Annotated in this window: 56 protein-coding genes and 1 pseudogene (2 of these 57 only partly in view); 33 read left to right on the top strand and 24 right to left on the bottom strand. The window is 73.3% G+C overall.

The features are described from left to right. The 3 genes from DRB89_RS16830 to DRB89_RS16820 form a co-directional block, all read left to right on the top strand. Positions 1 to 596 carry the 3' portion of a proline racemase family protein gene (locus DRB89_RS16830; protein ID WP_239516190.1) on the top strand. Its footprint begins 439 nt before the window's first position, so 596 of the gene's 1,035 nt are visible here — the last part of the coding sequence; the start codon falls outside the window, past its left edge; the stop codon is at positions 594 to 596. Then, positions 593 to 1,537 carry an ornithine cyclodeaminase family protein gene (locus DRB89_RS16825; protein ID WP_239516189.1) on the top strand — a complete coding sequence of 315 codons (945 nt, stop codon included), beginning with the start codon at positions 593 to 595 and terminating at the stop codon, positions 1,535 to 1,537. Before DRB89_RS16830 ends, DRB89_RS16825 begins: the two co-directional genes overlap by 4 nt. 74 nt (positions 1,538 to 1,611) lie before the next feature. After that, entirely contained in the window at positions 1,612 to 2,322 is a 711-nt protein-coding gene (locus DRB89_RS16820) for a GntR family transcriptional regulator (RefSeq protein WP_112448632.1), read from the top strand. A 231-nt stretch (positions 2,323 to 2,553) separates the two neighbouring features. On the opposite strand, the gene DRB89_RS16815 is transcribed toward DRB89_RS16820, so the two are convergent. Then, a complete protein-coding gene (locus tag DRB89_RS16815) occupies positions 2,554 to 4,335 on the bottom strand; it encodes an AAA family ATPase (protein ID WP_112448631.1) in 1,782 nt (593 codons plus the stop codon). A gap of 175 nt (positions 4,336 to 4,510) precedes the next feature. Here DRB89_RS16815 and DRB89_RS16810 point away from each other — a divergent pair, with 175 nt between their 5' ends. From DRB89_RS16810 to DRB89_RS16790, 5 genes are all read left to right on the top strand, one after another. Further along, positions 4,511 to 6,259: an ABC transporter substrate-binding protein gene (locus DRB89_RS16810; protein ID WP_112448630.1), complete on the top strand. Its 1,749-nt coding sequence runs from the start codon at positions 4,511 to 4,513 to the stop codon at positions 6,257 to 6,259. A gap of 2 nt (positions 6,260 to 6,261) precedes the next feature. Further along, positions 6,262 to 7,209 carry an ABC transporter permease gene (locus DRB89_RS16805; RefSeq protein ID WP_112448629.1) on the top strand — a complete coding sequence of 316 codons (948 nt, stop codon included), beginning with the start codon at positions 6,262 to 6,264 and terminating at the stop codon, positions 7,207 to 7,209. Continuing rightward, a complete protein-coding gene (locus DRB89_RS16800; RefSeq protein WP_112448628.1) occupies positions 7,206 to 8,192 on the top strand; it encodes an ABC transporter permease in 987 nt (328 codons plus the stop codon). Before DRB89_RS16805 ends, DRB89_RS16800 begins: the two co-directional genes overlap by 4 nt. Next, the gene (locus DRB89_RS16795; protein WP_112463322.1) at positions 8,192 to 9,259 is read left to right on the top strand and encodes an ABC transporter ATP-binding protein; all 1,068 of its coding nucleotides are present in this window, start codon (positions 8,192 to 8,194) and stop codon (positions 9,257 to 9,259) included. The genes DRB89_RS16800 and DRB89_RS16795 overlap by 1 nt, the downstream gene beginning before the upstream one ends. A 92-nt stretch (positions 9,260 to 9,351) precedes the next feature. Beyond that, the gene (locus DRB89_RS16790) at positions 9,352 to 10,281 is read left to right on the top strand and encodes an oligopeptide/dipeptide ABC transporter ATP-binding protein (RefSeq protein WP_239516806.1); all 930 of its coding nucleotides are present in this window, start codon (positions 9,352 to 9,354) and stop codon (positions 10,279 to 10,281) included. A 108-nt stretch (positions 10,282 to 10,389) separates the two neighbouring features. Here DRB89_RS16790 and DRB89_RS16785 read toward each other — a convergent pair whose 3' ends face one another. Continuing rightward, a complete protein-coding gene (locus DRB89_RS16785; protein WP_112463321.1) occupies positions 10,390 to 12,321 on the bottom strand; it encodes a prolyl oligopeptidase family serine peptidase in 1,932 nt (643 codons plus the stop codon). Positions 12,322 to 12,434: 113 nt separating this feature from the next. Here DRB89_RS16785 and DRB89_RS16780 point away from each other — a divergent pair, with 113 nt between their 5' ends. Next, entirely contained in the window at positions 12,435 to 12,869 is a 435-nt protein-coding gene (locus tag DRB89_RS16780; RefSeq protein WP_112449076.1) for a hypothetical protein, read from the top strand. 37 nt (positions 12,870 to 12,906) lie between these two features. On the opposite strand, the gene DRB89_RS16775 is transcribed toward DRB89_RS16780, so the two are convergent. Beyond that, on the bottom strand, positions 12,907 to 14,493 hold the full coding sequence (locus tag DRB89_RS16775) for a glycoside hydrolase family 15 (protein WP_112463320.1): 1,587 nt from the start codon (positions 14,491 to 14,493) through the stop codon (positions 12,907 to 12,909). Positions 14,494 to 14,768: 275 nt separating this feature from the next. On the opposite strand from DRB89_RS16775, the gene DRB89_RS16770 reads away from it, so the two are divergent. Continuing rightward, entirely contained in the window at positions 14,769 to 16,313 is a 1,545-nt protein-coding gene (locus DRB89_RS16770; protein WP_112449074.1) for a DUF6056 family protein, read from the top strand. Between the two features lie 52 nt (positions 16,314 to 16,365). On the opposite strand, the gene DRB89_RS16765 is transcribed toward DRB89_RS16770, so the two are convergent. Together DRB89_RS16765 and DRB89_RS16760 are read right to left on the bottom strand one after the other, a co-directional pair. After that, the gene (locus DRB89_RS16765) at positions 16,366 to 16,854 is read right to left on the bottom strand and encodes a DUF6328 family protein (protein WP_112449073.1); all 489 of its coding nucleotides are present in this window, start codon (positions 16,852 to 16,854) and stop codon (positions 16,366 to 16,368) included. A gap of 91 nt (positions 16,855 to 16,945) precedes the next feature. After that, a complete protein-coding gene (locus tag DRB89_RS16760; protein ID WP_112463864.1) occupies positions 16,946 to 17,851 on the bottom strand; it encodes an alpha/beta hydrolase in 906 nt (301 codons plus the stop codon). A 118-nt stretch (positions 17,852 to 17,969) separates the two neighbouring features. Here DRB89_RS16760 and DRB89_RS16755 point away from each other — a divergent pair, with 118 nt between their 5' ends. From DRB89_RS16755 to DRB89_RS16745, 3 genes are all read left to right on the top strand, one after another. After that, positions 17,970 to 19,034: a helix-turn-helix domain-containing protein gene (locus DRB89_RS16755; protein ID WP_112449072.1), complete on the top strand. Its 1,065-nt coding sequence runs from the start codon at positions 17,970 to 17,972 to the stop codon at positions 19,032 to 19,034. 595 nt (positions 19,035 to 19,629) lie between these two features. Then, positions 19,630 to 19,845 carry a hypothetical protein gene (locus DRB89_RS44570; protein ID WP_239516188.1) on the top strand — a complete coding sequence of 72 codons (216 nt, stop codon included), beginning with the start codon at positions 19,630 to 19,632 and terminating at the stop codon, positions 19,843 to 19,845. Between the two features lie 198 nt (positions 19,846 to 20,043). Continuing rightward, positions 20,044 to 21,249 (top strand): hypothetical protein, encoded by a 1,206-nt coding sequence (locus DRB89_RS16745; protein WP_204357743.1) that lies wholly within the window; start codon positions 20,044 to 20,046, stop codon positions 21,247 to 21,249. Positions 21,250 to 21,271: 22 nt separating this feature from the next. Here the strand turns inward: DRB89_RS16745 and DRB89_RS16740 are convergent, their stop codons facing one another. Then, complete coding sequence (locus tag DRB89_RS16740) at positions 21,272 to 22,123, bottom strand: YhjD/YihY/BrkB family envelope integrity protein (RefSeq protein ID WP_239516187.1); 852 nt, start codon at positions 22,121 to 22,123, stop codon at positions 21,272 to 21,274. 160 nt (positions 22,124 to 22,283) lie between these two features. Here DRB89_RS16740 and DRB89_RS16735 point away from each other — a divergent pair, with 160 nt between their 5' ends. From DRB89_RS16735 to DRB89_RS16710, 6 genes are all read left to right on the top strand, one after another. After that, a complete protein-coding gene (locus DRB89_RS16735) occupies positions 22,284 to 23,603 on the top strand; it encodes a DUF2254 family protein (RefSeq protein WP_112449070.1) in 1,320 nt (439 codons plus the stop codon). 140 nt (positions 23,604 to 23,743) lie between these two features. Next, complete coding sequence (locus DRB89_RS16730; protein ID WP_112449069.1) at positions 23,744 to 24,310, top strand: potassium channel family protein; 567 nt, start codon at positions 23,744 to 23,746, stop codon at positions 24,308 to 24,310. Continuing rightward, positions 24,307 to 25,662, top strand: a complete 1,356-nt coding sequence (locus tag DRB89_RS16725; protein ID WP_112449068.1) for a chloride channel protein — start codon at positions 24,307 to 24,309, stop codon at positions 25,660 to 25,662. Before DRB89_RS16730 ends, DRB89_RS16725 begins: the two co-directional genes overlap by 4 nt. Positions 25,663 to 25,763: 101 nt before the next feature. Beyond that, on the top strand, positions 25,764 to 26,501 hold the full coding sequence (locus DRB89_RS16720) for a hypothetical protein (protein ID WP_112449067.1): 738 nt from the start codon (positions 25,764 to 25,766) through the stop codon (positions 26,499 to 26,501). A 99-nt stretch (positions 26,502 to 26,600) separates the two neighbouring features. Continuing rightward, entirely contained in the window at positions 26,601 to 27,134 is a 534-nt protein-coding gene (locus tag DRB89_RS16715; protein WP_112449066.1) for a toxin-antitoxin system, toxin component, read from the top strand. A gap of 2 nt (positions 27,135 to 27,136) precedes the next feature. Continuing rightward, complete coding sequence (locus tag DRB89_RS16710; protein ID WP_112449065.1) at positions 27,137 to 28,345, top strand: DUF6545 domain-containing protein; 1,209 nt, start codon at positions 27,137 to 27,139, stop codon at positions 28,343 to 28,345. A 180-nt stretch (positions 28,346 to 28,525) separates the two neighbouring features. On the opposite strand, the gene DRB89_RS16705 is transcribed toward DRB89_RS16710, so the two are convergent. Further along, positions 28,526 to 28,846 carry a hypothetical protein gene (locus tag DRB89_RS16705; RefSeq protein ID WP_162688607.1) on the bottom strand — a complete coding sequence of 107 codons (321 nt, stop codon included), beginning with the start codon at positions 28,844 to 28,846 and terminating at the stop codon, positions 28,526 to 28,528. Positions 28,847 to 29,163: 317 nt separating this feature from the next. Then, positions 29,164 to 29,589 (bottom strand): MarR family transcriptional regulator, encoded by a 426-nt coding sequence (locus DRB89_RS16700; RefSeq protein WP_112449063.1) that lies wholly within the window; start codon positions 29,587 to 29,589, stop codon positions 29,164 to 29,166. 134 nt (positions 29,590 to 29,723) lie between these two features. Here DRB89_RS16700 and DRB89_RS16695 point away from each other — a divergent pair, with 134 nt between their 5' ends. Next, positions 29,724 to 30,608 carry an MBL fold metallo-hydrolase gene (locus DRB89_RS16695; protein WP_204357742.1) on the top strand — a complete coding sequence of 295 codons (885 nt, stop codon included), beginning with the start codon at positions 29,724 to 29,726 and terminating at the stop codon, positions 30,606 to 30,608. A 20-nt stretch (positions 30,609 to 30,628) separates the two neighbouring features. Here DRB89_RS16695 and DRB89_RS16690 read toward each other — a convergent pair whose 3' ends face one another. The 3 genes from DRB89_RS16690 to DRB89_RS16680 all read right to left on the bottom strand — a co-directional run bounded on the left by DRB89_RS16690 (position 30,629) and on the right by DRB89_RS16680 (position 33,418). Continuing rightward, positions 30,629 to 31,021 carry a hypothetical protein gene (locus tag DRB89_RS16690; RefSeq protein WP_112449061.1) on the bottom strand — a complete coding sequence of 131 codons (393 nt, stop codon included), beginning with the start codon at positions 31,019 to 31,021 and terminating at the stop codon, positions 30,629 to 30,631. Between the two features lie 69 nt (positions 31,022 to 31,090). After that, complete coding sequence (locus tag DRB89_RS16685) at positions 31,091 to 31,885, bottom strand: maleate cis-trans isomerase (protein WP_112449060.1); 795 nt, start codon at positions 31,883 to 31,885, stop codon at positions 31,091 to 31,093. Between the two features lie 156 nt (positions 31,886 to 32,041). After that, positions 32,042 to 33,418, bottom strand: coding sequence for a M64 family metallopeptidase (locus DRB89_RS16680; protein WP_112449059.1), 1,377 nt, complete (start codon positions 33,416 to 33,418; stop codon positions 32,042 to 32,044). Between the two features lie 139 nt (positions 33,419 to 33,557). On the opposite strand from DRB89_RS16680, the gene DRB89_RS16675 reads away from it, so the two are divergent. Further along, positions 33,558 to 34,910 carry a helix-turn-helix transcriptional regulator gene (locus tag DRB89_RS16675; protein ID WP_112463319.1) on the top strand — a complete coding sequence of 451 codons (1,353 nt, stop codon included), beginning with the start codon at positions 33,558 to 33,560 and terminating at the stop codon, positions 34,908 to 34,910. 38 nt (positions 34,911 to 34,948) lie between these two features. On the opposite strand, the gene DRB89_RS16670 is transcribed toward DRB89_RS16675, so the two are convergent. The 4 genes from DRB89_RS16670 to DRB89_RS16660 are packed head-to-tail and all read right to left on the bottom strand — an operon-like array spanning position 34,949 to position 36,838. Beyond that, positions 34,949 to 35,473, bottom strand: a complete 525-nt coding sequence (locus DRB89_RS16670; protein ID WP_112449057.1) for a GNAT family N-acetyltransferase — start codon at positions 35,471 to 35,473, stop codon at positions 34,949 to 34,951. Then, complete coding sequence (locus DRB89_RS42980) at positions 35,461 to 35,622, bottom strand: hypothetical protein (protein ID WP_162688606.1); 162 nt, start codon at positions 35,620 to 35,622, stop codon at positions 35,461 to 35,463. Before DRB89_RS42980 ends, DRB89_RS16670 begins: the two co-directional genes overlap by 13 nt. Next, the gene (locus tag DRB89_RS16665) at positions 35,604 to 35,912 is read right to left on the bottom strand and encodes a hypothetical protein (RefSeq protein WP_112449056.1); all 309 of its coding nucleotides are present in this window, start codon (positions 35,910 to 35,912) and stop codon (positions 35,604 to 35,606) included. Before DRB89_RS16665 ends, DRB89_RS42980 begins: the two co-directional genes overlap by 19 nt. A 41-nt stretch (positions 35,913 to 35,953) precedes the next feature. Further along, complete coding sequence (locus tag DRB89_RS16660) at positions 35,954 to 36,838, bottom strand: helix-turn-helix domain-containing protein (protein WP_112449055.1); 885 nt, start codon at positions 36,836 to 36,838, stop codon at positions 35,954 to 35,956. A 131-nt stretch (positions 36,839 to 36,969) separates the two neighbouring features. Between DRB89_RS16660 and DRB89_RS16655 the strand changes: the two genes are divergently transcribed. From DRB89_RS16655 to DRB89_RS16645, 3 genes are all read left to right on the top strand, one after another. Then, complete coding sequence (locus tag DRB89_RS16655) at positions 36,970 to 37,635, top strand: ArsR family transcriptional regulator (RefSeq protein ID WP_112449054.1); 666 nt, start codon at positions 36,970 to 36,972, stop codon at positions 37,633 to 37,635. Positions 37,636 to 37,654: 19 nt separating this feature from the next. Then, positions 37,655 to 38,311, top strand: coding sequence for a DJ-1/PfpI family protein (locus tag DRB89_RS16650; RefSeq protein WP_112449053.1), 657 nt, complete (start codon positions 37,655 to 37,657; stop codon positions 38,309 to 38,311). A 175-nt stretch (positions 38,312 to 38,486) separates the two neighbouring features. Next, complete coding sequence (locus tag DRB89_RS16645) at positions 38,487 to 39,617, top strand: MerR family transcriptional regulator (RefSeq protein ID WP_239516186.1); 1,131 nt, start codon at positions 38,487 to 38,489, stop codon at positions 39,615 to 39,617. Positions 39,618 to 39,655: 38 nt separating this feature from the next. Here the strand turns inward: DRB89_RS16645 and DRB89_RS16640 are convergent, their stop codons facing one another. Continuing rightward, positions 39,656 to 40,138, bottom strand: coding sequence for a hypothetical protein (locus DRB89_RS16640; protein WP_112449052.1), 483 nt, complete (start codon positions 40,136 to 40,138; stop codon positions 39,656 to 39,658). Between the two features lie 65 nt (positions 40,139 to 40,203). Continuing rightward, positions 40,204 to 40,617 (bottom strand): response regulator transcription factor, encoded by a 414-nt coding sequence (locus DRB89_RS16635; RefSeq protein WP_112449051.1) that lies wholly within the window; start codon positions 40,615 to 40,617, stop codon positions 40,204 to 40,206. 54 nt (positions 40,618 to 40,671) lie between these two features. On the opposite strand from DRB89_RS16635, the pseudogene DRB89_RS16630 reads away from it, so the two are divergent. After that, positions 40,672 to 41,117, top strand: a pseudogene (locus tag DRB89_RS16630) (DUF2809 domain-containing protein). A gap of 121 nt (positions 41,118 to 41,238) precedes the next feature. Beyond that, positions 41,239 to 41,814, top strand: coding sequence for a GNAT family N-acetyltransferase (locus DRB89_RS16625; protein ID WP_112449050.1), 576 nt, complete (start codon positions 41,239 to 41,241; stop codon positions 41,812 to 41,814). Between the two features lie 249 nt (positions 41,815 to 42,063). On the opposite strand, the gene DRB89_RS16615 is transcribed toward DRB89_RS16625, so the two are convergent. Beyond that, complete coding sequence (locus DRB89_RS16615) at positions 42,064 to 43,728, bottom strand: fumarate hydratase (RefSeq protein WP_112463318.1); 1,665 nt, start codon at positions 43,726 to 43,728, stop codon at positions 42,064 to 42,066. Positions 43,729 to 43,878: 150 nt separating this feature from the next. On the opposite strand from DRB89_RS16615, the gene DRB89_RS16610 reads away from it, so the two are divergent. From DRB89_RS16610 to DRB89_RS16600, 3 genes are all read left to right on the top strand, one after another. Further along, positions 43,879 to 44,562 carry a DUF1707 domain-containing protein gene (locus DRB89_RS16610; RefSeq protein WP_112453196.1) on the top strand — a complete coding sequence of 228 codons (684 nt, stop codon included), beginning with the start codon at positions 43,879 to 43,881 and terminating at the stop codon, positions 44,560 to 44,562. Positions 44,563 to 44,668: 106 nt separating this feature from the next. Then, on the top strand, positions 44,669 to 45,268 hold the full coding sequence (locus tag DRB89_RS16605; protein ID WP_112463317.1) for a TIGR03086 family metal-binding protein: 600 nt from the start codon (positions 44,669 to 44,671) through the stop codon (positions 45,266 to 45,268). Between the two features lie 243 nt (positions 45,269 to 45,511). Beyond that, a complete protein-coding gene (locus DRB89_RS16600) occupies positions 45,512 to 45,814 on the top strand; it encodes a WhiB family transcriptional regulator (protein WP_239516805.1) in 303 nt (100 codons plus the stop codon). 97 nt (positions 45,815 to 45,911) lie between these two features. On the opposite strand, the gene glpX is transcribed toward DRB89_RS16600, so the two are convergent. Continuing rightward, positions 45,912 to 46,943, bottom strand: coding sequence for a class II fructose-bisphosphatase (gene glpX / locus DRB89_RS16595; protein ID WP_112446828.1), 1,032 nt, complete (start codon positions 46,941 to 46,943; stop codon positions 45,912 to 45,914). Between the two features lie 211 nt (positions 46,944 to 47,154). Here glpX and DRB89_RS16590 point away from each other — a divergent pair, with 211 nt between their 5' ends. Then, a complete protein-coding gene (locus tag DRB89_RS16590) occupies positions 47,155 to 47,682 on the top strand; it encodes a DUF4245 domain-containing protein (protein WP_204357988.1) in 528 nt (175 codons plus the stop codon). Positions 47,683 to 47,764: 82 nt separating this feature from the next. Here the strand turns inward: DRB89_RS16590 and DRB89_RS16585 are convergent, their stop codons facing one another. The 4 genes from DRB89_RS16585 to DRB89_RS16570 all read right to left on the bottom strand — a co-directional run bounded on the left by DRB89_RS16585 (position 47,765) and on the right by DRB89_RS16570 (position 51,473). Beyond that, on the bottom strand, positions 47,765 to 48,355 hold the full coding sequence (locus tag DRB89_RS16585; RefSeq protein ID WP_112446831.1) for a malonic semialdehyde reductase: 591 nt from the start codon (positions 48,353 to 48,355) through the stop codon (positions 47,765 to 47,767). Positions 48,356 to 48,451: 96 nt separating this feature from the next. Next, positions 48,452 to 48,694, bottom strand: coding sequence for an exodeoxyribonuclease VII small subunit (locus tag DRB89_RS16580; protein WP_112446833.1), 243 nt, complete (start codon positions 48,692 to 48,694; stop codon positions 48,452 to 48,454). A gap of 64 nt (positions 48,695 to 48,758) precedes the next feature. After that, positions 48,759 to 50,039: an exodeoxyribonuclease VII large subunit gene (gene xseA, locus DRB89_RS16575; RefSeq protein WP_239516185.1), complete on the bottom strand. Its 1,281-nt coding sequence runs from the start codon at positions 50,037 to 50,039 to the stop codon at positions 48,759 to 48,761. A gap of 9 nt (positions 50,040 to 50,048) precedes the next feature. Continuing rightward, entirely contained in the window at positions 50,049 to 51,473 is a 1,425-nt protein-coding gene (locus DRB89_RS16570; RefSeq protein ID WP_239516184.1) for an APC family permease, read from the bottom strand. A 106-nt stretch (positions 51,474 to 51,579) separates the two neighbouring features. Here DRB89_RS16570 and DRB89_RS16565 point away from each other — a divergent pair, with 106 nt between their 5' ends. Together DRB89_RS16565 and DRB89_RS16560 are read left to right on the top strand one after the other, a co-directional pair. Continuing rightward, entirely contained in the window at positions 51,580 to 52,575 is a 996-nt protein-coding gene (locus tag DRB89_RS16565; RefSeq protein ID WP_112453199.1) for a 4-hydroxy-3-methylbut-2-enyl diphosphate reductase, read from the top strand. Positions 52,576 to 52,624: 49 nt separating this feature from the next. After that, positions 52,625 to 53,377, top strand: a complete 753-nt coding sequence (locus DRB89_RS16560) for an ROK family protein (RefSeq protein ID WP_112446835.1) — start codon at positions 52,625 to 52,627, stop codon at positions 53,375 to 53,377. Positions 53,378 to 53,446: 69 nt separating this feature from the next. Here DRB89_RS16560 and DRB89_RS16555 read toward each other — a convergent pair whose 3' ends face one another. Then, positions 53,447 to 53,932, bottom strand: a complete 486-nt coding sequence (locus DRB89_RS16555) for a DUF6542 domain-containing protein (protein WP_112446838.1) — start codon at positions 53,930 to 53,932, stop codon at positions 53,447 to 53,449. Positions 53,933 to 54,066: 134 nt separating this feature from the next. Between DRB89_RS16555 and ychF the strand changes: the two genes are divergently transcribed. Continuing rightward, positions 54,067 to 55,033: the 5' portion of a redox-regulated ATPase YchF gene (ychF, locus tag DRB89_RS16550; RefSeq protein ID WP_112446840.1), read on the top strand. Its footprint extends 122 nt past the window's final position; 967 of the gene's 1,089 nt are visible here — the first part of the coding sequence; its start codon is at positions 54,067 to 54,069; its stop codon lies off the right edge, out of view.

Genomic DNA, 55,033 nt, shown 5'->3' with positions numbered 1-55,033 from the left:
CCGGCCGCACCACCGGGGTCACCTTCCGCAACGTCGCGGCGCGCACCAGCGCCCGCAAGGTGCCCGTCGCCACCACCCTGGGCATGGCCGAGGCCGACATCGCGCACGCCGGGGCCTGTTACGCCTCCGTCGCCGCGCGGGACCTCGGCCTGGAGGTGAGCCCGGCCGCGCTGCCCTCGCTCGTGCGGGCCGGGCAGGAGATCCGGGCGGCCCTGGCCACCCACCCCGGGACCTGGCACCCGGGCGGGCCGCTGCTCTCCGGGGTCTACGGGGTGATCCTGTACGAGGAGCTGCCCGACACCCCCTTCGGGCCGCACCAGCGCAACGTCACCGTCTTCGCCGACGGGCAGGTCGACCGCTCGCCCTGCGGCTCCGGCACCTCGGCGCGGCTCGCCCTGCTGGCCGAGGACGGGCGGCTGGGGGAGGGCGAGGACCTGCTCCACGAGTCGGTCGTGGGCACGGTGTTCACCGGCCGCGCCGCCGCGCGCACGGCGGACGGCCTGGTCACGGAGGTCACCGGCACGGCGTACCGCACGGGCGAGCACTTCTTCACCGTCGACCCGCGCGACGCGCTCGGCACCGGCTTCCTCCTGTGATCCCCCAGCTGTCGGCCGCCGAGACGGCCGGCCTGCTCACCCCGGCCGCCGCCGCCGACGCGCTGGCCGGCGTCCTGCTGGCCGGGCTGGACCCGGAGACCTGCCCGCCGCGCAGCGCCCTGCCCGTGCCGGGCGGCGGGGAGCTGCTGCTGATGCCGGCCGCCACCGGTGCCTACGCGGGCGTGAAGATCGCCGGAGTGGCACCGGGGAACCCAGGGCTCGGCCTGCCCAGGATCACCGGGTCCTACCTCCTCCTGGACGGGCCCACGCTGCGCCCCCTCGCCCTGCTCGACGGGGCGGCGCTGACCACCCTGCGCACCCCGGCGGTCTCGGCGCTGGCGCTGCGCCACCTGCTCCCGGCCGGGCGGCCGCTGCGGATGCTGCTCTTCGGGTCGGGGCCGCAGGCGTACGGTCACCTCGAAGCGGTGCTGGCGCTGCGGCAGTTGGCGGAGGTGGTGGTCGTGGCCCGGGACCCGGCGGGCGCGCGGAAGCTGGCGGAGCACGCGCGGGGTCTGGGGGTCCCGGCCCGGCCGGGCGTGGCGGCCGAAGTCGCGGACGCCGACCTGGTGGTCTGCTGCACCACCTCCCGCGAACCGCTCTTCGACGGGCGGCTGATCGCGCCGGGCGCCACCGTGGTCGCGGTCGGCTCGCACGAGCCGGACGCCCGCGAGGTCGACACGGCGCTGGTGCGGCGGGCGGCCGTGTACGTGGAGTCGCGTGCGGCGGCGCTGCGCGAGGCGGGCGACCTGCTGGTGCCGGAGGCGGAAGGGGCTATCGGCGCCGGCCACATCAGCGGCACCCTGGCGGATCTGGTGGCCGGCCGGATGCCGGGGGCGGGGACGGCAAGTTGTCCCCAGCTCTTCAAGAGTGTGGGCATGGCCTGGGAAGATCTCGCTGTGGCGGTCGCACTGTTCGAGGCCGCCGGGAGCGGTGTCCACTGAGGAGCAAGCGCAACGTGACATTGTACGCTGTTCCTCCGCACGCCAGTGGTGTGAGCGGTCTCGGAGGAAATGCAATGGGTGACCTGAAGCAGCACAGCCTCATCAAGGCTCAGGAACGGCTCCGCGACCAGGTCGGCCATGCGCTCCGGGCAGCCCTGATAGCGGGTGAGCTGCGCCCGGGGAGCGTCTACTCCGCCCCCGGCCTCGCGGCCGAACTCGGCGTCTCGGCCACCCCGGTGCGCGAGGCCATGCTCGACCTGGCCCGTGAAGGCCTGGTCGAGCCCGTCCGCAACAAGGGCTTCCGGATCACGGAGGTCAGCGAGCGCGATCTGGACCAGTACACCGAACTGCGCACGATGATCGAGGTCCCGACCATCGGCCGGATCACCAAGATCGCGACGCCGGAGCAGCTGGAGGCGCTGCGCCCCGTCGCCGAGGAGATCGTCACCAGCGCCCGCGAGCACAACCTCATCGGGTACCTGGAGGCCGACCGCCGCTTCCATCTGAGCCTGCTGGCCCTCTCGGGCAACGACCGCCTGGTCGAAACGGTCGGCGACCTGCGCAAGCGCTCCCGGCTGTACGGCCTGACGGGCCTGGACGAGGCCGGGAAGCTGGTCTCCTCGGCCGAGGAGCACATCGAGCTCCTCGACCTGATGCTCACCGGCGACGCGGAGGCGGCCGAAGCCTGCATGACCCGCCACCTCGGCCACGTCCGCTCGCTGTGGGCCCAGGGCCGCGACGAACCGGTGGGCCGCATCCCGGGCGGCCTGGGCTCGGGCCTCTAGTGCTGTGACCGGAAGGGTTCACCGGGGCCCGGCGCCCGGCACGGCACCTCGCCGCGTTGTCGGACCACACCGGTACGTCCAGTACGAGGCGTGGTCCTCCGCCCGGGGGCCCCTCCCGGCGGTAGCTGGGGGAGATGCACCGCACCGGACACCGCGACCCGGCAAACCTTCCCGGCCACAGCACTAGGAACGGCCCGGGTAGCCCCGGCCCCGGCCACCGGCCGGCCCGGGTCACCCCTGCGGGGTCGCGTCCGCCTCGATGTGGACGACCTCGCAGCGGTAACCGTGGCTCTCGAACAGGGCCCGGTAGCGCTCCCCGGTGGTCCCGCTCAGGACACCGTGGTCGACCACGACCGGTTCCCGGTCCTCCAGGAGCTGCTCCAGCTCGCACCACAACTCCCGCTGCACGTCCGCCCGCAGCCGGTCGTGCTCGTCCGTGCCCTCCGCGACCGGCTCGCCCGCCAGCCGGTCTCGGACGTCCTCGTCCAGGGACAACCGGAAGTAGCCGCGGCCCGCGAGATCCCGCGCGCGGGCGTCCCGGCCCGACGCGGACGGCCCGCACAGCAGAACGGCGCTCCCGCGCTCGGCGGCGTCGTCACGGGCGACCAGGTCGAGCACCGCGCGCATGGCCTCCACCGGCAGGTCGGGAGAGGTGGCGGCGGACACGGCGACGGACTCCGAGTCGTCGCCGAGCAGGCGCAGCAGCGTGCCCGGCGCCGTCCGGGAATCCTCGGCGACGGCCCGCCGGACGGTGTCGTCCTCGTCCGCCGCCAGCCGCTCCAGCAGCGCGGCGGGCAAGTCGGGGTCACGCAGCGCGAGTACGCGCATGCGGGCGTCGGGGTCGGAGGCGAACCGGCGGAGCGCCTCGGGCGGGAACGGGAAGTAGTCCGCGGGCCGGCACCGGAACTTCGACGGGACGTGGCGCCGTTCGAGGTCCTCGGCGGTGGCGAGATCGACGCCGGGCGTCCGCTCCAGGGCGATCGTGCGGATCGCAGGATCCTCGTCGCCGAGCATCCCGCGCACCAGCCCGGCCGGCAGCAACTCGCTGCGGGCCGCCGCGCGCCGCAGCCCGGGGTGGGGGGAGGCGGCGTACGGGACGGGGTCGGCCTCGATCCAGGGGTAGGAGTCCGCCTCCAGGAAGACGAGGGCGATCTCGCAGAAGACGTCGTCCTCCTCCGCGTTCGCCCAGTCCTCCGCCCGCCCGGCTCCGGCGGTCAGCCAGGCGTGGATCTCGTCCCGGAGCTCCGCCGGGGTGTCCGCGCGGACGAAGACCCTTCCCCGCACGTGGGGGCTCACGTCCCGGGCCAGAGCGTTCCGTACCCGTGACGGCAGTGCCGGGTGGACGGCCAGCTCCGCGCGCACGTCCTCGTCGGGGTCGGCGGCCAGGGCGGCCGCCGTGTCCGCGTCCAGGTCGAGGAAGCGTACGACGGCCCTGCGCGTGACCGGGTCGGCCAGCAGCGCCGCGTGCAGATCGCGGGGCGGCCGGTGCTTGCACGCGGCCGCCCGCACCTTCGGGTCGGTGTCCGTCAGCAGCCCCCGCAGGAGCCCGTCCGGCAGCTCAGCCCCGCGCGAGGCGACCGCCGTTCGTACCCCGGGGTCCCCGTCGGCGGCCAGCACGGCGAGGAGCCCTGCCGGGAGGTCCGGGTGCTTCGCGAGGGCGGCCCGTACCGCCGCGTCGGAGTCGGCGGCGAACACGGCCTGCCGCCCGGCGGAAACGTGCTCCTGGCCCGCACGCACCGCCCGCACCTCCGGGTCCGGATCTGCCGCCAGCCGCGCGGCGAACTCCGGCGGCAGCACCTCGGCGTGCGCGAGCGCCTCGGCCGCGCCGCAGGCAAGGAACGCCTCGCACAGCTCGGGGCCGGGAGCGAACCCCTTGCGGAGCGCCAGCCGGAGCGGTGCCATGCCGTAGGGCAGCATCCGCGCCGCCAGTTCCCCGGGCAGCGCGGTGTTCCGTGCGAGTCCTTGCAGTACCGCCGGGAGGTGGCCGAGCCCGGTCAGCCGTATCGGATCCATGGCGGCAGCATAGGAGGGCGCATAGGAGGGCGTGTAGGAGGGCGGTCCAACAGCCAACCGCCCGGCCGGATTTGGACACGGCTGGATAACGGCGGCTCCAACCCCTTGTCAGTACAATTTCACATTACTATGTTACCGGTCACATCATAGAGCGCGGCCCTTCACTGGAGTGACCATGACCAAGCGCACCCAACTCGCCCTCGCCACCACTCTGGTGGCCGCACTCGCACTCGGTGCCTCCGGCTGCTCCGACCCCAAGAAGGGCTCCGCCGGGGCGGGTGCCTCCAACCCCGCCTCCGCCAACGACGGGAAGATCCTCGGCGGGACCCCCGTGAAGGGCGGCACTCTCACCGTCCTGTCCAACCAGGACTTCGCCCACCTCGACCCCGCCCGCAACTGGGTCATGCCGACGATGGACTTCGGCACCCGCCTCCTCTACCGCACCCTCGTCACCTTCAAGGCCGAGCCCGGCAAGGGCGGCAGCGAGCTCGTCCCCGACCTCGCCACCGACCTCGGCACCTCCTCCAACGGCGGCCGCACCTGGACCTTCACCCTGAAGGAGGGCGTGAAGTACGAGGACGGATCGCCCATCAAGGCGCAGGACATCAAGTACAACGTCGAGCGCTCCTTCGCCCCCGACCTCACCGGCGGCCCCGACTACGCGGCCCAGTACCTGGCCGGCACCGAGGGCTACAAGGGCCCGCTCCAGGGCAAGCACCTCGACTCCGTCAAGACCCCCGACGACCGCACGATCGTCTTCGAACTGAAGCGGCCCGTCGCCGAGTTCTCCGCGACCGCGACCCTGCCGACCTTCGCTCCGGTCCCCGAGGCCCAGGAGAAGGGCACGCAGTACGACGCCCGCCCGTTCTCCTCCGGCCCGTACAAGATCGAGTCGTACGACCGCGACAAGAAGCTCGTCCTGGTCCGCAACGAGCACTGGGACGCCAAGACCGACACCGTCCGCAAGGCCTACCCGGACAAGTTCGTCGTCGTGATGGGCCTCAAGGGCGGCCAGATCGACGACCGGATCATCGCCGGCGAGGGCGCCGACGCCTCCGCCGTCCAGTGGTCCGACATGCGGCCCGAGAGCGCCCCCAAGGTGCTGCCCAAGCCGGAGGTCAAGTCCCGGCTGCTGGCCGAGTCGCAGGGCTGTACCGAGATGCTCCAGATGAACAACTCCCGCGCCCCCTTCGACGACCCCAAGGTCCGCGAGGCCATGCAGTACGCCCTCGACAAGGAGGCCGTGGTCACCGCCGGCGGCGGCCCGGCCCTCAACGAGATCGCCACCGCCTACTTGCCCCCGGCCCTCTCCGGCGGCAAGCAGGCCGACACCCTCAAGGTTCCCCCGGCCGGCGACCCGGCCAAGGCCAAGGAGCTCCTGAAGGCCGCCGGCAAGGAGACCCTGAAGGTCTCCCTCGCCGTCTCCACCGGCGACAAGGGCAAGGCGGAGGCCGTCCAGCAGGGCCTGGCCCGCGCGGGCGTCGAGATCGTCATCGACACCGTCGACCCGGGCGCGTACTACGACGTCATCGGCGACACCACCACCGCGCCCGACCTCGTGCTCAGCGGCTGGTGCCCCGACTACCCCTCCGGGTCCACCTTCCTGCCCTTCGTCTTCGACGGCCGCACCATCAAGGTCAAGGGCAACTCGGGCAACTACTCGCAGTTCAAGGACGACGCGACGATCAAGCGGATCGACGAGATCAACGCCATGGCCGACGCCAAGCAGGCCAACCAGGCCTGGATCGACCTCGACGCCGAGATCATGAAGAAGTCCCCGGCCGTCCCCGTCCTGCTGGAGCGCAAGCCGCTGCTCGTCGGCACCAACATCGCCGGGGCCTACGGCCACCCCGTCTGGGTCGGCCAGCTCGACTACGCCACCATCGGCCTCAAGGACCCCGCCAAGAGCCAGAGCCAGGGCTGACCATGACCGCCGCCACGTCCACGGACGCGGCGGCGGCCGCCCCGGTCCCCCCGGGCAGCAGCCCCTGGCAGCTCGCCCGGCGGGAACTCCGCCGCCGCCCCGCCGTCCGCATCAGCCTCTGCGTCGTCCTGCTCTTCGTCCTGATGGCCGCCACCGCCCCCTGGCTGGGCGCACTCGGCGGCTGGTCCCCGGACGAGTTCGACAAGTCCGCCATCGACCCCTACCTCGGGGGCCAGCCCCTGGGCTCCTTCGGCGGGATCAGCCCCGAGCACTGGCTCGGCGTCGAACCCGTCACCGGCCGCGATCTGTTCGCCCGCGTCGTCCACGGCGCCCAGGTCTCGCTCCTCATCGCCTTCGCCGCCACCGCCATCGTCGTGGTGGCCGGCACCGCGGCCGGGATCGCCGCCGGCTACTTCGGCGGCCGCACCGACGCCGTCCTGTCCCGCCTGATGGACCTCACCATGTCCTTCCCCAGCCTCATCTTCATGATCGCGATGCTGTCCGTGGCCAAGGACGTCAACCGCATCGTCCTCATGACCGCCGTCATCGGCGTCTTCGGCTGGCCCGGCGTCGCCCGCGTCGTGCGCGGCCAGACCTTCTCCCTCAAACACCGCGAGTACGTGGACGCCGCCCGCGTCGGCGGGGCGAGCGCCTGGCGGATCCTGACCCGCGAGATCCTCCCGGGCGTCTCGGGCCCCGTCATCGCCTACACCACCCTGCTCATCCCCGGGATGATCAGCACCGAGGCCGCCCTCAGCTACCTCGGCGTCGGCGTGCGCCCGCCCACCCCCTCCTGGGGCCAGATGATCGCCGAGTCCGTGGCCTTCTACGAGACCGACCCCATGTACTTCGTCATCCCGAGCCTCTTCCTCTTCCTCGCGGTGCTCGCCTTCACCCTGCTCGGCGACGCCCTGCGCGACATCCTCGACCCGAGGGGCGGGCGGACGTGATCCTCTACCTCGCACGCCGGCTGCTCGCCCTCGCGGGCGTCCTGCTCGCCATCGCCGCCGTCACCTTCCTCATCTTCTACGTGCTCCCCTCCGACCCGGCCGCCTCCGCCTGCGGAAAGACCTGCAGCGCGGAGCGACTGGCCGACGTGCGCGCGTACCTCGGCCTCGACCAGCCCGTGTGGCGCCAGTTCCTCGACTTCCTCACCGGCATCTTCACCGGGCGCACCCTGGGCACCGGCCAGTACGCCGTCCAGTGCGACTTCCCGTGCTTGGGCTACTCGTACGAGAACTCCCTGCCCGTGTGGGACCTCCTGATGGACCGCCTCCCGGTCTCCGCCTCCCTCGCCGTCGGCGCCGCCGCCCTCTGGCTGGTCCTCGGCCTCGGCGCGGGCGTCACCGCCGCCCTGCGCAAGGACACCGCCACCGACAAGGTGCTGATGGTCGGCGCGGTCGCCGCCGCCTCCCTGCCCGTCTACTTCACCTCCGTGATGCTCATCTACGGGGTCATCCGCGTCGCCGGGATCCTGCCCTACCCCACCTACCAGGCCTTCACCGACAACCCGCTCGGCTGGGCGAGCAACCTGTTGCTCCCGTGGACGGCGCTGGCCCTGCTCTACGCCGCCATGTACGCCCGGCAGAGCCGCGGTTCGATGATCGAGGCGATGGCCGAGCCGTACATCCGCACCGCCCGCGCCAAGGGGATGCCCGAGCGCACCGTCGTCGTCAAGCACGGACTGCGCTCCGGGATGACCCCGATCCTCACCATCTTCGGCATGGACCTCGGCAGCCTGCTCGCCGGAGCCGTCATCACCGAGTCCATCTTCGGACTCCCGGGCATCGGGCGGCTGTTCTACGGGGCCCTGGTCAGCTCGGACCAGCCCGTGGTCCTCGGGGTCACCCTGCTGGCCGCCTTCTTCATCGTCGTCGCGAACCTCGCCGTCGACCTCCTGTACGCCGTCATCGACCCGAGGGTGAGGTACTGATGACCCCCGTTCCCCAGCCGCCCCCCGGGGCCCCGGCCCAAGGGGCCCCGGCCCAAGCGGCGCCGCTCCTCGAAGTGCGCGACCTGCGCGTCACGTTCACCACACCGCGGGGCTCGGTCCGGGCCGTGGACTCCCTCGGCTTCACCGTCGAGGCCGGCCGCACCCTCGGCATCGTCGGAGAGTCGGGCTCGGGCAAGTCCGTCACCTCGCTCGCCGTCATGGGCCTGCACCGGGGCGCCGAGATCGGCGGGTCCGTCGCGCTGGCCGGCCAGGAGCTGACCACCCTGTCCGAGAAGCAGCTGTCCAAGCTGCGCGGCCGCAAGATGGCCATGATCTTCCAGGACCCGCTGTCCAGCCTGCACCCCTACTACACGGTCGGCGAGCAGATCGCCGAGCACTTCCGGGTCCACTTCAGGGCCGGGCGGGCCGCCGCCAAGAGGCGGGCCGTCGACATGCTCGGCGAGGTCGGCATCCCCGAGCCCGCCCGCCGGGCGGGGGAGTACCCGCACCAGTTCTCCGGCGGTATGCGCCAGCGCGCGATGATCGCGATGGCGCTCGCCTGCGAGCCCGAACTGCTCATCGCCGACGAGCCCACCACCGCCCTCGACGTCACCGTGCAGGCGCAGATCCTGGAGCTGATCGCCCGGCTCCAGCAGGAGCGCGGCCTCGGCGTCGTCATGATCACCCACGATCTGGGGGTGGTGGCCAGGGTGGCCCACGAGGTCCTGGTGATGTACGGCGGCCGGGCCGCCGAACAGGCCCCCGTCGACGCGCTGTTCGCGGACCCGGCGCACCCGTACACCCGCGGGCTGCTCGACTCGCTGCCCCGGCTGGACGACAGCGACGAGGAACCGCTGAGGGTCATCCCCGGCTCCCCGCCGTCCCTGCTGGCCCCGACCCCGGGGTGCGCCTTCGCCCCGCGCTGCCCGGTGGCCGCCGCGGCCCGCGACGAGGAGCGGGAACGCTGCGCGAGCGTGCGGCCCGAGCTGTCGCCGTACGGCGAGAGCGACGGCGCGCGCACCGCCGCCTGCCACTTCGCGGGCGCCGTCCGGGAGGTGACCCGATGAGCACCGTGGACAAGACCGCCGCCACGCCCGCCCCGGTCCCCGCCGCCCGGAACGCGGGCACCGGTCCGCTGCTGCGCGTGCGCGACCTCACGATGGCCTTCCCCGGCAAGCGGACCGTGACCGGACGCCGGGGGGCGCCCGTGCGCGCCGTCGACGGGGTCTCCTTCGACCTCGACGCGGGCCAGACCCTGGGCCTCGTGGGGGAGTCGGGCTGCGGCAAGTCGACCACCGGCCGGATGCTGGTCCGGCTGCTGGAACCGACCTCCGGCACCGTCGAGTTCGAGGGCAAGGACATCAGCCGGCTCTCCCAGGGCGCCCTGCGCCCGCTGCGCAGGCACCTCCAGATGGTCTTCCAGGACCCGCACTCCTCGCTCAACCCCCGCCAGACGGTGGCCCGGATCATCTCCGACCCGCTGCTCGTGCAGGGTTCGAGCGCGGCGGACGCCCGCCGCCGGGCCGCCGGGCTGATGGAGCTCGTCGGACTGATCCCCGAGCACATCGACCGCTATCCGCACGAGTTCTCCGGCGGCCAGGCGCAGCGCATCGGCATCGCCCGGTCGCTCGCCACCAGCCCGCGCCTGATCATCGCCGACGAACCGGTCTCCGCCCTCGACGTCTCCGTCCAGGCGCAGATCGTCAACCTGATGGAGCGGCTGCGCACCGAACTGGGCCTGGCCTACGTGTTCATCGCGCACGACCTGTCCGTCGTCAAGCGGGTCAGCGACCGGGTCGCCGTCATGTACCTCGGGCGGATCGTGGAGATCGGCGACAAGAAGGCGCTGTACGAGACCCCCCAGCACCCGTACACCCGGGCGCTGTTGTCCGCCGTACCGCTGCCCGACCCGGTGGCGGAGCGGCGGCGCGAGCGGATCGTGCTGCTCGGTGACCCGCCGAGCCCGGCCGCCCCGCCTCCCGGCTGCACCTTCCACCCCAGGTGCCCCATGGCTCAGGAGATCTGCCGCACCGAACGACCGCTCCTGCGGAGCGTCGCCTCCCGCGAGGTGGCCTGTCATCTGGTGTAGGCGAAGGGTCCCGGGGGACTGACGGGGAGCCCCGGGAGGAAGAGGAGGGCCCCGGAGCCGATGACCATCGGCTCCGGGGCCCTTCCGTACGCCGTGCCCGCGCCGGCCTCAGGCCAGGCCCAGCTCCTTGCGGAAGAACTCCAGCTCCAGGGCCATGACCTTCTCCCGCACCCCGCCGGGGGTCATGTGCGTGACGCCCGGCAGCGCGAGCAGTTGGTGCGGCCGCCCGGCGTCGGTCAGGGCCTGCGAGAGCCGCAGCGTGTGGGAGGGGTGGACGTTGTCGTCGGCCAGGCCCGTGACCAGCAGCAGCGGCCGGCTCAGCCCCGCCGCGTCGGGGATCAGGCAGTCCCGCTCGTACACCTGCGGATGCTCCTGCGGCAGCCCCAGGTACCGCTCGGTGTACGCGGTGTCGTAGTGCCGGAAGTCGGTCGGCGCGGCCCCGGCGGCGGCCGCGTGGAAGACGTCCGGCCGGCGCAGCACCGCGAGCGCGGAGAGGTAGCCGCCGTAGGACCAGCCGCGGATGGCGACGCGGGTCAGGTCGAGGTCGCCGTGGCGCTCCCCGAGGGCCCGCAGGGCGGCGACCTGGTCGTCCAGGGTGACGTCGGAGAAGCCCCGGTACATGGCGTGCGTGAACGCGGGCGAGACGTGGGCGGTGCCGCGGTTGTCGATGGTGACCACGGCGAAGCCCTGGTCGGCCCACCACTGGCGGTGCTGCCAGCGGCGCGGCTCGGCGCTGACGTCCTGCATGCCGGGGCCGCCGTAACTGTCCAGCAGGACGGGCAGCGAGGTGCCGGGGACGTGCCCGCGCGGCAGCACGAGTGCGGTGGGGATCGCGTGCTCGGTGACCCGTTCCAGCAGCGGGACCACCCGGTGGGGCAGCGGCTGCGACAGGTCGCCGGGGGTGCTGGACTTCGGGTCGGTGGCCCTTCCGTCGGCGGTCCGCAGGACGCGCCGGATCCCGTCGGCGTCGGCGGAGCTCAGCAGCAGCGCCCCGGCGGAGGCCGCCAGGACGGAGTGCACCCCGGGTCCGTCCGCGAGCGGGCTCACGTCGCCCGTGTCCGGATCCAGCAGGAGCACCTGCTGCTCGGAGGGGTCCCGCAGGCCGGCCTCGATCAGCAGCCGGCTCCCGTGGACGCCGGCCACCTTGCGGACCTGGACCCCCTCGCCGGTGAGGAGCACGCCGTCCAGCGCGGGCGCGCGGGCGCCGCCGCCCGGGGTGTCGGCGGCGGTGAGCGGCCGCCCGTCGGCGAGGCGGGCCGGGGTGCCGGGGAGCATGGGGTCCACCCACTGCGGGTGCGTGGTGCGCGACAGCTCCCGGGTGCGCCCGGTGGCCGGGTCGGCGGAGAGCAGGAGCACGTTGCGCTGGAGCCGGTCCTGGACGGTGAGGAGGATCTCCGCATCCGTCTCCCATCCGGCGTCGGAGACGTAGGGGTGGGTCGCGGAGTCCCAGTCGAGGCGTACGGGCGCCTCCCCGTCCGGCCCGAACACCCACAGCTGCACGTCCGCGTTGGGGCCGCCGGCCTCGGGGTAGGCGAAGTCCTCGGCGGGCAGCTCCGGGTGCGCCGGGTCGGCGAACCAGCGCCGCTGGAGGGCGGATTCGTCGACCCGGGCGGCGAGCAGGCGCTGCCCGCCGGGGGACCACCAGTGCCCCCGGTCCCGGCCGAGCTCCTCGGCGGCGGCGAACTCGGATACGCCCCAGCGGGCCCCGTCGTCGGGGCTGATGCGGCCGCCGGGAACGGTGTGGAGGGCGTCGTCGGCGACGTACGCGACGCGTGAGCCGTCGGCGTCCGGGCGGGGATCGAAGACGGGTCCGGCGGCGGGGACCTCCTTGGGCTGCGCGGGCTGTCCGGCGTCCGCGTCGCGCGTGACCTCGTACAGCCGTCCGTACAGCGCGAACACGGCCCGCCGTCCGTCGCCGGAGAGCGCGTACGAACCGATACCGGCGGGGACGCGCCGGGTGCGCCCGCCCAGCCGGCGGTCGGCGCGGGCGAGGGGCGCGGGCTCTGGTTCCGGGAACTCAACATAGTGCAACGTCGGCATCGTCGGATGTGTATAAGGGACAGCCCATGACCCCTTGCTCCACGGTGTGCGGGGCTCCCGCGCCCCCCGGCCCCGCCGTGCGGGGGCGCCCGGCGCCGGGAACGGTCCGCGCCGTGGCCTCCGTCGCCGTGCTGCTGCTCCTCGCCACCGGGTGCAGGAACGACGCCGCACCGGCCTGGGGGTACCCGAAGCTCGGCGTGACCCTGGGAGCGCTGTCCCGGGCGCTCGAGGAAGGCTGCGGCGGGAAGGCCCCCGCGGACTGCGCCGACGACCTCGACCGGATCGACGTGCTGGTGGAGCCCGCCTTCGCCGAGGTCCTGGACCACCGCCTCCTCGACGACGCGTACGTCGAGGCCAGGAACGAGGTGGACCGGGCGAGGGAGCTCCGCCTCGTCGCCGAGGTACGGGCCCGGTCGCGCCGCGATCCGTACGACCGCGCCCTCGCGCGGGCGGTGGCGGCCGAGAGGCTCGCCTACCGCCATCTGCTGGCCGCGCTGGACAACGTACGCGCGGCGCCCCCGGCGGGCGACGGGACGGCGCCCCTCTGAGGCGGCTCCGCCCCGTGGCGCCGGGCGGGGAGCCCTGCTACCCCCGTAGCGGCGGAGTGGGGAGCACCGTGCCGTCGAGCGCCACGAGGGTCAGGACGGCGATCGAGGCCGTCCACGCGAGGGGGGCGACCGAGGAGGGCCTGCCCCTCTTGTCCACCTTCTCCGGGAGCTCGCCGAGCGAGTTCCGCTTGGAGAGGACCCAGTCCAGGACCGGTCCGGCCTTCGCCGGCCGGCCCGTGGCGGCCCACGCGAGCGCGAAGAACGCCGTACTCGGCGTCCAGGCGTTGCCGCCCCACGGCGCCCCCGGGTCGTTTCCGGGCGTCAGCCCTCCGTTGGGCAGGAGCAACTCCCCGTACGTGGAGTCCAGCGCCCGGGCCAGACCGGCGGGGGCCTCGTTGAAGGGGGGCGCCATGAACGCCACCGCGCTGTCCCGACCGTGGCGGCCGTCCGCGGTGCGCTGGTAGCCCAGGGGAAGGAACCGCGCGGAGATGCCGGCGGAGAGCCGGCCCGCGGCCCGCGCCCAGCGCTCGGCGTCGGCCGGCCGGCCCGCCTCGCGGGCCAGGTCGGCGGAGGCGTTGAGCCCGGCGAGCAGCGGCGCGGCCGTGCCGATGTTGGCGGTGGCCGTCATCAGCTCCCAGTAGTCGGGGGACGCCGGGGGCAGCCCGTCCGGGCGCAGGGAGTCCGCCGCGTGGTCGGCCGCCTTGCGGATCATCGGGTAGAGGGCGGCCAGCCTGCCGCCGCGGGTGGCCCGGGGGGCGCTCTGGTACCACTGCCAGGTGGCCCAGGGGACCCAGCCGTTGGCGTCGAGCTGCCAGCGCCTGCCGTCGGGCGGGCCGGATCCGTCGAGTTCCGTCCGCGCCTCCCAGGTGCCGTCCGCGCGCTGGGTCGCGGCGCTGTGCCGCAGGATCCGGTGGGCCTCGGCGTCGTGGCCGGTGAGGGCGAAGGCGGCGCAGGCGAAGCTGGAGTCGCGCGGCCAGGAGTACTGCCAGCCGTGGCTCGCTCCCGCCGCCATGGCTCCGTTGGGCCGGAGCAGGGCGCGCAGGGAGAGCAGGGCGCGCTCGGCCGCTGCCCGGTGCGCCGGCGAAGCGCCCGGTACGCCGCCGGCGGCCAGCCAGGCGCGGCTGCGCTCGATCTGGCGCAGGGCCGGCGGATGGCCGGCGTCGACCGTGTCCGACACGGTCCCGGCGTCGGGAAGGTACGTCCACCGGCCGGAGGCCAGCCGCAGGACGTTGCTCCCCTCGACGTACCGCGCGCCCTGGGCGAGCGATCGCGAAACGCCTTCGGTGGCGGTCGCGTTGGACAGCAGGCCGACGGTCAGCTCGGTGCGCGCCGGCCGGGAGGCGTTGCCGATCCGGGCCTCGTCCCGGCTGCGGTGGCCGGCCGGCAGGAGGACGGGCGGGACGGCTCGCTCCGGGAGCGCCGCCCCGGTGTGGCGCCCGGCGTGCTGGTCGGGGTGCTGGACCTGGTACCGGTCGGGGTGCAGATCGGGGTACCGGTCCGCGGGGCCTTCGGCGCGGTGGTCCACGGAGCGTCCGGGGTGGTGGCCCGAGGTGCACACGGGAACGGCGACGCTCGCCAAGGCCGCCGCGGCGGCCGCCCAACGGCCGAGCCGGACTCCGGGCATCGCCACTCCCTCCACGCGGCCCGCGTACCCGCGGGCCCGGAGTCCCCATCCTGGGAGAGCCCCGCGGAGGCCGCCACGGCAACCGGCCGCCCGGGTGAGCCGGGTGCCCCCCGGGTGCTCCGAGCGGCCGTCAGGCCGTACCCGGACTGGCGCACCCGGGATGCCGGGGGCTCGGGGCCGTGCCCATCATGGGTGTTCGCGGGCCGTGCGGTCACCGCAGTCGGCGGGCGCTTCGGCCGCCCCTCCGACCGGGCCCCGCTGCGAAGGGCTGGTAGATGAGCACTGCTTCGGGCGCGGGCGAGAGCGACGAGGTCCGGCCCCCTTCCTCCACGGCGGACCGGGCCGCCGGCCGCCGCCCCCTCCTGCGCGGGCTCCTCCCGGCGACGGGGGCGGTGCTCGTGGCCGCGGCCGGCGCCCTGGTCGCCGTCGGCTGCTTCCTCGGCCTCTACGTGCGGCCCACGTCCGACGACTGGTGCGCCGCGTGGAAATCCCGCGACATGGGAGTCTTCGGCATCACCTCCGACTTCTACATGACGCAGAACGGCAGGCTCGCCAACGCCTTCCTGAGCGGTGTCGTCTACGGCGACGGACTGGCCGGGACCAAGATCCTGCCGACGGTCATCGCCGTCACCTTCACCGTCGGACTGGTCCTGCTGGGGCGTGACTTCGTCCGGTCCCTCGGGGGCAGACCCCGGCTCCTGGTCCTGATCGCCTGCGCCCTGGTCGTCCAAGTGCTGGTCTACTTCGCGGGCACCCGCAGCTACCAGGTACTGCTGTGGGCCCCCGCCACCATCTCCCACACGATTCCGAGCGTCATCGGAGTGTGGTCGCTCCTGCTGGCCTTCCGGACCGCCGGGCATCCCCGTACCGCCGTCCGCGTGGCCGGCTTCGTCTCGGCGTTCCTCATCGGTTTCGTGCTCGGCACCCTCAGCGAGCCGTTCTCGCTCGTCAGCGGACTGCTCGCCGGCATGGTCGGACTCCTCTGCCTGCCCCGGCTGGGCCTGGCGCGGAACTGGCATCCGTTCACCTGGTGCCTGGCCTGGTGCTCCGGACTCGTCTGCGGTCTGGTCGTGCTGTACTCCTCCCCCGGCGCCCGGTGGCGCCGCGCGCAGCAGCCGGCCAAGGAGTCGCTGCTCTCCGCGCACGAACTCAAGGGCACCGTCAGGGACTGGCTGCACATGTGGGACTCCGTCACCGGCCAGTGGGCCTACCTCGGAGCCGTCGCCGTCGGGGTCCTGCTGGGGCTGGCGAGCGGGCGCCTCGGGGCCGCGCCCGGACGGCTCGAGCCCCGGCGGGCCGTCCCGCGCAAGGTGCTGGCCGCCCTGCTGCTGCTCCCCGTGCCCGTGGTGGTGCTGGGGTCGCTCGCGGTGGTGGTGGGCCTGCGCAGCGGATACGGCGCGACCGGGTGGACGTACGCCCGTACCTGGACGAGCTACCTCGTACCGATGGAGCTGGCTCTGTGCGGCTACGGAGCCCTGCTCGGGGCGTGGGGCGGGCGATGGCTCTCGGGCCTGCGCAGGGCGGGCGCGGCCCTGGCGGCCTGCGCCGTGGCGGCGGGCTGCCTGGCGCTGGCCTCGGTGGCCGTGCTGGTCCCGGACGTCCAGCGGCTCACGACCGCCGCGGTCACCCGGTCCGTGGCCTGGGACGCCCAGGACGCGCGCATCCGGGCCGAGGCCGCGCGGGGTGCGAAGGACGCGGCCTACGAGCCCCTGTACATCGGCAGCCTCGCCGAGCCCTTCTTCACGGGGAACTACGAGCGGGACTGGGTCGCCGCCTGCGTGTCGAAGTGGTACGGCATCGACCGGATCCACCGCGGCTGAGCCCGCTTCCCGCAGCGGCCGCGCCCGCAGCGGCGGCGCCCGGCCCCGCCGGTCATTCCTCCTCGGACGTGTACCGGATCCGGGCCCACACGGGCAGGACGAACCAGCACAGCAGGTACCAGGCCAGCACTCCGCCCACGAGCCAGGGCACGAGGGCGTTGCGCGTCGCGACGCGCAGGACGAGGAAGAGGGCGGAGGTGCAGGTGGCCAGCAGCAGGACGAGGCCCGCGCCGGTCAGCCGCGCGGCCCACGTGACCGCCTCGGGTTTGATCCGGCGTCCCGAGACGATGCGGTGGAAGGCCACGGGCCCGATCAGCGCGCCCGTCGCCAGCGACCCGAGCACCACGGTCACGATGTAGACCGTCTTCTCGGTCTGCCCGAGCCCTTCGAAGGCGGGGGTGAAGGCCACCGTGAGCAGGAAACCGAAGAGGATCTGGACCCCCGTCTGGGCGACCCGTATCTCCTGGATGAGCTCCTGCCACTGCCGGTCCGCCCGTTCCTCCGCGCTCTCGTCCCGGCCCTTCCCGGTGCCGCCCGGCATGCCGCCTCCCTGGATTCCCTGGATTCGTCCCGTCCCGTCACGCCGCGCCTACCCGCCGGCCCCCGCCGCATGCGTCCGCCGCATGCGGCGGTCATCCGCCGTTCAGGGCCCGGCGCAAGGTTGCCCCGAGTTCGGCGATCTGGCGCTGCGACACGTCGGCCGACAGGATCGCCTGCGAGCCGTGGAAGGTGCCGGGCCACTGGTGGAGTTCGACCGGCACTCCCGCCCGCAGCAGGCGTAGCGCGTACTCGATGCCCTCGTCGCGGTTCGGACAGAACTCCGCGGTGGCGATGTGGGCCGGGGGCAGGCCGGCCAGATCGGTGGCGCGCGCGGGGGCGGCGTACGGTGTGGCGGGCCGTGAGCCGAGGTAGTGCCGCCACCCCGCGGCGATCCTGTCCCGGTTCATCCAGGGCGTCGCGGTGAAGTTCCGCGCAGACCACGTCTCCTGCCGGTCGTCCAGTCCCGGCTGGTTGAGCAGCTGGAAGCGGATCGCCGGCCCCTGCCGGTCGCGGGCCAGCAGCGCCAGCGAGGCCGCGATGTTCGCGCCGGCGCTGTGCCCCCCGACCGCGATCCGGGCCGGGTCGACGCCGAGCTCGGCCGTCCAGGCCAGTACGGCGTACGCGTCGTCGAGCGCGGCCGGGAAGGGGTGCTCGGGCGCCAGGCGGTAGCCCACGGAGACCACCACCGCCCCGGAGAGCTCCGCGACCCCGGCGGCCCAGGGATGCTCGGTGTCCAGATCGCCGAAGACGCCTCCGCCGCCGTGCAGCCAGACGACGGCGCCTTGCGGCCGGTGCGGCTGGTGCGGCCGGTGCGGGCGGTAGACGCGCACGGCGACATCCGGGTCCGCGGACACCGTGCGGTCCTCGACCTCCATCGTCGAGGTGTCCGGCGCCGGCGCCGCGGCCGCGATCTCGGCGAAGGCCTCGCGCGTGGTGACCGGGTCGTCCATGTCGAGTTGCGGGAGGAACGGGATGAACGCTTCGAGTTCGGGATCCATGAGGGCCATCCTCCGGTCCGCCGCCCGCGGGATCATCCGCCGGCCGTCGCGCATCCCGCCGAGATCCCGCACCGGTCGGCGCGGCCCCGGACGCGACCGCCCTCCTATCCTTGCCGCCATGGAGGCACTCGCCGTACGACTGTCAGGACTGGATCCGTACGTCGACGGCGCGATCCGCGTCATCGCGTTCTACGACACGCTGATGCGCCGGCGGGTGGACCTCCCCGCGCTCGCCCGGGCCTCGGCGGGCCTCGCCGAGTGCGCCGCGGGGATCCGGCTGCACGGCACGGGCCGGACGGTCCGCTTCTCGCCCGACGGCCGGCAGGCCGCCGGCCCGACGGCGCCCGCGTCGACCACGGCGCCGATCACGCTCGACGAGGAGGAGATCGGCTCGGTGTGGCTGGAGCGCCCCGGCCCGCCGAGCCCGCTCGACGAGGTACTGCTGGACCGGCTCGCCATCGCCGCCGCGGCCGTCGCCGAGCGGTACGGGCCGACCCGCACCACCATGGCCGACCCGGCCCTCGTCGAGCTGGTGGTCAGCGCCGACGGTGACGAGGCGGGCCGGGCCCGGGCGTTGCGGCTGCTCGGTTTCGCCGCCGACGTACCGGTCCGCGTCGTCGCCGTGCGCTCGCGGATCCCGCTCGACCGGCTCGGGGCCCTCGTCTGCCCGGCCCGTCCGGTGAAGGCGGCGCCCCTCGCCGACGTGGGTGTGCTGCTGGCGGCCGCCGTCGACCCGTCCCTGTTTCCCGCGGGCGTCCGCGCGGGCATCGGCTCGGCCCGAAGCCCCGAGCGGGCCTGGCGAGAGGCGCGTACCGCCCTGCGCTTCACGGGACCGCGCGAACCCGTGGTCCGCTACGAGGACCTCGGTGCGCTGGCGCTGCTGGCCGAGATACCCCAGGACGCCTCGCGCGGCAACGCCGACGTGGCCGCCGTCGCCCGGATCGCCGGCAACCCGGAGGACATGGAGACCCTGGACGCCTTCTGCGCCACGGGATCCCTCCGCAGGGCCGCCGAGCTCCTCCACCTGCACCACAGCAGTGTCGCCCGCCGGGTCGAACAGATCGCGAAGGCGCTGGGCATCGAGCTCACCCGGCCCACCGGACTGCTGCGGGCCAGAATCGCCCTCACCGCATGGCGGCTGCTCGACACGACCGCGACCACGACCACGACCGCCCCGAATTGATCCGCACACGACTGGCCCCCGCCGGCCCGGACTCCAGGGCCTCTGCGATGATCAGGCGCTGTATTCCTTCGCCCGCGAGGTGGTTTTTTGAAGAAGGTGGCACTGCGTCCTCACGCACTGTTGCCCCGGCGGTACGACGACCGGAAGGTCCTGGCTTCCACAGTGGACGCGTGGGGACGGGCCTTGTGGCTCATCTGCCCCGATGCCGTTCTCCCGTCGAACCCGCCGTACGGGAGGGCCCTGCCCGAGCCGCCGCGCCTGCCGTTCGACGCCCTCGTCGTCATCGATGACGAGGGCGAGGTGCAGGAGCGGATCCTGTGCGGCGTGGCCGTGGTCCCCGCCCGGCTCGACGCTCTGCCCAACGGCCGCATCGTGGTCGGGGGCAGGACTCCGTCGGGAACCGGAACACCCGGATACCCACCGGCGTCAGCCACATCGCGGACATCAGCGCCCTCAACGTCACCGACTCCACCGCCTGGGCCGTCTACTGGCCCGACTCCCCGCTCGTCGAGACGCGGGCCTCCGGGCAGCTCCGTGTGCGCGACCAGCCGGTGACGTCCCCCGCGGACTGGCGGTCCACGGCGACCGGGTGGTCATGCTCGGCGGTCGGCGCGGCGGCTTCCACCACCCCGACGGGCTCCACTACTGCCGCTTGACCGACGGCGGAGCCGTCCTCGTCGAGGACGGGGAAGCCGTCCTCACGATGCCGGGCGGCGACCCCCTCCGCAGCTCCGTCCGCCCGGTGGGCCGGGGCCGGAATCTCTACGTCCGCGGCCGCTCGGCGAAGCAGTGGTACGTGCTCGGACTCTAGGCGGGGCTCACACGGTGGGCGCAACTGAACGCGCGGATCCGGCAGCGGCATGTGTCCCATGGACGGAAGCGGGTTCTCGCATCCGTCGTTCCCGGGAGTGCCATGAGTCTGCCGTCCGATCCGCCCGCCGAAGCGTCCGCAGCGGGGAGGGCACGCGGATCGCGCGCCGGGCGGGCGGCCAGGAGCTCGGTCTCGGCCGTGCTGATCACGCTCACGTGCGTCCTCGTGCCGGTCTCCCTGCTCACCGTCTGGGTGCACGACATCGTGCTCGACACCGGCCGCTACGTCTCCACGGTCTCCCCGCTCGCCTCGGACCCGGCGATCGAGGCGGCGGCCGTCCACCGCATCACCGGAGCGGCCGACGTCCGGGTCGACGGCGCCCAGGTCACCTCGGACCTGGCGAAGTGGCTGGAGGCCCAGGGGCTGCCGCCCCGCGTCGGGACGGCCGTCAAGGCGCTCGGGCCGCAGCTGGACTCGGCCGCGGACGCGGCCGTCTCCAAGGTGGCGACCCGGTTCGTGGAGAGCGACCGGTTCGAGACCGTCTGGACGACCGCCAACCGCGTCGCCCACACCGCGGTCGTGCACGCGCTGACCGGTGAGGGCCGCGGCCCGGTGGGCGTCGAGGGGGGCACGGTCACCCTCGATGTCGGCGCCGCCGTGGAGAGCGTCAAACAGGACCTCGTGGACGCCGGACTGTCCCCGGCCGAGAAGATCCCCGAGGTCGACAAGCAGATGGTGCTCTTCCACTCCGACAAGCTGGAGAAGATCAGGGGCGCGGTCCACCTGCTCGACGTCGTCGGCAACTGGCTGCCCGTGCTCACCGTGGTCCTCGGTGCCGCCGGAGTGGTGCTCGCCCGGCGCCGCCGCCGGGCTCTCGTGGCCACCGCGCTCGGCGCGGCCGCCGCCTGCCTCGTCTTCGCCGTCGGGCTGGCCGTCGTACGCCACTACTACCTCGGCCACCTCCCGGCGCAGGTCCAGTCACCGGCGGCGGCAGCGGCGGTCTTCGACACCCTCGTGCGGTTCCTGCGGGTCAGCATCCGGACCGCGCTGGTCCTCGGGGTCTTCGTGGCGCTCGGCGCCTACCTCTCCGGAGCCGGCCGCCTGCCGCGCGCCGTGCGCGGCCGCGCCGAGCGCGCGGCCGACTCCGCCGCGCGCCTGGGTTCCGCCCACGGGCTGCACACCGGGCGCGTCGGCACGTGGGTGGAGGCCCGTCGGCGCCCGCTCACCGTCGGCGTACTGCTCGTCCTCGCGCTCGTGTTCGCGCTGTGGAACCACCCGACGGTGCTCACCGTCCTGCTGCTGGTCCTGATCCTGCTCGCCGTGCTCGCCGTCCTCTCCCTGCTGGCGGCCGGCGGCCGCGGCTCCGGTCAGACCGGCCGGACCGGCCGGACCGGCCAGCCGTAGCCGCGGCCGCAGCCGCGCGGCGTCACGGCGGCGGGGGGTCCGGGGGCGTGCGGAGCCAGCGCGCCGGGAGCGGTTCGTGGGCCACCACGTAGCCGACGGCGATGGAGAGGGTGATGACGATGAAGAACGTGATGAGCCAGGACAGCAGGGCGAAGACCGAGCCGAGGCTGCCGAACTCCTGCATGCTGCGATCGACGGCATGGGGCATGTAGACCCTCGACGCCAGGGTGAGGAGCTGCTCCCCGACCCCGGCCAGCAACGCGCCGGGCAGCAACGGCAGCCACGGGATCCGGGAGCCGAGCAGCAGGTACTGCGTCCACCACCACAGGAGGGTCCCGCTGCCCGCCGCGAGGAGGAATCCGGTGGCCCGGCCGGTGCCGAAGGCCGTCTGCACCAGCCCCTGGAAGAGCAGGGCGACCATCCAGACGACGAGCCAGGCCAGCCACCGCCACGCGGCGACCCGGGCCTTGGCCTTGGGCAGGTGCCAGGAGCGCTCGCAGGTCTTCTGCAGGGCGCGGCTGCACGCGGTCGCCGACAGCAGCGTCACCACGACACCCACCCCGCTCGTGCTCACGACGGCGGTCGGATCGGTGGCGGAGTACACCGACCGCACCTGGTCCAGTGCGGCGTCCCGGAGCCCGAGTGTCGTGCGGATGGACGAGACGAGCTGGTCCTGGAGCCAGTCGGGGGCGATGGCCGCGATGACGAAGACGGCCGGGAGGGCGCCCAGGAAGGCCTGGGCGGCCAGCCTGGTCGCGCAGTCCAGGATCCTCACGGTGGCGAGCTGCTCGAGGATCCGGCCCAGCAGCGGGGTGTGCTTCCGCATCCAGCCGGGGACTACGCGCAGGCGGAGTGCGGCCTCCGGTCCGGGCACGGTGGGACTCCTCGGGACGCGGTTCGCGGCGGCCGCGGCCGCCCTTCCCCGAGAACAATGACGGAAATGCCGATATCCGGCATTTCGCCACTCGGTGGCACTGCTCACGTGATTGCATCCCTACCGGCGCTGCGTCCACAGGAACCGTTGAGGAGGCTGGATGTCCGGCTCGGCTGATGCCCCCGACCGCCTCGGGCCCGACCGCTTCGGGCCCGGGGGCCGGCGCCCGGGGCCCGGGGACCGGCGCCTGGGTGCCACACCGTTCCACCGGCCCACGCGCGCGGTGCGCAGGGACCTGTCCCAGCTCGTGTGCGCGCTCGTCGGGCTGGGGCTGGGACTGCTGGCCCCGATGCTCGCGGTGGGCCCGCGCATGGAGTCCGGTCGCGTGGCGACGCTCCTGTTCACCATCGGGTTCGGCGTCATCAGCCTGGTGAGCATCATCTACGCGATGCTGTTCCTGGTCGTGCAGTTCTCCGCCAGTACCTTCACGCCGCGCCTCGGCCTCTTCCGTGACGAGCCGATCGTCTGGCGCGCGTTCGCCTTCACCGTCGGGGTCTTCGTCTTCTGCATCACCGCCGGGCTGGCCATCGGCACGAGCAGGAGCGTCTCGGTCGTCGTCCCGTTCATCGCGATGCTGCTGACCCTGGTCGCGCTCGCACTCATGCGGACGCTCCAGACGAAGGCGTTCAACTCGATCCAGCTCGCCCATGCGCTGACCGCGATCGTCACCCGCGCGCACCGGCTGTACGACGCGCTGTACGTGCGGCCGTACGATCCGGACGGACCCGCCGCGGTCCCTCCCGCGATGCCCGGCGGCGGCGTGACCCTGCGCTGGTCGGGACCCGCGGTCGTGGTCCAGCAGGTGGACGTCCGCGCACTGGTCGCCGCGGCGAAGACGCACCGCTGCTCCATCGCCTTCCTCATCGCCCCGGGGCGTTCTGTCGCCGAGGGCACGGCGCTCGCCGAGGTGACGGGCGGCCGGCTGCCCGAACGGGCCCTGCGCGACTCCGTGCTGACGGGGGTGGAGCGCACCTTCGACCAGGATCCGCAACTGCCGTTCCGGCTCCTCGTCGACATCGCGCTGCGGGCCCTGTCCCCGGCGGTCAACGATCCGGCCACGGCGGTGGACTGCCTGGACCGCCTGGAGGACCTGCTGGCCCGCCTCGCCGACCGGGACCTGGCCATCGGGCACTTCGCCGACGAGGAGGGCGAGTCGCGGGTGACGATCCCGGTGCCGGACTGGGAGCAGTACGTCCGGACCGCCGTCGACGACATCGTCTTCGCCGCCGCCGGCTCCCCGATGGCCCTGCGCAGGACGCACACGCTGCTGACCAGGCTGGTCGAGCGGAGTCCGGGCGACCGCACCGCGGTCCTGCGGGAGCGGCTGCGGTGGGTCGACCGGGCGGGCAGCGGCGCCCACCCCCTGATCTGGGCGGCCTCGGGCGGCGCTCAGCCCCCTGCGGCGAACGGCGGACCCTAGTGCTGTGACCGGTCGGGGATGTGTCGTCCGAGGCCCCCGGGCCAGAGGTGCGGGTCGATCGGACGGATGCTGCAATGGCCGTACGGCTCTGCCGGCCGAGGAGGTGCGGGGATCGCCCGGTCCGGGTGCGAGGAGGGGTCATGAGCGACGAGGGCCGGCGGCGCGTGCGCGTGCTGGCGGGGCACCTGCTCCGCTCGGCGGCCTCCGTCGTCCTCTTGACCGCGCTGTACTTCCTGGCCCCGCTGGACCGCGGGTTCGACGCCCTGACCCTCACGCTGCTGGTCCTCGGCATGGCCCTCTTCGGCGGCCTGATCGCCTGGCAGATCGCCGCCATCACCCGTGCGGAGCATCCGCGGCTGCGCGCCATGGAAGTACTGGCCACCGCCGTGCCGCTGTTCCTGCTGCTGTTCTCCGCGTCGTACTTCCTGCTCGCGAGGGAGCTGCCGGAATCGTTCTCGGAGGCGCTGAGCCGGACCGACGCGCTGTACTTCACGGTCACGGTGTTCGCGACCGTGGGATTCGGGGACATCGCACCCGCCACCCAGGTCGCCCGCGCGCTGACGACCGCGCAGATCGTCGCCGACCTCATCGTGGTGGGGGTGATCGCGAAGGTCCTCTTCGGGGCGGTCAGGATCGGGGTGCGCAGGCGGGGGCACGTCGCGCGGTTCCCGGAGGAGAAGGAAGAAGAGGAAGAAGGAGACCCATGACGGAGCCGCGTGCCCGATCCGGCCCGCCGGTCACCGGAACGCAGCCGCAGGAGGCGGACGTCCTGCGGCAGCTGCTCCGCAGCCCCGGCTACCTCAAGTCGCTCGCCCTCTGCGCGCTCATCGGCATCCCGGTGTCCCTCGCCGCCTTCTGGTTCCTCGTCCTGCTGCACGAGCTGGAGCACGGTCTGTGGGCGGACCTCCCGCACGCCATGGGAATGAACGCACCGCCCTGGTGGTGGCCCTTCCCCCTGCTGCTCGTCGCCGGAACCGCGGTCGGCCTGGTCGCCGCCCGCCTGCCCGGCGCGGGCGGCCACGTCCCCGCCTCGGGACTGCACACCGGCGGCCCTTCGTCGGCCGCGCTGCCCGGCGTGCTCCTCGCGGCGGTGGCCGGCCTGCCGTTCGGCGCCGTCCTGGGACCGGAGGCCCCGCTGATCGCCCTGGGCGGCGGCCTGGCCCTGGTGTTCCGCGACCTCGCGAAGGCGCCGGCGACCGCGCGGAGCACCGCCCTCCTGGGTGCGGCCGGAGCGGCGGCGGCCGTCTCGGCGATCTTCGGCAACCCGCTGATCGCCGCGGTGCTCCTCATCGAGGTCGCGGGGGTGGGCGGGCCGCAGCTGTTCGCGGTCATGCTCCCCGCCCTGCTCTCCAGCGGAGTCGGAGCCCTGGTGTTCACCGGGCTCGGCCGCTGGACGGGGCTGGCGACGGGCGACCTCTCCCTGAATCTGTCCGCCCCGATCCCCCGCTTGGACGGGGCGGACGTGCTCTGGGCGCTGGCCATCGCCGTGGCCCTCTCCGCGGTCCTGCATCCGCTGCTGGCGGGAGCCCGGCTGATCGCCTCGTACGTCGCGGCGCGACCCCTCGTACGGACGGTCCTGTGCGCGCTGGGCGCCGCGGCCTGCGCGGCGCTCTACGCGCTGATCACCGGGCGCTCACCCGCGGACGTCGCCTCGTCCGGCCAGTCCACCCTCGCCAAACTCGCCACCGACCCGCACGCGTGGGGTGTCGGCGCCCTGTTCGCCGTCCTGCTGTTCAAGGGCGCCGCCTACGCGCTCTGCCTGGGCAGTCTGCGCGGCGGGCCCGTGTTCCCGGGGCTCTTCCTCGGCGCCGCGGCGGGCGTCCTGCTCTCGCCCCTGCCGGGTCTGGGCGTCGTACCGGCGATGGCGGCGGGCATGGCCGCGGCGGCGGCCATCACGCTGCGGCTGCCGGTGAGCAGCGTGGTGCTCGTGGTCCTGCTCCTGGGCAGCTCCGCCATGATGCCCGTGGTGATCCTGGCGGCCGTGGTCGCCTTCGCCATCACCGAGTTGCTGCCCCCCGGGCCCGCGGTGTCCGACGGCGCCCGGAACCACATGACCTGAGCAACCACGGCTGTCGCAGGGTCAACTCTGGTTGCTACCCTTGGGGCGAGCGGCTCCGGTCCGCTCGAACGGCCCCACCCCACAGTCGAGCGGGAGTTCACGTGAGCGCCAGGTACGCCCCGGACCCCTCGACGACCGTCGAGCGGATCGTCCCGCTCCTGGAACGGGCGGGGCTCGCGCGCGAGGAGGTCCTGCGGGTCGGGGGCGAGGGCGGGCTCTCGTTCCGCTCCGGGGTGCCCGAGGACATCGTCGAGGCCCTGCTGGAGGGCGGACACGCACCGTCCGCCCCCGGCGCGGACGCCGCGGCGGATCCGATGGAGGCCCGACACCGCCAGGTGGTCGACCGGATCCTGTTCCTGCGCGCGACGCGCCTCAGAGCGTTCGCGGACGGCGGGCGGCGGGCGTACTCCCTCGCGGAGATCGCGACCGGCGCGGGTACGAGCGCGCAGTGGCTGGATAAGATGATCAAGACTGGCAAGGCTCCGAACCTCGATCACGCGGCCGGTATCGCGGGGTTCTTCGGGGAGAACATCGAATTCTTGGTGGCCCCGCCCGCCGAGGCGCTCGACCGGGTGCTCCAGCAGATCCACAAGGACCTCCTGGAGAAGACGGTGGAACGCCAGGACGAGTACCTCCAACGGCTGAGGCAGGGGGATACTGCGTCCTACCTCAGTTCCGAACTGGGCGTGGCCGGTTACGCGGCCCGTGCTCTGGCCGACGTACCGGAGGACACGGCGCAGCCGATCATCGCCCTCATCGAATCAGTGGCACGCCGCTCGCGGGAAGAACGAGCCCGGGAGGCCAAGGCGGACTCGGACGGGCCGACGAGAACGGTTTGACCCGGTGGGCCGGGGCCGGGAGACGTGCGGTCCCCCGGCACTGACAGTGGACGAGGCATGGGGGGACCGTGCGTTCGGCCGGAAAGACGGTGGCACGCGATGGGCATCGCCCGCGACATGAAGCGGCATCGGGACGAGCTCCACAGGGGGCTGCCGCGCCCGATTCCCGACGATCCGGTCGATCTGTTCAAGGCGATCTGCGGCTACCTCAGCGCGAGCGCCGGGCGCGAGGTGCGCCTGATGCTGGAACCCTTCCCCACCGGTACGGTCAGCGGGCTCTGGCTCGACCTGGGTGACCACGAGGTCATCGCGGTGGAGGCGAACACCTCGCCGATCCACCAGATGGTGATCCTCGGCCACGAGCTGTGGCACCGCAAAGAGGGGCCGTGCGGCCACCACGGCAGCGCCGCGGGTGCGGCGGCCGCCGCCCGCATGCTCGGGGACCGGTGGAGCATCAGCGACGCCGCGGCGTACGTCGCCGCCCGGACCGACCCCGACCTGGACGAGGAGCGGCGCGCGGAAACCTTCGGGCGGATGCTGGCCGTCAAGTTCCGCCCGCACCTGGAGGGCACGCACGGCCGGACGCCCACAGACGGAGTGGCCGGCCGCATCTGGGCATCACTGGAAGGCTGAACGTGCACGAGGGCGTCAACTACTACGTGCCGGCCACCGCCCTGGGCGTCGCCGTACTGGCGAAGTTCCCGGCACTCGTGCGGGGTTGGCGCAACCCACTGGTCCGCACGGTGAACTCGCTGCTCATCCTGACCTGCGCCGCCTTCCTCTTCTCGGCTCCGCCGACCATCAGGTTCGTCAACCAGCTGACCGGTGTCAGCAACTTCTCGGCTCCGCTGGTCTACTGCATCGTGTCCGCCTACTCGTGCGCCTGCGTGGTGCTCATGGAGCACTGGCGGGCGGATTCGCGGCGCCAGGCGCGGGCCCGGACGCGCGTGCGCGGCTGGATAGCCGGTTTCGCCCTGGTGATCGCGGCCGTGGTCGTCTGCTTCTGCCTGGGTGAGGCACCGGACGAGCGACTGGTCGACTTCGAGCTCTACTACGCGACCACCCCCTTCATCTGGGAAATGCTCGTCATCTACATCTTCGCCAACGCGGTCGCCGCGCTGGCGGGTTCGGTGGCGTGCTGGAGCTGGTCGCTCGCCATCCGCAGGAGCACGGCGCGCGACGGAGTCGCGGCGGGCGGCAGGTCGCTGCGCGTGGGACTGGTCCTCCTCGCGGTCAGCTTCCTGGTGAACGGCATCTTCAGCCTGACCAAACTGGTCATGATCGCCGCGTGCTGGACCGGGCGGGAGTGGTACGCCCTCGAGCGCTGGATGTCGATCGTCATCTCCCTCAACGGCATGGTGGCCGCGTGCGGCCTGCTGCTGCCCGTGGTCGGCCCCTGGCTGGGGGCGCACGCGGTGCACCCCTTGCGGGACTTCGCCGCGCTGCGGCACCTGCGGCGCACCGTCCGCCCCTCCCCGTGCACCGCCCGGCAGCCCGTCCTGCTCACCGCGCCCTGGTTCTCCAGCCCCGAGCAGCACCTGATGCACCGGATGACCGACCTCCACGACTGGATGCTCGAACTGCGCGCCTACTGCTCGGACGACGTGCGCGAAGGCGCCTACCACGGGGCGCGGCAGGGCGGGACGCCCGAGCCGGAAGCCGTGGCGATCGCCTTCGCCGCCATGTTCACGGCGGCGGCCGACCGCCGCAGGAGCGGGTCGCCCACCGCACCCGAACAGGGCGTACGGGCTTCCCGGGCCCTGCGTTCCGCCGAGACCGAGTACCGCGACCTCATGATCCGCGTGTCCAGGGCCCTGCCCTCGCTGGCCGGCGCGGAGAGGTGAGGCGTCCCCCCACGCCTCACCTCTCCCGTCCGCGGGTCAGCCGCACCCCCGTGACGGCTGGACCCCGGGTCGGCCGCACCCCCGTGACAGCCGACCCTCCGGTTCAGCCGCACCCCCGTGACGGCTGAACCCCCGAGTCAGCCGCACCCCCGTGACGGCTGACCCCGTACCCTGCCGCGGTCAGGACCCCGCGGAGATCTGGCCGAGCGGCTCCCAGCCGCCGTGCCCGTCACCGCCCCGGTTCAGCGACACGTCCACCGCTCCGCCGTCCGCGACCGTGAGGCGGTCCGCCTTCCCGTCACCGTCCCAGTCGGCCCACCGCACCCGGCCCAGCTCGCCACCGGCGTCGCCTCCGCGCCCGCCGACGGGGGCGACGTAGCCGCTGATGTTCGAACCGACGCTCGCGGCAGCCGACCCGGCGCTCATGAGCATCAGCCCGGGGGCGATCGCCACCATCGTGAGTGACCGGGTCACCATGCGGCGGACCGTCGAACTGGACACGCTTGTCTCCTGTTTCGGGCAGGGCGGAGTGACCCGGGAACCACCGGGCGACGAGAGGGAAGTTGTCGTGGCGATCTCCGCCACACGAGGAAGGTACGCACAAACAGACGATTAATCAACCAGAATTGATGGCGCCTCAACCAGAGGTGAGAACAAGGAGAAGGGTCGCCTCCTCCTCGCGGAAAAGACGGCCCTCGCCACGACAGGACGCGTCAGGGCACACCGGGGCGCGTCAGGGTCGAGCGGTCAACACCATCGGACGCGCAAGCCCCTGACCTGCCCGGTCGCCGTACGGCGGCGTCGGCGTCGGCGTCGGCTCAGCGGGAGGTGACGGCCCGCTCGAGCAGGCCGCGCAGGACGCGCTGCTCCTGCGGCTCAAGGCCGGACAGCGGGGAGTCCATCGCGAGGAGTCCGAGGAGACGGGCCCGCAGCGCCTCGCCGTCAGCGGTCAGGACGAGGTGCTTGGCGCGCCGGTCGGTGGGGTGCGGGTGGCGCTCGATGAGGCTCTGCTTCTCCAGCTTGTCGACGACGAACGTGGTGTTGGAGGGCTCGCAGCTCATGCGTTCGGCGAGCTCCCGCATGGTCATCGGTCCGCTCATCTCCCGCAGCGCGGTCGCCTGGGACGCGGTGAGCCCGAGGGTGGCCGCACGCTCCCGCACGTGCTCGGCGATCCGCTGGGCCAGTCCGTTCACCAGACCGCACAGCTGCCGCTCGGCGATGGCCTGCTCGGAAGACGTCGTCATGCCCCCACTCTAACAAATCCGTCAAGGCGAAATATTTACAGCTTGAATCATTCGAACTTGATGCTTATGGTTGGCGTCGTCGCCCCGGGAGACCGTCGGCGATCGATCTGACGATGAATCACAGGAGTGAAACCATGGCTGACGTGACGGTGGCTCAGGACGTACGACTGCGCCGGCCGGCGGGAATCCGCTCGATCCGGCTGGGGGACACGAAGGTGTCGTACGTACCGGACGGCGATGTGCGGTTGCGGCCGCTGCGCCTGCTCCCGGACACCACCGCCGAGGTGTGGGCCGCGCACCCCGAGTACCTGGACGCCGCGGGGCTCCTCGTGGGAAGCGTCGGCGCCCTGCTGGTGGAGCACGGCGACCGCGCGCTGCTGATCGACGCGGGCTTCGGCCCCCGGACCCACGCGTCCGCGGACGGCCCCATCGACACGATCCACGGCGGGGCGCTCACGGACGGCCTGGCCGAACTCGGCCGCCAACCCGCGGACATCGAGGCGGTGGCCTTCACCCACCTCCACGCCGACCACCTCGGCTGGGCCTGCCACCCGGCCCCCGGTGGTGACCGGCCGGTGTTCGCCCACGCCGACTACCTGGTCTCGGAGCCGGAGTGGGACCGGCGCGACCTCCTGGAGGCCCAGGGCATGACCGAGCAGGTCGCGGCCCTCGCGCCCCGCGTGCGAACGATCACCGACGGGCAGGAGGTCTTCCCCGGAGTCAGCGTGCGGATCACCCCGGGCCACACCGTCGGGCACGCCGAGTACGTCATCACCGGCGGCGGACGGCGCCTGATCGCCTTCGGCGACGCCCTGCACTCGCCGATCCAGATCGACCACCCCGCATGGTCCTCGGCCTTCGACCACGACCTCGCGAAGACCGCCGAACACCGCCGCCGCCTCGTCGCCGAACTGGCGGAGCCCGGCACGATCGGCTTCGGCGTCCACCTCGCCGACGTGGTCTTCGGACACGTCCGCCACGACGGCGACGCCCCGGCGTGGCACCCCCTGGACGCCTGACCCGGCCTCACCGGCGCGCGTCAGGCGGGCGTGAAGAGGTCTTCCCGTGCGTCTTCGAGGATGAAGCCGTTGTCGAAGCGGACCGTGAGGGTCACGCGGTCGCGCTGCGCGAGGTAGGCGGCCCAGTCGGGCTCCAGCCCGCCGACCTGCTCCTCGAGCCGGCGCCGGCTCTCCTCGGGTATCTCACGGCCGAAGGAGTCGAGGAGGGATTTCAGCCGCTCGTACTCACGGGCTTCCGCGCTCTGGTGGTCGTGCTGGACCACGCGCTCGACGGTGCCCTCCGTGCCCGCCGCCAGGGACACGGACCCGGCGACGGTCTCGGGCGAGTCCGCGGGCCCTTCCGTCAACGCGACCCAATCGGTGAGCCTGGTGTCCGCCGCCAGCTTCACCCGCCGGCCTTCTTCTCGCATCATCGTGTGTTCGTCTCTCGGGTCGGTGCACGTCAGAACGCTGCCATTATCCGTCCCGGCCCCCGCGGCCGGTCAGCGCGGGGACAGGGCGAAGAGCCGCCCGTAGCCCGTGACGTCGTCCGTGTGCGTGCCGGCCGCGTTCATGGCCGACCACAGCAGCACCTGGTTAGCGGTGAACACCGGCCGGCCCGAGGTCGTCTCCAGGGCCTCGATCACGCCGACCGCCCGCAGGCCGTTGCCGCCGATGACCACGGCTTCGGCGTCGTCGGGGACATGGCCGGCGGCCCAGTCGTGCAGGTCGCCCGGCCGGATCAGGGACTGGCCGCTGGGCAGGGCGCAGGGGGCGGAGAACCGGACGTCGAAGCCCGCCGCCTCGTAGTAGGCCCGGCCCAGGTCGTTCAGGGCCGGGTCGAACCAGGGCGGGTCGACGAGGCAGAGGCGGGTGGCGTCCGCCGCGTGCAGGGCGTCGACGGTCGCGGCGCAAGTGGCCACCACCGGGAGGCCGTTCGCCCGGGCGCTCAAGCGGGCGATCATCGCCGCCTCGCCCCGCGCGCCGATGACGTACGCCGAGCTGGTGAACGCGTACGCGATCGCCGCGAGGGGCGCCGCGGCCAACTGCGCGGCGGCCTCGTCGACATGGGGCGGCGCGGCGAAGTCCCGGACGGGGGCCAGGGGGATCGTCGGATCCATGGTGCCGCCCTGCCGCATCGCGCCGAACGGCACGCGCGCGGTGTGCAGGCCGATGCCGGCCGGTGCCATCGCGCGCAGCTCGGATTCCGGGCCCACGTCCGCGTGCGGTGTCAGCACGCCGAGCCGGGCCCGCACGTCCCATCCGTCGGGGCGCCAGCCCTCGGTGGGCGCGGTCACCCGACGACGGGGCGGTCGGGGGCCGCGCGGAGCTGCGGCGTTCGGTTGTGCGTCACAAGGGCACTATGCGCGCATCCGTACGGCGCCGCGGCGGACACCACTCCGTGCGGCACCCCGTCCGGGGGACCTCGCCTTCGCCCGTCTGCGGGAGGTCCCTCAGAGGCGGACGTTCCAGTCGACGGTGGTGCGCAGCGTGCGGGCGGTCTTCGGGTCGCGGACCGAGGGGGTGCGGTCCTCGGCGGTGACCGACAGCTTGTGCGTCCGGAGGTCGTGGAGCCGCAGGTCGGCGATCGGGACCTCGGTCCGGCCTTCCAGGCGCCGCACCTCCCGGCCGTCGAGGTACCAGCGGACCACGAGCTGTCGGCCGTCCGCGCCGGTCAGCCGGGGCACGGTCACCTTCGCGGTGTGGCGCCACCGCAGGGCGCGGTCCGTGGGGGTGAGCGGGGTGACGATCCTCGCGTGCCGGTAGAAGCCGCCGATCATCGACTCGACGCCGGGGAGGTTGAAGGGCTTGCCCAGGACCCGCATGAGGGAGTTGTCGGTGGGCCGCTGGAGCCCGGTGAGGAAGTAGCCGCCCCCCTCGTACGCGCCGACCGTGCCGCCGTCGGGCGAGGGCTCGCCCAGCCAGCGGTACCACTTGGCCCGCTGCCGGGCCAGCCGGTCCGCGGACAGGGTGGAGATGTTGGACTCGGCGGGCTCGGGGCCGGTGTACTTCTCGTAGTCGGGGACCCCGGGGTAGAAGTACTCGTCGGCGAGCTTGCCCAGGGAGTGGCCGGTCTCGTGGATGGCGACCTGGCCGGACTTGGCGTTGTCGGCCGAGGCGGTGGATATGCCCTCGTAGCCGAGGGTGGCGCTGGGCTCGTTGTAGCCCGCGCCGCCGTACTTGGCGCTGTTGGCCAGGACGATGACGAGGTCGGCCTCGGGTGCCTTCGCGACGTAGGTGTCCACCTTGGGCTGGTCCACGCACAGCAGCCGCTCGATGTCCTCGCACCAGAAGTACGAGCCGAGGGCGGTGTCGCGGACGGCCTCCCGGTCGGGGTCGCCGGAAACGCCCGATTCGCGGGAGACGGCGTCGACCGTCCAGACGTTGAAGAGGTTCCGGTAGGTGGTGTACGGCTCGACGGCCGTCACCTCGGCCCATTTGGCCTGCGCGTCGGCGTGGAACTTGCCGAGCTCGGCCGCCGTGTAGCCGTCGCCGATGACGACGACGTCCAGGCGGTCGGCGGTGGGGCCGTTGTCGACGAGCTTGGCGACGTCGCCGTCGGCCGCCCGCTCGGACTCGGAGAGCCGGGCGCCGGTCTTGGCAGTGCCGCCGGCGGGTACGCGGGTGTGGCCCGATCCGGCGTTGCCGCCGACCTCCGGCCCGGGGATCTCCACCTCCACTTCCACCCCCGCCCCCGCTTCCACCCGCGGCGCGGCCGGAGCCTCGGCCGCGCGGACGGGTCCCGCGACCAGTAGAGCGGTGGTCGCGCAGGCCGCCGCGACGGCCGCGCGCAGGACCGATCGGACGGCTGGACGTCTGGTGTGACGCATGAAGTCCTCCCCCGGGAAAGGAAGTTAAGTGAAGAGTTAATCGTGCTGAATCGGTTGCTTAAACTAGGTGGCGCACGACGGGTGCGCAATGGCCCGCTCCCCCTGAATACTGGGGAGTTCGAGCGACCAGGGGGAATCCATGGACGAACCGGCCGAGATCGGCCGCAGGGTTCAGCGCATGCGCACCGAACTCGGGCTGACACAGCGGAAATTGGCGGAACCCTCGTACACGCCGGCCTACATCTCGACGCTGGAGTCGGGCAAGGTGCGTCCCTCCGAGGCGGCGCTGCGCTTCATCGCCGGGCGGCGCGGCACCTCCTACGAGGAGCTGGCCACCGGCCGCCCCGCCCGCCTGGCCACCGAGCTGCGGCTCGCCCTGACCGACGCCCAGCAGCTCCTCGCCGCCGGCGCCGCCGACGAGGCCGCCGCCCGCTACCGGGGCCTGCTCGCGCGAGCGGAGCACGCGGACCTCGCCGACGTGTGCGCCGAGGCCCTGCTCGGGCTCGGCGACTGCGCCCTGGAGTCCGGTGAACTGCCCGACGCGATCCGCCACTTCGAGGCCGCCGAGCGGCTCCTGGCCGATGAGCCGCTCCCCCGCCGCGCCCGTCCGATCCGCGGCCGCGCCGTCGCACACCTGCTCGCCGGGGAGTTGCGGTACGCCTGCTACCTGCTCGAATCGACCATCGACGAGCTGGGGACGAGCGGGCTGGCCGACCCCGAGGCGCTGGTGCTGCTCTACGCCGCGGTGATCGGGCCGTACATCGACATGGGCGCCCACGCCCGGGCCGCCCACGCGGCCGAGGTCGCCCTGTCGCTGGCCCCGCAGGTCAGCGACCCGGCTCTGGTCGCGGGCATGCACCGACAGGTCGCGCGGACGTTCCTCACCGAGGGGCGCGTGGCCGACGCCGACGCCTCACTCGCCAAGGCTCAGGCGATCTACGGGCAGCTGCGGTTGCGGACCGATTTGGCGCACTGCCACTGGATGCGCGGCTACGTACAGGCCCAGAACGGGGAACTCGGCTCCGCCGAGCGGGAGTTGCGTACGGCCCGGGAGATGCTCTCGGCCGGTCGCGCGGCCCTGTACACCGCGCAGGTCGAAGTCGAACTGGCCGACGTACTGCGCCGGCTCGGGCGGTACGAGGAGGCCGCCGAGCTGCTCTCGGCGCTGCTGGAGCTCGGGGACAGCCACGGCGCGGTGCACGCGGGCGGCGCGCACCGGCTCCTCGGCCTGATGGCCGAGGAGCGCGGCGAGAGCGAGTCGGCCGAGGAGCACTACGTGCAGGCCCTGGCGCTGCTGGAGCGCAGTGGGGCGACGGGCGATCTGGCCGACCTGTGCCGGCTGCTGGGCGACCTGCTGCGGCGGGGCGGCCGGACCGAGGCGGCCCTGGACGCCTACCGCACGGGCCTGGGCCACCGGGCGGCCCCCGGCACCACCACCCTGGGCCCGGCACCGGCGTCGCCGGCGTTCCCGCCCCGCCCGGCACCGCGGTAGGGGATCGTCCCCCACTGGATCGGCCGGACCTACCGGACCTAGAGGTCGATCCAGTAGCGCCGCTTGGGGCCGATCAGGGTCTCCCGGACGTCCTCCAGGACGCCGCCGCCGTTCTCGATCGTGCGGATGGAGGCGCGGTTCCCGGGGTCGCAGGTGAGCAGGACCCGGTCCATTCCCAGGAGCCGTGCCTCGTGGAGGACCTCGGACAGGGCCCAGGTGGCCAGGCCGCGGCGGCGGGCGGAGGGGCGCACGCTGTAGCCGATATGGCCGCCCGCGTCGAGCAGGAACCCGTTCAGGTAGTGCCGCAGGTCGATGGCGCCCAGGTACTCGTCGCCCTCGGCGATCCACCAGTACGTGGCGTGGACGCGCCCCTGTTCGAGCGGAAGCGTCCGGTCCCCGTACCCGCGCAGCCGCTCCGCCCACGCGGCGAAGCCCTCCCGGCTCTCCACGTCGTCGTCGGAGCCGAGCCCGGCGCCGTCCATGTGCGCGTCGGGGCCCCATTCCTCCCGCGCGGCGAGCCACGAATCGTACAAGCGGGCGGTGGGTGTGATCAGCTCGGGCATTCCCGGACGATAACAGTGCCGCCGGGACGGACCCCGGCCCGGGCGTCGCCCACGTGGTCGAGGCGGCCGACGGCGTGGCGGCGCCCCACCCGTACGAGGCGTACGCGGCCTGCGGGCAGGACGGCTTCGGCTACCAGTCGAGCTCCCACAGCCGCAGGGTGCCGTCCGAGCTCCCGGAGATCAGGAACCGGTCGTCCGGGGTCAGCGCGATGCCGTACACGTCTTCGGTGTGCCCTTCCAGGGTCCGCACGCAGCGGCCGGTCGCCGTGTCCCACATCCGTATGAAGAGCTCCCGGGCGTGGCCGTGGCGTTCCCGCTCGGGAACGTGGTCGATGCCGTGGGCTTCGACGTGGCCGACCCGGTCCGAGGGCGAGGGCGCCGCGGGGGCCCCGTACGGGTCGTGCGGCCCCGGGTGCGGGTCGGGAAGCGTGGATGCCATGGAGCCCTCCGGCTGCGGTATCACCGTACGGCTTCTCGAGGTCACCGGGGCGGGCCCGACACCCTCCCGTCGGCCGGGAGGCCCGGAGCGGCCGGCTCCGGCGGGGAATCCGCGTTCCATTCGATCCGGCCGCCCCGCAGGAACTGGGTGGGGGTCATGCCGGTGACGGCCCGGACCGTGTGGTGGAAGTGGGCCTGGTCGTGGAATCCGGCGAGGTCCGCGACGCGGGCCAGCGGCAGGCCCTGCTTCTGGAGCCGCAGGGCGTTGGTGAAGCGCAGGATGCGGGCGATGGCCGCGGGAGAGTGCCCGATCTGCTCACGGAACCGCCGCTCCAGGTGGCGCACGCTCCACAGGGTGTCGGCGGCCAGCCGGCCGACCCGGATCCGGCCGCGCACGCGGTGCAGTTCGTGCCAGGCCCACATCACCTCCGGGGAGACGCGCGCGCCGCGGTCGAGGAGCGGCGCGAGCGCGGCGTCCAGCAGGCGCAGCCGCTCGCCGGCCGGTGCGTGCGCCAGCATCTCCGGCAGGTGCCGCAGGGTGCGCGGAAGGAGGCTGACGGGGTCGAGGTGCGGCTGGCGCCACTGCGACATCGGGACTCCGAAGAGGCGGTAGGCGCCCATCGGGGGCATGCGGACCACCACGCCGCGGACGTCCCCCTCGTGCTCGGCGCGGACCGCGACGGTGGCGGGCAGATCGGCCCGGGAGGCGGCCGTGCTGTAACTGCGGTCGCCGGCCATGCCCAGGGTCCGGACGGGGGCGCCGAAGCCGAAGTCGACCGTGGCGATCGTGTTGGGGACGACCAGGCGCCGGCGCACCACTCCCCCGGCGTAGGCATAGGCGGAATAGCCCGACACGATGCCCCGCAGCGCCGGTGAGGGTGCGAGCCGGCGACTGTAGGAGGCGGCCTCCTGGCCGTTGCGTGCCACCGCTCGCCCCTTTCCTGTTCCCGCCGCCGTTCCCGACACCGGGTGGAGTGCCCGGGCCGCGCCGAGCGACACATCGGACTGAAGGGAGTTCCTTCCCTTTTTGGCGCATAAGCGTCGATTATATTGGGGCCATGACCGAAATGCCCCGTGGCGTCGATGTCCAGCGCGTCCACCACGCCCTGGCCGTACCGTCGCGTCGGCGCCTGATGGCCCTGCTGCGGGAGGCGGACGGCCTGTTGGGCGTGGATGACATGGCCGCTGCCACGGGGCTTGCGGTCGCCACCGTCCGCCACCACCTGGCGGCCCTCGCCGACGCGGGCCTGATCGCCTCCACCGCCGAGGCCGGGCCGGGGCGCGGCCGCCCCAGGCTGCGGTACGCGGCGACCCGCGCCGATCCGCACGAGCACTCCGCCGACGCCCCCTTCCGGGAGCTGGCCGAAGCCCTGGCCGCGGCGGTGGGCGGCGGACCGGGCGGGTCCCGCGAGGCCGGTCGCGGCTGGGGCCGCCGGCTGGCCGGGAGCGGGCCGCCGGCGGAGCGGGTGTTCGCCGTGGCCGCCCGGATGGGCTTCGCGCCCCGGGTCGAGCCGGGGCCCGACCCCGCCACCCGGCGGGTACTGCTGCACGACTGCCCGTACCGGGAGCTGGCCCGCACCCGGCCCGAGGTCGTGTGCGCCGTCCACCAGGGCGTCCTGGACGGCCTGCTCGAAGCCACCGGGACCACGGCCCGGCTGCTGCCGTTCATCGGCCCCGACCTGTGCGCGGCGGACCTGCGCACGGCGGGTCCCCGGAAGAACTGACCGAGAAGGACATCAGCCCATGCTCATCGTGTTCCCGCTCTACCCCGGTTTCACGGCGCTCGACGCCGTCGGCCCGTACGAGGTCCTGCGCTTCCTGCCCGGCGCGGAAGTGGTCTTCGCCGCCGAGCGGCCGGGACCGGTGCGGGCCGACAGCGGTGTCCTGCGCATCACGGCCGACGCCGCCTTGAGCGACATCGGCTCCTGCGACGCCGTGGTCGTACCGGGCGGCCCCGGCTCCCGCGCCCTCGCCGATCCCTCGGCCCCGTACGTGCGCTGGCTGCGCGAGGTGCACCCGGACACCCGGTGGACGACCTCCGTCTGCACCGGGGCACTGCTCCTCGGCGCCGCCGGAATCCTCGAGGGCCTCCAGGCCGCGACCCACTGGAACTCGATCGACCGGCTGGAGTCCTTCGGCGCCTCCTCCACCGAGCAGCGGGTCGTCTTCCAGGGCAAGGTCGTCACCGCGGCCGGTGTTTCGTCCGGCATCGACATGGCGCTCGCGCTCGCCGCCCGCATCGAGGACGCGGTCACGGCGCAGGCCATCCAGCTGCTCATCGAGTACGACCCGCGGCCCCCTTTCGACATGGGGTCACCCGCCAAGGCCACACCGGAGGTCAGGGAGCGGGCGCGCGAGATCGCCGCGGACGCCCGGGCCGGGAGGGGTGCCCAAGCCTGAGGGAACGCGGCGCACCGGCGAACGCGTGGCCGGATCCCCGCGGCCCGGCGGCCCCGCGGCCCGGCGGCCCCGCGGCCCGGCGGCCGGCACGGCACTGGTTCCCGCATGCTGGTCGGTGTACGGGCGACCGGCCGGGGTTGACCCTCGACCTGGTGGAGGGATCAGGGTTCCGGGTGTGGAGAACGAGATGCGCGGCATAGGCGAGATGGCCCGGGCGAGCGGACTGGGCGTGAGCGCGCTGCGGTTCTACGACGGCGCCGGCGTACTGGTCCCGGCCTGGGTCGATCCGGTGAGCGGCTACCGCTGGTACGGCCCCGAGCAGTTGGAGGAGGCCCGGCTGCTGGCCCGGCTCCGCCGGGCGGGCATGCCGCTGGCGGACATCCGGCTGGTGCTGGCCGGCTGGTGCGGCGCCGACACCGATCTGGTGCGGGGGCTGCTCGAGGCGCATCTGCGCCGACTCGAACGGGGCCTGTCCGATGCCCGCGGCGAGTTCTCCACGATCCGAGCGCTACTCGAACTCAGGGAGAACCCCATGACCACACCGACGACCGACGCCAGCAGCGCTGCCACCGCCGGCGCGGCCGCCACGACCGTCCGGCTGACCGTCCCGGCGCCCGAGCTGGCCGCCGCGCTGGACGCGGTCCGGTTCGCCGCCGGCACCGATCCGGAACTGCCGATGCTCGGCGGCGTCCTGTTCGACATCGAGGGCGAGGCCCTGCGGGTCGTGGCGACCGACCGGTACCGGCTGGCCGTCGCACGGGCGGCCACCACCGGGCACGCCGGACCCCGGGTCCAGATCCTCGTGCCGTCCCCGCTCGCCGACGCGATGCGGGCGCTGCTGAGCGAGGACGCCTCCGCCCGGCTCACCGTGGACGGCGCCCGCGTGGCCCTGGAGACGGGCGAACGCCAGACGGCCGGGCGCTGCCTGGACCACGATTTCCCCGACTACCGCCGCCTCGTCCGCCTGCCCGCCGGGCGCCGTGCCGTCGTCGACGTCGCGGACTTCCGCGACGCGGTGGAGACGGGCCCGGTCCGCGCGAGCGAGGTGCGCGAAGAGGACGGCTCGTCCCACGACCTCACCCTGCTGAAGGTGGCGGCCGACGGTGCGGTGACCGTCTGCGAGGACGGGGACGACGACCAGGGCCTCGTCGCGGTCAACCGCGCGTACCTGTTGGACGCCCTGACCGCCGGGGCCCGGGACCGGCTGGTCCTGGAGTTCGGCACCCCGACCGCGCCGCTCGCGTTCCGCCGGACCGACACCGAGGACGCGTTCTCCCTCCTGATGCCCGTCCGCCTGGAGAACTGACCACCGGTCCGGGGCTCGCGGACGCCGGCCGCGGACGCCTACGCGCGGATGTGGGACGGGACGTAGGCATCGGCGAGGTAGGCGTCCAGGTCGCGGTCCTCGGGCCGCTCGGGTGCCAGCATGTGCCGGATCCAGGCGTCGCGCTCGTGGCCGAGCGGGGCCAGCTCCCAGACGCAGCCGATCCAGGAGCGGTCCACTTTGACGAAGTGGGTCGCGTCCCGGTCGGGGCAGCCGAGCACCGGCTGGCCCGCGGCGGCCCCGCCGAAGTGCAGGACGTTGTCCCACACCCAGCTGTACGCGTTCAGGTACGCGCTGCCGTCCGCGGACGCGTGGACGATGACGAACGTGGCCGGGGGCGTGCCGTCGGCCTCCGGCAACAGCTCGGGCAGCAGGGCGTACGCCGCCTGCGCCACGGCGGGATCGATGCCCGCCGGGTCGGCGGTGACGTGGTAGCGCTTGACGGACCGGCCGCCGGCCACGATCGGGGGGTGCACGGTCAGGAACTTCTCTGCGAAAGGCATGTCGCGAAGGTACGCACGCTCCACTGACACCTCCTGTCAGTGGACTTCGGGAGATGCCCGCGCTGTCAGGGCATCTCGTCCGGGTCACAGCTGGCCCGGCGCAGTCCGATGGTGCGCAGGGCCCGCATCAGGGCCTCGGAGTCCCCCTCCCGCACGATGTGGACGGCTCCGTCGACGGCGAGGCCGGACACCGCCCGGGGCACGCCGACGGCGGCGGTGCGCAGCACCACCCCGCTCGGGGGGTCCAGGGCGCGCACCCCGTGGAAGACGTCGAGGACGTCGGGGACCGTGTCGAGGCCGTCCACCCCGGCGGGCAGGGACAGGACCGTGATGTCCGGCAGGAGGACCCGGGCGTGGGCCAGGGCGACGGCGGGGACGTCGGCGTGCGAGACGACCCGGAAGTGCGGGTTGCGCTGGATGCCCGAGCGCAGCAGCTCCAGCTGCTCGCCTTCGGGAACGCCCACCACCAGGACGGTCATCACCCTTCCCATCCTGGGTCCCCGCACGCCGCGGGGCGACTCGGGCCGGGCAGTATGGCCCCCGTGAACCCCGTGCCCGAGCCCCGTGACCGCACCGCCGCCTCAGGACCGGGCCCGATCCGTCTCGCGGCGGCCGGGGCCGCGGTGGTGACCGTCGGCGCGGGGCTGGGGCTCAGGGCCGTGGGAGCGGGGGACGCGGCCAAGTACGGCGGCGACGCGCTGTACACCGTCCTGGTGCTCGCCCTGGTCGTGCTGGCCGCGCCGCGAGTGCGCTGGCCATCAGCTGGGCGGTGGAGTTCCTGCAGCTCACCGCGGTGCCGGCCGAGCTGTCCCGGCACAGCGCCGTCGCCCGGCTCGTCCTCGGTTCCACCTTCAACCCGCCCGACCTGTTCTGGTACGCGGTCGGCGCCGCGGCGGGCTGGCTCGTGCACACCGCGCTGGGTGCGGCGGCCGGCCGTACCGGCCTGGTCAGCGGGCGACGCCGGGCATCTGGAGGGTGACCGGACCGCGCGCGGGCGCCGCCGCCGGAGGAGCAGGAGCCCTTCCGCGTGCACCGACACCGACCGTCCGGGCGGAGCGATCTTCCGCCTACGGGCCGCGGTGCGTGGCAGCCTCGCTGCCATGCACTACCGATCCGCCACGGCGGCCGACGCGCCGGCCATGGCCGCTCTCTTCGCGGCCAACCACCACGACGCGCTGACCGAGCGGGAGCGCTCCGAGCAGGGTTTCGTGCAGGGCGCCCTCGACGAGTCTGCGCTGCGCTCGATGGCCGATGCCGGGGGCCTCCTGGTCGCGGACGAAGACGGGGACCTCGCCGGGCTGCTCGGCTTGATCCCGCCCGAGAGCATGCCCGAACCGCCGCCGCCCGTCCTCGCCCTGCTCGGCGCGCAGGACTCCCTGCGGTGGCGGGGCCGACCGCTCCGCTCCGCGCGCTGGCTGCTGTACGGCCCCGTCGTGGTCGCCGCGGCCCACCGGGGCAAGGGGGTTGCCAGGGGGCTGTTCACCACCGCGATCGAGGCGGCGTCCGGCCGGGCCGACCTGGTGGTCGCCTTCATCGAGATGACCAACCGGGCCTCGTGGCGCGTCCACGTCGACGGGTTCGGCATGACCCCGCTGGGAGAGCTCGTCGCCGAAGGCCGCTCCTACGGCGTGGTCGGTGCGGCCGCCCCGGAACGGCCGGCGCGGCCCGGGACCTGACGGGTTCCGCGCCCCGGACCGGGCCCCTTCCCTCCCCTCACACCGAAGGTCGAGGTCCTGGAGTACGAGGAGCTCGGCATGGAGGCGGTCTGGAAGATCGAGGTCGAGGACTTCCCGGCCTTCATCGTGGTCGACGACAAGGGCAACGACTTCTTCGTCGATCCGCCCCCGTCCCCGCCCTTCGTGCCCAGGCTTTCGGGCAATGACCGAGGGCCCCTCCGCCGTTGGCGGAGGGGCCCTCGGTGTGGTTTACAGGCCCGGGCCGCGGACCGGGATGTGGGTGAACGTCGGGGCCGGGGCCGGATCGACGAAGAAGTCGTTGCCCTTGTCGTCGACCACGATGAAGGCCGGGAAGTCCTCGACCTCGATCTTCCAGACCGCCTCCATGCCGAGCTCCTCGTACTCCAGGACCTCGACCTTCTTGATGCAGTCCTGGGCGAGGCGCGCCGCCGGGCCGCCGATGGAGCCGAGGTAGAAGCCGCCGTGCGTGCCGCACGCGTCCGTCACCTGCTGCGAGCGGTTGCCCTTGGCCAGCATGACCTTGGAGCCGCCCGCCGCCTGGAACTGCTCGACGTAGGAGTCCATGCGGCCGGCCGTGGTCGGGCCGAAGGAGCCCGAGGCGTAGCCCTCGGGGGTCTTCGCGGGGCCGGCGTAGTAGACCGGGTGGTCCTTGAGGTACTGGGGCATCTCCGCGCCGGAGTCGAGGAGTTCCTTGATCTTGGCGTGCGCGATGTCGCGGGCCACGACCAGCGGGCCGGTCAGGGAGAGGCGGGTCTTGACCGGGTGCTTGGTGAGGGTGGCGAGGATGTCGTCCATCGGCTGGTTCAGGTCGATGGAGACCACGTCCGCGGACTCGGCGAGATGCTCGTCAGTCGTCTCCGGGAGGAAGCGCGCCGGGTCCGTCTCCAGCTGCTCCAGGAAGACGCCCTCGGCGGTGATCTTCGCGGTGGCCTGGCGGTCGGCGGAGCAGGAGACGGCGATGGCGATCGGGAGGGACGCGCCGTGGCGGGGGAGGCGGACGACGCGGACGTCGTGGCAGAAGTACTTGCCGCCGAACTGCGCGCCGATGCCGATCTTCTGGGTCAGCTCGAAGACCTGCTGCTCCAGGGCCTCGTCGCGGAAGCCGTGGCCCAGCGGGGAACCCTCGGTGGGGAGCTCGTCCAGGTAGTGGGCCGAGGCGTACTTCGCGGTCTTGAGCGCGTGCTCCGCCGAGGTGCCGCCGACCACGATCGCCAGGTGGTACGGCGGGCAGGCCGCCGTGCCGAGCGAGCGGATCTTCTCTTCCAGGAACTTCATCATGGAGGCCTCGTTGAGGACCGCCTTGGTCTCCTGGTAGAGGAAGGACTTGTTGGCGGAGCCGCCGCCCTTGGCCATGAAGAGGAACTTGTACGCGCCGCCGTCGGTCGCGTACAGCTCGATCTGCGCGGGCAGGTTCGAGCCGGTGTTCTTCTCCTCCCACATGGTGACCGGGGCCATCTGCGAGTAGCGCAGGTTCAGGCGGGTGTACGCGTCGAAGATGCCGCGGGACAGGGCCGCCTCGTCGCCGCCCTCGGTGAGGACGTGCTGGCCGCGCTTGCCCATCACGATCGCCGTGCCCGTGTCCTGGCACATCGGCAGGACGCCGGCCGCCGCGATGTTCGCGTTCTTCAGGAGGTCGAGGGCGACGAACTTGTCGTTCGCCGAGGCCTCGGGGTCGTCGATGATCCGGCGCAGCTGCGCGAGGTGCGCGGGGCGCAGGAAGTGCTGGATGTCGTGGATCGCCTCTTCGGCGAGCTTGCGCAGCGCCTCCGGCTCGACCTTGAGGAACGTACGGCCGTCGGCCTCGAAGGTCGAGACGCCTTCGGAGGTCACCAGGCGGTACGGGGTGGAGTCCTCGCCCAGGGGCAGCAGGTCGGTGTACGCAAACTCTGGCATGACGGCAGTCATTCCCTCACTCGGCAGACGGCGCTGACGACCGTTTGGCAGCGCGGTATCCAGCGTAGGACCTCTTCCGGTGGCTTTTGTTGTGAGGTAAGGCTCACTGGCCAGTATCGCGATCTATCGTGTCTCGCTATGCTGGGGTGCGTGGACCTGGAAAAGCAGCCCCCATCCGTACCGGCCCCCGCCCCCGCGCCCGGCGCCGAGCTGCGCGCCTCCGACGCCGACCGGGACCGCATCGCGCAGATCCTCGCCGATGCCGTCGCCGAGGGCCGGCTGACCTCGCAGGAGCACTCCGACCGCCTCGACTCGCTGTACGCCCTCAAGACGGTCGGCGAGCTGGACGTGCTCGTACGGGACCTGCCCGCGCCCGGCGCGAGCCCCCGGCGCGAGCCCGCGTACGCCGACGGGACCCCTGTGGGACCGCCGCCGGGTGATCCGGGCGAGACGGTCGTCGCGGTCTGCGGCAGTGCCTCCCGCAAGGGGCGGTGGCACCCGCGCGCGCTCACCCGCGCGGTCTCCGTCATGGGCGACATCACCATCGACCTCACCCAGGCCGTCTTCGAGCAGCAGGTCACCGAGATCACCGTGACGTGCGTGCTCGGCAACGTCGAGGTCCTGGTTCCGGAGAACGTCACGCTGCGCGGGTACGGCAGCGGGCTCCTCGGCAACATCGAGGTGCACGGTGAGGGGCGCGGCGAGAGCGAACCGAACGCGCCGGTCGTGATCGTCCGCGCCTTCGCGCTGCTGGGCAACATCGAGTCCCGCCGCAAGCCCGGCGCCCGCCTGGTGGACCTGGCCCGCGGATCGCACAAGCACCTCGGCGGATAGCGCGTCCGCGGGCAGTGCGTTCGTGGGGCGGGAAAGTTCGGCGACACGCCGGCAATCCGCCCCGGAATCAGGCCACTTGGCCGGAGTCCGGCCCTAGGGTCGGCCCATGACCGCATCCCAGTGGGACCTCCTCGACCAGGCGTACGCCGCCCTGCGCTCGGCCGTCGACGGCATACCGGCCGACGGCCTGCACCGCCCGACCCCGTGCGACCAGTGGAATGTCGGCCAAGTGCTCCAGCACGCGGCCGGCGACCAGCTCGCCTACGCCGCGCGCCTCACCGGCGGGCCCGGGCCGGCCGAGGACCCGTTCGCGCCCACCGGCGCCCTGTCCGCCGCCCCCGCCGAGCTGCTGGAGCCGGCCCTCGCCGCGGCCGCCGAGGCCTTCGCCGGGGTCGCGCCGGGCACGGCCGAAGTCGCCGTGCCGCTGCCCCCGTTCACCGTCCCCGCCGAGACCGCGGTCGGCGCGGCCGCCCTCGACGCGGCCGTGCACGCCTGGGACATCGCGGTGGCCACCGGCCAGGACTCCCCGCTGACCCCCGCCCTCGCCGCGGCCCTGCGCCCGAGCGCGGAGGTGCTCGCCGAGCCCCTGCGCGGATTCGCCTACGCCCCGGCGCTCGCGTCCGCGCCCGGCCCGGACGCCGACCCGGCCGGCTCGCTCCTCGCCTTCCTGGGCCGCCGGCCCGGCTGGACGCCGCCCGTCGCGTGACGGCGGCGGGCGCTCGGGGCCCCGTACCGGGCGGTCAGGGCGCGGTTCCGGGCGGCGTCACGTTTCGGTCGAACCGTCCGGATCGGAGGCACTCGGTGCATAGGGGCGCGCGCAGCGGGTAGGGACAGGTGCATCGTCTCTCGCTCGCGTATACGTCGTCAGGAGTAGACCGTGCCGCATCCGCCGCGCCAGTCCCTGCAGGTAGCCGCCGTCCAGAGTCTTCAGGGGCGCCCGGCGGCGGCCGTGCCGAAGCCGCGGGTACCGGCCAGGGAAGAGGACGGCCCATGGCACGCGGACGCGGTGTGCCGACGCGATGAGGCCGGGCTGTTCTTCGCCCCCTCCAAGGAGCCGACCGCCGCCCGGCTGTCCCGCGAGGACGCCGCCAAGCGCGTCTGCGCCCGCTGCCCCGTCATGATCTCCTGCCGGGAGCACGCGCTGCTCCAGCCGGAGCCCTACGGCGTCTGGGGAGGCCTGACGGCCGCCGAGCGCCGGGTGGTGCTGGCCCGGCGCCGCCGCCGGGCCGTGGAGCTGCGCGAAGCCTCGTAGGCCGGCCGCGGACCACACGGAAGGGGCGTTCCCGCCGCACGCGGGAACGCCCCTCTTTGCCGTTCGTGCCGGGCCGGCGCGGAGCCGGCCCGGTCTCCTACTGGGCGCGGTCGAAGTCGATCGCGCTGTACGCGCGGAGCTTCGAGAGCCGGTGGGTCGAGTCGATCTGGCGGATCGTGCCCGACTTCGAGCGCATGACCAGCGAGGAGGTCGTCGCGGTCTCCGAGCGGTAGTGGACGCCGCGCAGCAGCTCGCCGTCCGTGATGCCGGTGGCGACGAAGAAGACGTTGTCGCCGGAGACCAGGTCGTCGGTGTGCAGGACGCGGTCCAGGTCGTGGCCGGCGGCGATGGCCTTCTGGCGCTCGTCCTCGTCCTTGGGCCACAGCTTGCCCTGGATGGTGCCGCCGAGGCACTTGATGGCGCACGCCGAGATGATGCCCTCGGGGGTGCCGCCGATGCCCAGGAGCAGGTCGACGCCGGTGCCCTCGCGGACCGCCATGACCGAGCCGGCGACGTCGCCGTCGGAGATGAACTTGATGCGGGCGCCGGTCTCGCGGATCTCCTTGACGATGCCCTCGTGGCGGGGGCGGTCGAGGATGATCACGGTGACGTCTTCCACGGCCATGTTCTTGGCCTTGGCGACGCGGCGGATGTTGACGGAGACCGGGGCGTTGATGTCGACGAAGTCGGCGGCCTCGGGTCCGGTGACCAGCTTCTCCATGTAGAAGACCGCGGACGGGTCGAACATGCTGCCGCGGTCGGCGGCGGCCAGGACGGCGATGGCGTTCGGCATGCCCTTGGCGTTCAGGGTGGTGCCGTCGATCGGGTCCACGGCGATGTCGACCTCGGCACCGGTGCCGTCGCCGACCCGCTCGCCGTTGAAGAGCATCGGGGCTTCGTCCTTCTCGCCCTCGCCGATGACGACGACGCCGTTCATCGAGACGGTGGAGATCAGGGTCCGCATCGCGTTGACCGCGGCGCCGTCGGCGCCGAGCTTGTCGCCGCGCCCGACCCAACGGCCCGCGGCCATGGCGGCGGCCTCGGTGACCCGGACGAGTTCCAGAGCGAGGTTGCGGTCGGGGGCCTCCGGAGAGACTTCGAGCTGGGGCGGCAGGTTGTGCTCGGTCATCGGAGCGCACCTTTCTGTACGGCGACGGCCGGGAGTGAGGGTCCCTGGACTCTATCGGTACGTCGACAAATTGAGCAGACCGGGTCACGTATGAGCGGTATATCGGTCAGCTGATTGTCCTCAGCGGACATCTTGTGCTCCGTGGGGCGCGCCACGGCGACCCCGGCGTCGACCGCCGCGGGCGATGCGGGACGATGGTCCCGTGGCAGGTATGAGAGGCAAGCAGACGGTCCGGGACATGCTCCTATCGCTGGGGGTGCTCGGCCTCGTCGTGGGTGCGATCTACATCTTCATCCCCCATGACGACGGCGCCGACGCGACGAGGGTGGTCGACTACCGCGTCGAGACGATCACGGCCCGGCGGGCGGCCCCGTACCCCCTCGCCGCCCCCGTCGGCCTGCCGCAGGAGTGGCGGGCGACCTCGGTGGCGTTCGAGCGGAAGAAGGCGAACGCCTGGCACCTGGGCTTCCTGGATCCGAAGCAGCAGTACGTGGCGGTCGAGCAGTCCGCGGACACCTCCCCCGGCTACCTCGACAAGGTCACCCAGAAGGCGAAGGCGACCGGGCAGACGCAGCAGGTCGGGGACCAGGCCTGGGAGCGCTGGGACGGCGAGAAGTACGACGCCCTCGTGCGGCGCGAGGCGGGCCACGTCACGGTGGTGACCGGGACGGCCTCCTTCGAGGAGCTCGGGGCGATGGCCGCGGCGCTGGAGTTCAAGCAGGGCGCGCAGCAGCAGTAACAGGACCGCGTACGCGAAAAGGCCGCGCGCCCCGGGATTCCGGGGCGCGCGGCCTTTTCGCGCGCTACTGCCGAGGCGGGCCTCAGACGGTGGTGACGACCTGGTCGAACTCCAGGCGCGGGGAACGCGGGAACCAGGCGTCCTCGCCCGGCTTGCCGATGTTGACGACCATCAGCGGGGTGTGGTCGCCGTCCAGGAACTCCTTCTGGAGGCCGGCGAAGTCCAGACCGGTCATCGGGCCGGCGGCCAGGCCGGCGGCGCGGACGCCGATGATGAAGTACGCGGCCTGCAGCGAGGCGTTGACCAGCGCGGACTGCTCGCGGACCGGGCGCTCGGAGAAGAAGGCGTCCTTGGCCTGCGGGAAGTGCGGGAGCAGCTGCGGGAGCTCCTCGTGGAACTCGTTGTCCGCGGACAGGATCGCGACCAGCGGGGCGGCGGCGGTCTTGGCCTGGTTGCCCTCGGCCATGTGCTTCACGAGGCGCTCGCGGGCCTCGGGGGAGCGGACCAGGGTGACGCGCAGCGGCGTCTGGTTGAAGGCGGTCGGGCCGAACTTCACCAGGTCGTAGATCGCCTGGACCTGCTCCTCGGTCACCGGCTCGTCGGAGAACGTGTTGGCGGTACGCGCCTCACGGAAGAGGAGGTCCTGAGCGGCGGCGTCGAGAACGAGAGACATCGGAAAGCCTTCTTCTGTACGGGACTGAAGCGATGGCTCGAGACTACGACGGAAATAGATGAAACTTCAACTAAATCCGCGAGGTGGTGACCGACGTCACTCCGGGCCGCCTTCCCCGCCCTCCGCGTCCGCTCCGGCCTGGCGCGCCGCCAGCGCCGAGTCCAGCCGCGCCCTGGCTCCCTCCAGCCAGTGCCGGCACACCTTCGCGAGCTCCTCGCCGCGCTCCCAGAGCGCGAGGGAGTCCTCCAGCGAGGTGCCGCCGGCCTCCAGCTTGCGGACGACCTCGATCAGTTCGTCCCGCGCCTGCTCGTACCCCAGCGCCGCATCGGTCCCGGCCATTCCCGCTCCCACCTTATATGTGTAGTACAACGAATTTGTTGCGGCAGTGTGCCGCCCGTCCGCCCTACGAGACGCCCTCGACGCCCTCTTCGGTGACGCCCTCGGTGACGCCCTCCTCGGCGGCGACCTCAGCGCCGCCCTCGGCGACCTCCACCGAGAACGCTCCCTCCGCCACCCGCGCCCGCAGCACGTCGCCCGCCGCCACGTCCTGCGGCGATCGCACCACGTGCCCGTCGGCCCGCTGCAGCACCGCGTACCCGCGCTCCAGCGTCGCCGCCGGGGACAGCGCCACCACCCGGGCCAGCGTGTGCGCCAGCTCCGAGTCCGCCCGGTCCAGCAGGTGGCCCAGCGTCCGGCGGCCGCGCGCCAGCAGCGCGTCCACCTCGGCCTCCCGGGTCTCCACCATCCGCTGCGGATGGACGAAGACCGGCCGCGCCAGGGCGTGCGCGAGCCCCCGCTCCTCCCGGTCGAGCAGGCCGCGCACGGCGCGCAGCCCCCGGCCCTGGAGCTGGCTCACCCGCTCCAGCTCCTCGCCGACGTCCGGGACGACCTTCTTCGCCGCGTCCGTGGGCGTGGAGGCCCGCAGGTCCGCGACCAGGTCCAGCAGCGGGGAGTCCGGCTCGTGCCCGATCGCCGAGACCACGGGCGTACGGGCCGCCGCGACGGTCCGTACGACCTCCTCGTCGGAGAAGGGCAGCAGGTCCTCCACGCTGCCGCCGCCGCGCGCCACGATGATCACGTCCACCCCGGGCATGGCGTCCAGCTCCTTGACCGCCTGGATCACCTGGGGCACCGCGTTCACCCCCTGCACGGCGACGTTGCGGACCTCGAAGCGGACCGCCGGCCACCTGCGCCGCGCGTTCTCCAGCACGTCGCGCTCGGCCGCCGAGGCCCGCCCCACCACCAGCCCGATCAGCTGCGGCAGGAACGGCAGCGGCTTCTTGCGGTCGAGCGCGAAGAGCCCTTCGGAGGCCAGCGAGCGCTTGAGCCGTTCCAGGCGGGCGAGGAGCTCGCCGATGCCGACGGGCCGTATCTCCGTCGCCCGCAAGGACAGCTGCCCGCGCGGGGCGTACCACTCGGGCTTGGCGAGCACGACGACGCGCGCGCCCTCCGTGACGGAGTCCGCGACCTCGTCGAAGACCTGGCGGAAGCAGGTCACGCTCAGGGAGATGTCGTGCGAGGGATCGCGCAGCGTCAGGAAGACCACCCCCGCTCCCGGCCTCCGCGAGAGCTGCGTGATCTGCCCTTCCACCCACACCTGGCCGAGCTTGTCGATCCAGCCCCCGATGAGCCGGGACACCTGGCCGACCGGCAGCGGCGCGTCAGCCGACGTATTCAGACCCATGCACGCAGGCTAACCGCCCGAACTGACACCGGCGTCGGGCCCGGCGCCCCGATCCCCCGCGCGTCGCCCGCGCTGGGCCACCAGCACCCCCAGGCCCGCCAGCAGCCACACCGCCCCCACCAGCTGCGCCTCCCACGAGGCCTCGACGATCACGGCGACCGTCACGGCGGCGCCGAGCACCGGGACCAGCAGGTGCTTGAACCAGTTCGGGGTGCCGCCCCGCCGCTTGACGACGAACCAGCCGACCACCGAGGCGTGCAGCAGCGTGAAGGCCACCAGCGCCCCGACGTCGACCACCGAGACCAGGTGGTCGAGGCCGTCGTCGCGCCGGGCCGCCCACACGGCCGCGACCAGCGTGACCGTCGCGGCCACCAGCAGGGCCGGGCGCGGCGTGCCGTGCGAGGTGCGGGCGAGCACGCGCGGCAGCCGCCCCTCGCGGGCCATCGCGAACAGCAGCCGGCCGGCCGCGGCCTGCCCCGCCAGCGCCGCGAAGGCGGCCCCGATCGCCTTGCTGACGGCGACCAGGTCGTGCAGCCAGGTCCCCACGGAGGCCTCGACCGCGTTGTAGAAGGCCGGCCCCTGCTTCGCCGGGTCCGCCGCCAGCTCCGCGGCGGACTCGGGGGTCAGCAGGGCCGCCAGATAGGTCTGGGCGATGAACAGCACTCCGGTCAGCGCCAGGCAGAACAGCACCGCCCGGGCCACCTTCGCGCTGCCTCCCGTCACTTCCTCGGCGAAGGAGGCGATGGCGTCGAAGCCCAGGTAGGACAGGACCGCCACCGAGACCGCGCCGAGCACGGCGGCCGTCGAGAAGCCGCCGAGCGAGCCGTCGCCGGTGAACGGGGAGAGCCAGCCGCGCCGCGCCCCGCCCTGGGCCAGTACGGTCACGGCGGCGACCAGGAACACCAGCAGGACCACGATCTCCAGGGCCAGCACGGCGAAGCCCACGCGGGCCGCGGCCCGTACGCCCCACAGGTTGAGCAGGGTGGTCACCACGACCGCCAGGGCCGTCCACACCCACCGGGACACCTCCGGGACCAGGGCGTTCATGGCGATCCCGGAGAACAGGTAGGCGACCGCGGGGATCAGCAGGTAGTCGAGCATCGCCATCCAGCCGGCGATCAGCCCGGGCCCCTCGCCCAGGCCCTTGCGGGCGTAGGTGAAGACCGAGCCGGCCTGCGGGGCGACGCGCACCATCTGGGCGTAGGAGAAGGCCGTGAAGGCCATCGCCACCGTCGCGACGAGGTAGACGAGGGCGATGGCGCCGTGCGACTTGGCGTCCAGGGTCCCGAAGACGCCGACCGGGGCCATGGGGGCGATGAAGAGCAGCCCGTAGACGACCAGATCGCGGAATCCCAGGCTCCGCCGCAGCGCCGAGCCGGGCGCCCCCGGCGTACCGGGCGGGCCGTCCGGGCGGGGCGTCGTACGGGGATCCATCGCGGACACCATCGCTCCTCCGGGGTGGGCCGGTACGGACGTTCGACCCAGTCTGCGTCGAACGGGGGACGTCCGGCCTCCTGGAGACCCCCGTACGATGGAGCGCATGACTGCTGCCGCCCCCGCTCCCGCATCCCGCCGCGTCCTGCTCGCCGCCCCGCGCGGCTACTGCGCGGGCGTGGACCGAGCCGTGATCGCTGTCGAGAAGGCCCTCGAGCAGTACGGTGCGCCGGTCTACGTCCGGCACGAGATCGTGCACAACAAGTACGTCGTCCAGACCCTGGAGAAGAAGGGCGCCATCTTCGTCGAGCGGACGGAGGAGGTGCCCGAGGGCTCCATCGTGATGTTCTCCGCGCACGGCGTGGCCCCCGTGGTGCACGAGGAGGCGGCGCGCGGCAAGCTCGCGACGATCGACGCGACCTGCCCGCTGGTCACCAAGGTGCACAAGGAAGCCATCCGCTACGCGAACGAGGACTACGACATCCTCCTCATCGGCCACGAGGGCCACGAGGAGGTCATCGGCACCTCCGGCGAGGCCCCGGACCACATCACCCTCGTGGACGGCCCCGAGGACGTGGCGAAGGTCCAGGTCAGGGACGAGTCGAAGGTCGTCTGGCTGTCGCAGACCACGCTTTCGGTCGACGAGACGATGCAGACGGTCGACGCGCTGAAGACCAAGTTCCCGCTGCTCGTCTCGCCGCCCAGCGACGACATCTGCTACGCCACCTCGAACCGCCAGGAGGCGGTCAAGGTGATGGGCGCGGACTCCGACCTGGTCATCGTCGTCGGCTCCAAGAACTCCTCGAACTCCATCCGGCTGGTCGAGGTCGCCCTCGACGCGGGCGCGAAGGCCTCGTACCTCGTGGACTTCGCGAGCGAGATCGACGAGGCCTGGCTCGAGGGCGTCACCACCGTCGGTCTGACCTCGGGCGCCTCGGTGCCGGAGGTGCTGGTCGAGGAGGTCCTGGAGTGGCTCGCGCAGCGCGGCTACGCGGACGTCGAGCTCGTCAAGACGGCCGAGGAGTCGATCGTCTTCTCGCTGCCGAAGGAACTGCGCCGCGACCTGCGCGCCGAGGCCGCGGAGCTCGCCGCACGGAAGTAGCCCCGGCGCGGGCCGGGCGGGCCGCCGGGTCGTTTCGTACGGTGTGTGCATGCAGATCTTCGGCGTGGACATCGGCGGTTCCGGGATCAAGGGCGCTCCCGTGGACCTGGACCGTGGCGACCTGGCGCAGGAGCGCCACAAAGTACTGACACCGCAGCCGGCCACCCCCGACGGGGTGGCCGGCTGCGTCGTCGAGGTGGTGCGCCACTTCGACTGGGACGGCCCGGTGGGGGTGACCTTCCCCGGGGTGGTCACGGGCGGGGTGACCCGGTCGGCGGCCAACATGGACAAGGCCTGGGTCGGCGTCGACACGGCGGCCCTGCTCTCGGAGCGGCTGGACGGCCGGCCCGTCACGGTCCTCAACGACGCGGACGCGGCCGGGGTCGCGGAGATGGCCTACGGGGCGGGGCGCGGGGTCGGCGGCACCGTCATCCTGCTCACGCTGGGCACGGGCATCGGCAGCGCGCTCTTCACGGACGGGCGGCTGGTGGCCAACACCGAGCTGGGGCACCTGGAGCTGAGGGGGCACGACGCGGAGACGCGGGCCTCGGTGAAGGCGAAGGAGGACGGGGACCTGACCTGGGAGCGCTGGGCGCACCGGGTGGGCAAGTACCTGGCGCACGTGGAGATGCTGTTCTCCCCGGACCTGTTCATCATCGGCGGCGGCGTGAGCCGCAAGCCGGAGAAGTTCCTGCCGCTGATCGAGGGCGTCCGGGCGCGGATCGTCCCGGCGGAGCTGCAGAACAACGCGGGGATCGTGGGAGCGGCGATGGCGGCGCGGACGGCGTCGAAGGCGACGTAGGGCCTGGGCGGCGGGGCCTGGCGACGCAGGGCCGCCTGGCGACGTAGGGCCGCCTGGCGACGTAGGGGCCTAGGCGACGCGGCGGGGCATGCGCCGCCTGCCGATGAGCACGGCCTTGCGCACCACGACGATCAGGGCGGCGACGAGCGTCCCGGCGTACAGCCAGCCGGCGTGCAGGGACAGCGCGGACACCAGCCCCATCACCTCGCCCGCGAAGCCGCCGGAGCCGCCCGACACGGGCCACACTCCGGCGGCGAAGGCGATCGGGGCGGTGATCGGCGCGGTGATCAGGTCGGCGGGCCGCACCCACAGGGCGGTGGCGGCCGCCACCGGCAGGAAGAGCAGCCCGTAGGCGAAGAGCGAGGCATCGAAGAGCAGCCAGTCGAAGCCGCCGACCAGGAACATCGCGGCGCAGGCGAAGAGGCCGCCGCCGAGTCCGGTGAGCCGGGGCCGCGGCAGCCGGCGTACCGTCGGCCGCCCGGGGGCCGCTGCCTCCGGGGCCTTGGCGGCCCGCTCCGCTGGGTGACGTACCGTACGCGCCTTGTATCGCTCCACCCCACAAAACTAGGCGGGGGGCCGCCGATAGCGTGCCCGGACACGCGTACATCCGGGCGCCCTCATCGGAAAGTAAACTGTCCGATGGCCCACTCCGGGCCGCCGCCCCCCTCCAGCTACGGGAAGTCGCCAACGTGTCGCTCACGATCGGAATCGTCGGCCTGCCGAATGTCGGCAAGTCGACCCTGTTCAACGCCCTGACCAAGAACGACGTGCTGGCGGCCAACTACCCGTTCGCCACCATCGAGCCGAACGTCGGCGTCGTCGGTGTCCCGGACGTGCGTCTGGCCGTCCTGGCCGGCATCTTCGGCTCGCAGAAGCTCATCCCGGCGACGGTCGACTTCGTCGACATCGCGGGCATCGTGCGCGGTGCGTCGGAAGGCGAGGGCCTCGGCAACAAGTTCCTCGCGAACATCCGCGAGTCGGACGCGATCTGCCAGGTCATCCGCGCCTTCCAGGACGAGAACGTCGTCCACGTCGACGGCAAGGTCTCGCCGAAGGACGACATCGAGACGATCAACACCGAGCTGATCCTCGCGGACCTCCAGTCCATCGAGAAGGCGGTGCCGCGCCTGACGAAGGAGTCCCGCCTCCAGAAGGAGAAGGTCGCGGTCCTCGCGGCCGTGGAGAAGGCCCAGAAGATCCTCGAAGCGGGCGACACCCTCTTCTCGCACGGCATCTCCAAGGGCACGGAGCAGGGCGACCTCCTGCACGAGCTCCACCTCCTCACGGTCAAGCCGTTCCTCTACGTCTTCAACGTGGACGAGGACGAGCTGACGGACGACGCCTTCAAGGCCGCGCAGAGCGCGCTGGTGGCCCCGGCCGAGGCGATCTTCCTGAACGCCAAGCTGGAGGCGGAGCTCATCGAGCTCGACGACGACGAGGCCCTCGAGCTCCTCCAGTCGGTCGGCCAGGAAGAGCCCGGCATGGCCACCCTGGGCCGCGTCGGCTTCGCGACCCTGGGCCTGCAGACCTACCTGACGGCCGGCCCGAAGGAAACCCGCGCCTGGACGATCAAGAAGGGCGCCACCGCCCCCGAGGCGGCCGGCGTGATCCACACGGACTTCCAGCGCGGCTTCATCAAGGCCGAGATCATCTCCT

Source organism: Streptomyces sp. ICC4 (assembly GCF_003287915.1).
Taxonomy (GTDB): domain Bacteria; phylum Actinomycetota; class Actinomycetes; order Streptomycetales; family Streptomycetaceae; genus Streptomyces; species Streptomyces tritrimontium.
Note: the sequence above shows the minus strand (reverse complement) of the source record. Positions and strands in the feature narration are given on the sequence as shown.

Coding starts and splice junctions, on each gene's coding strand:
- DRB89_RS16565 (WP_112453199.1), top strand. CDS start 51,580: ATGACTGCTGCCGCCCCCGCTCCCGCATCCCGCCGCGTCCTGCTCGCC.
- DRB89_RS16625 (WP_112449050.1), top strand. CDS start 41,239: ATGCACTACCGATCCGCCACGGCGGCCGACGCGCCGGCCATGGCCGCT.
- DRB89_RS16655 (WP_112449054.1), top strand. CDS start 36,970: ATGACCGAAATGCCCCGTGGCGTCGATGTCCAGCGCGTCCACCACGCC.
- DRB89_RS16725 (WP_112449068.1), top strand. CDS start 24,307: ATGACGGAGCCGCGTGCCCGATCCGGCCCGCCGGTCACCGGAACGCAG.
- DRB89_RS16700 (WP_112449063.1), bottom strand. CDS start 29,589: ATGACGACGTCTTCCGAGCAGGCCATCGCCGAGCGGCAGCTGTGCGGT.
- DRB89_RS16680 (WP_112449059.1), bottom strand. CDS start 33,418: ATGCGTCACACCAGACGTCCAGCCGTCCGATCGGTCCTGCGCGCGGCC.
- DRB89_RS16670 (WP_112449057.1), bottom strand. CDS start 35,473: ATGCCCGAGCTGATCACACCCACCGCCCGCTTGTACGATTCGTGGCTC.
- DRB89_RS16735 (WP_112449070.1), top strand. CDS start 22,284: ATGTCCGGCTCGGCTGATGCCCCCGACCGCCTCGGGCCCGACCGCTTC.
- DRB89_RS44570 (WP_239516188.1), top strand. CDS start 19,630: ATGCTCGGCGGTCGGCGCGGCGGCTTCCACCACCCCGACGGGCTCCAC.
- DRB89_RS16755 (WP_112449072.1), top strand. CDS start 17,970: ATGGAGGCACTCGCCGTACGACTGTCAGGACTGGATCCGTACGTCGAC.
- DRB89_RS16635 (WP_112449051.1), bottom strand. CDS start 40,617: ATGACCGTCCTGGTGGTGGGCGTTCCCGAAGGCGAGCAGCTGGAGCTG.
- DRB89_RS16560 (WP_112446835.1), top strand. CDS start 52,625: ATGCAGATCTTCGGCGTGGACATCGGCGGTTCCGGGATCAAGGGCGCT.
- DRB89_RS16785 (WP_112463321.1), bottom strand. CDS start 12,321: ATGCCGACGTTGCACTATGTTGAGTTCCCGGAACCAGAGCCCGCGCCC.
- DRB89_RS16675 (WP_112463319.1), top strand. CDS start 33,558: ATGGACGAACCGGCCGAGATCGGCCGCAGGGTTCAGCGCATGCGCACC.
- DRB89_RS16665 (WP_112449056.1), bottom strand. CDS start 35,912: ATGGCATCCACGCTTCCCGACCCGCACCCGGGGCCGCACGACCCGTAC.
- DRB89_RS16615 (WP_112463318.1), bottom strand. CDS start 43,728: ATGCCAGAGTTTGCGTACACCGACCTGCTGCCCCTGGGCGAGGACTCC.
- DRB89_RS16820 (WP_112448632.1), top strand. CDS start 1,612: ATGGGTGACCTGAAGCAGCACAGCCTCATCAAGGCTCAGGAACGGCTC.
- DRB89_RS16730 (WP_112449069.1), top strand. CDS start 23,744: ATGAGCGACGAGGGCCGGCGGCGCGTGCGCGTGCTGGCGGGGCACCTG.
- DRB89_RS16795 (WP_112463322.1), top strand. CDS start 8,192: ATGACCCCCGTTCCCCAGCCGCCCCCCGGGGCCCCGGCCCAAGGGGCC.
- DRB89_RS16695 (WP_204357742.1), top strand. CDS start 29,724: ATGGCTGACGTGACGGTGGCTCAGGACGTACGACTGCGCCGGCCGGCG.
- DRB89_RS16815 (WP_112448631.1), bottom strand. CDS start 4,335: ATGGATCCGATACGGCTGACCGGGCTCGGCCACCTCCCGGCGGTACTG.
- DRB89_RS16570 (WP_239516184.1), bottom strand. CDS start 51,473: ATGGATCCCCGTACGACGCCCCGCCCGGACGGCCCGCCCGGTACGCCG.
- DRB89_RS16690 (WP_112449061.1), bottom strand. CDS start 31,021: ATGATGCGAGAAGAAGGCCGGCGGGTGAAGCTGGCGGCGGACACCAGG.
- DRB89_RS16650 (WP_112449053.1), top strand. CDS start 37,655: ATGCTCATCGTGTTCCCGCTCTACCCCGGTTTCACGGCGCTCGACGCC.
- DRB89_RS16790 (WP_239516806.1), top strand. CDS start 9,352: ATGGCCTTCCCCGGCAAGCGGACCGTGACCGGACGCCGGGGGGCGCCC.
- glpX (WP_112446828.1), bottom strand. CDS start 46,943: ATGACCGAGCACAACCTGCCGCCCCAGCTCGAAGTCTCTCCGGAGGCC.
- DRB89_RS16775 (WP_112463320.1), bottom strand. CDS start 14,493: ATGCCCGGAGTCCGGCTCGGCCGTTGGGCGGCCGCCGCGGCGGCCTTG.
- DRB89_RS16770 (WP_112449074.1), top strand. CDS start 14,769: ATGAGCACTGCTTCGGGCGCGGGCGAGAGCGACGAGGTCCGGCCCCCT.
- DRB89_RS16590 (WP_204357988.1), top strand. CDS start 47,155: ATGAGAGGCAAGCAGACGGTCCGGGACATGCTCCTATCGCTGGGGGTG.
- DRB89_RS16810 (WP_112448630.1), top strand. CDS start 4,511: ATGACCAAGCGCACCCAACTCGCCCTCGCCACCACTCTGGTGGCCGCA.
- xseA (WP_239516185.1), bottom strand. CDS start 50,039: ATGGGTCTGAATACGTCGGCTGACGCGCCGCTGCCGGTCGGCCAGGTG.
- DRB89_RS16640 (WP_112449052.1), bottom strand. CDS start 40,138: ATGCCTTTCGCAGAGAAGTTCCTGACCGTGCACCCCCCGATCGTGGCC.
- DRB89_RS16715 (WP_112449066.1), top strand. CDS start 26,601: ATGGGCATCGCCCGCGACATGAAGCGGCATCGGGACGAGCTCCACAGG.
- DRB89_RS16765 (WP_112449073.1), bottom strand. CDS start 16,854: ATGCCGGGCGGCACCGGGAAGGGCCGGGACGAGAGCGCGGAGGAACGG.
- DRB89_RS16605 (WP_112463317.1), top strand. CDS start 44,669: ATGACCGCATCCCAGTGGGACCTCCTCGACCAGGCGTACGCCGCCCTG.
- DRB89_RS16760 (WP_112463864.1), bottom strand. CDS start 17,851: ATGGATCCCGAACTCGAAGCGTTCATCCCGTTCCTCCCGCAACTCGAC.
- DRB89_RS16580 (WP_112446833.1), bottom strand. CDS start 48,694: ATGGCCGGGACCGATGCGGCGCTGGGGTACGAGCAGGCGCGGGACGAA.
- DRB89_RS16585 (WP_112446831.1), bottom strand. CDS start 48,355: ATGTCTCTCGTTCTCGACGCCGCCGCTCAGGACCTCCTCTTCCGTGAG.
- DRB89_RS16805 (WP_112448629.1), top strand. CDS start 6,262: ATGACCGCCGCCACGTCCACGGACGCGGCGGCGGCCGCCCCGGTCCCC.